The organism is Mesorhizobium sp. B283B1A (assembly GCF_020165735.1).
Lineage (GTDB): Bacteria > Pseudomonadota > Alphaproteobacteria > Rhizobiales > Rhizobiaceae > Mesorhizobium > Mesorhizobium opportunistum.
The window spans coordinates 171,972-228,116 of the sequence record NZ_JAIUIQ010000005.1 but is presented as its reverse complement, the minus strand read 5'-3'; the positions used below and the strand labels follow the sequence as shown (position 1 = coordinate 228,116).

Annotated in this window: 56 protein-coding genes (2 of these 56 running past the window's edge); 35 read left to right on the top strand and 21 right to left on the bottom strand. The window is 64.2% G+C overall.

Annotation, left to right across the window (positions count from 1 at the left end):
- The 5 genes in view from LB577_RS06200 to LB577_RS06180 are tightly spaced (each overlapping or abutting the next) and all read left to right on the top strand, a layout consistent with a single transcriptional unit that may run on beyond the window.
- Nucleotides 1-434, top strand: partial view of an ABC transporter ATP-binding protein gene (locus LB577_RS06200; protein WP_224685998.1) — the 3' portion only. Its footprint begins 361 nt before the window's first position; only the last 434 of its 795 coding nucleotides appear in the window; the start codon falls outside the window, past its left edge; the stop codon is at nt 432-434.
- A complete protein-coding gene (locus LB577_RS06195; RefSeq protein WP_224685997.1) occupies nt 431-1,177 on the top strand; it encodes an ABC transporter ATP-binding protein in 747 nt (248 codons plus the stop codon). Before LB577_RS06200 ends, LB577_RS06195 begins: the two co-directional genes overlap by 4 nt.
- Nucleotides 1,174-2,082 carry a branched-chain amino acid ABC transporter permease gene (locus tag LB577_RS06190; RefSeq protein WP_224685996.1) on the top strand — a complete coding sequence of 303 codons (909 nt, stop codon included), beginning with the start codon at nt 1,174-1,176 and terminating at the stop codon, nt 2,080-2,082. Before LB577_RS06195 ends, LB577_RS06190 begins: the two co-directional genes overlap by 4 nt.
- On the top strand, nt 2,079-3,062 hold the full coding sequence (locus tag LB577_RS06185) for a branched-chain amino acid ABC transporter permease (protein ID WP_224686024.1): 984 nt from the start codon (nt 2,079-2,081) through the stop codon (nt 3,060-3,062). Before LB577_RS06190 ends, LB577_RS06185 begins: the two co-directional genes overlap by 4 nt.
- Nucleotides 3,059-4,363, top strand: coding sequence for an NAD(P)/FAD-dependent oxidoreductase (locus LB577_RS06180; RefSeq protein ID WP_224685995.1), 1,305 nt, complete (start codon nt 3,059-3,061; stop codon nt 4,361-4,363). The genes LB577_RS06185 and LB577_RS06180 overlap by 4 nt, the downstream gene beginning before the upstream one ends.
- A gap of 27 nt (nt 4,364-4,390) precedes the next feature.
- Here LB577_RS06180 and LB577_RS06175 read toward each other — a convergent pair whose 3' ends face one another.
- The 4 genes from LB577_RS06175 to LB577_RS06160 are packed head-to-tail and all read right to left on the bottom strand — an operon-like array spanning nt 4,391 to nt 8,731.
- Nucleotides 4,391-5,047, bottom strand: coding sequence for a GntR family transcriptional regulator (locus LB577_RS06175; RefSeq protein ID WP_224685994.1), 657 nt, complete (start codon nt 5,045-5,047; stop codon nt 4,391-4,393).
- Nucleotides 5,048-5,057: 10 nt separating this feature from the next.
- On the bottom strand, nt 5,058-6,368 hold the full coding sequence (locus LB577_RS06170; RefSeq protein WP_224685993.1) for an aspartate aminotransferase family protein: 1,311 nt from the start codon (nt 6,366-6,368) through the stop codon (nt 5,058-5,060).
- Between the two features lie 6 nt (nt 6,369-6,374).
- Entirely contained in the window at nt 6,375-7,433 is a 1,059-nt protein-coding gene (locus tag LB577_RS06165; protein ID WP_224685992.1) for a phosphotransferase, read from the bottom strand.
- Nucleotides 7,430-8,731: an ArgE/DapE family deacylase gene (locus tag LB577_RS06160; protein ID WP_224685991.1), complete on the bottom strand. Its 1,302-nt coding sequence runs from the start codon at nt 8,729-8,731 to the stop codon at nt 7,430-7,432. Before LB577_RS06160 ends, LB577_RS06165 begins: the two co-directional genes overlap by 4 nt.
- 176 nt (nt 8,732-8,907) lie before the next feature.
- Between LB577_RS06160 and LB577_RS06155 the strand changes: the two genes are divergently transcribed.
- From LB577_RS06155 to LB577_RS06120, 8 genes are all read left to right on the top strand, one after another.
- Nucleotides 8,908-9,555 (top strand): GNAT family N-acetyltransferase, encoded by a 648-nt coding sequence (locus LB577_RS06155; RefSeq protein ID WP_224685990.1) that lies wholly within the window; start codon nt 8,908-8,910, stop codon nt 9,553-9,555.
- Nucleotides 9,552-12,266 carry a LuxR C-terminal-related transcriptional regulator gene (locus LB577_RS06150; protein ID WP_224685989.1) on the top strand — a complete coding sequence of 905 codons (2,715 nt, stop codon included), beginning with the start codon at nt 9,552-9,554 and terminating at the stop codon, nt 12,264-12,266. The genes LB577_RS06155 and LB577_RS06150 overlap by 4 nt, the downstream gene beginning before the upstream one ends.
- An 85-nt stretch (nt 12,267-12,351) precedes the next feature.
- On the top strand, nt 12,352-13,473 hold the full coding sequence (locus LB577_RS06145) for a class II histone deacetylase (RefSeq protein ID WP_249490929.1): 1,122 nt from the start codon (nt 12,352-12,354) through the stop codon (nt 13,471-13,473).
- Entirely contained in the window at nt 13,463-14,335 is an 873-nt protein-coding gene (gene urtB, locus LB577_RS06140) for an urea ABC transporter permease subunit UrtB (RefSeq protein WP_224685987.1), read from the top strand. Before LB577_RS06145 ends, urtB begins: the two co-directional genes overlap by 11 nt.
- Nucleotides 14,332-15,318 carry a branched-chain amino acid ABC transporter permease gene (locus LB577_RS06135; RefSeq protein WP_224685986.1) on the top strand — a complete coding sequence of 329 codons (987 nt, stop codon included), beginning with the start codon at nt 14,332-14,334 and terminating at the stop codon, nt 15,316-15,318. Before urtB ends, LB577_RS06135 begins: the two co-directional genes overlap by 4 nt.
- Nucleotides 15,315-16,019: an ATP-binding cassette domain-containing protein gene (locus LB577_RS06130; RefSeq protein ID WP_023777100.1), complete on the top strand. Its 705-nt coding sequence runs from the start codon at nt 15,315-15,317 to the stop codon at nt 16,017-16,019. The genes LB577_RS06135 and LB577_RS06130 overlap by 4 nt, the downstream gene beginning before the upstream one ends.
- A gap of 2 nt (nt 16,020-16,021) precedes the next feature.
- Nucleotides 16,022-16,723, top strand: a complete 702-nt coding sequence (locus LB577_RS06125) for an ABC transporter ATP-binding protein (protein ID WP_224685985.1) — start codon at nt 16,022-16,024, stop codon at nt 16,721-16,723.
- Between the two features lie 83 nt (nt 16,724-16,806).
- On the top strand, nt 16,807-17,976 hold the full coding sequence (locus tag LB577_RS06120; protein ID WP_224685984.1) for a substrate-binding protein: 1,170 nt from the start codon (nt 16,807-16,809) through the stop codon (nt 17,974-17,976).
- Between the two features lie 47 nt (nt 17,977-18,023).
- On the opposite strand, the gene LB577_RS06115 is transcribed toward LB577_RS06120, so the two are convergent.
- A complete protein-coding gene (locus tag LB577_RS06115) occupies nt 18,024-19,670 on the bottom strand; it encodes an acetolactate synthase large subunit (protein WP_224685983.1) in 1,647 nt (548 codons plus the stop codon).
- A 115-nt stretch (nt 19,671-19,785) separates the two neighbouring features.
- Nucleotides 19,786-20,688: a LysR family transcriptional regulator gene (locus LB577_RS06110; RefSeq protein ID WP_224685982.1), complete on the bottom strand. Its 903-nt coding sequence runs from the start codon at nt 20,686-20,688 to the stop codon at nt 19,786-19,788.
- 102 nt (nt 20,689-20,790) lie between these two features.
- Between LB577_RS06110 and LB577_RS06105 the strand changes: the two genes are divergently transcribed.
- The 3 genes from LB577_RS06105 (at nt 20,791) to LB577_RS06095 (ending at nt 23,317) form a co-directional block, all read left to right on the top strand.
- On the top strand, nt 20,791-21,780 hold the full coding sequence (locus LB577_RS06105) for a zinc-dependent alcohol dehydrogenase family protein (protein ID WP_224685981.1): 990 nt from the start codon (nt 20,791-20,793) through the stop codon (nt 21,778-21,780).
- A gap of 195 nt (nt 21,781-21,975) precedes the next feature.
- The gene (locus LB577_RS06100) at nt 21,976-22,263 is read left to right on the top strand and encodes a zf-TFIIB domain-containing protein (RefSeq protein WP_224685980.1); all 288 of its coding nucleotides are present in this window, start codon (nt 21,976-21,978) and stop codon (nt 22,261-22,263) included.
- Nucleotides 22,264-22,336: 73 nt separating this feature from the next.
- The gene (locus LB577_RS06095) at nt 22,337-23,317 is read left to right on the top strand and encodes a Tim44 domain-containing protein (RefSeq protein WP_224685979.1); all 981 of its coding nucleotides are present in this window, start codon (nt 22,337-22,339) and stop codon (nt 23,315-23,317) included.
- 47 nt (nt 23,318-23,364) lie between these two features.
- Here the strand turns inward: LB577_RS06095 and LB577_RS06090 are convergent, their stop codons facing one another.
- On the bottom strand, nt 23,365-24,462 hold the full coding sequence (locus LB577_RS06090) for a lactonase family protein (protein ID WP_224685978.1): 1,098 nt from the start codon (nt 24,460-24,462) through the stop codon (nt 23,365-23,367).
- Between the two features lie 200 nt (nt 24,463-24,662).
- Here LB577_RS06090 and LB577_RS06085 point away from each other — a divergent pair, with 200 nt between their 5' ends.
- The 8 genes from LB577_RS06085 (at nt 24,663) to LB577_RS06050 (ending at nt 32,245) form a co-directional block, all read left to right on the top strand.
- Nucleotides 24,663-25,214 (top strand): MaoC family dehydratase, encoded by a 552-nt coding sequence (locus LB577_RS06085; RefSeq protein WP_224685977.1) that lies wholly within the window; start codon nt 24,663-24,665, stop codon nt 25,212-25,214.
- A 2-nt stretch (nt 25,215-25,216) separates the two neighbouring features.
- A complete protein-coding gene (locus tag LB577_RS06080; RefSeq protein WP_224685976.1) occupies nt 25,217-26,377 on the top strand; it encodes a CaiB/BaiF CoA transferase family protein in 1,161 nt (386 codons plus the stop codon).
- A 32-nt stretch (nt 26,378-26,409) separates the two neighbouring features.
- Entirely contained in the window at nt 26,410-27,555 is a 1,146-nt protein-coding gene (locus LB577_RS06075; RefSeq protein ID WP_224686023.1) for an extracellular solute-binding protein, read from the top strand.
- Between the two features lie 24 nt (nt 27,556-27,579).
- Nucleotides 27,580-28,767: an ABC transporter substrate-binding protein gene (locus tag LB577_RS06070; RefSeq protein WP_224685975.1), complete on the top strand. Its 1,188-nt coding sequence runs from the start codon at nt 27,580-27,582 to the stop codon at nt 28,765-28,767.
- Between the two features lie 87 nt (nt 28,768-28,854).
- A complete protein-coding gene (locus LB577_RS06065; protein WP_224685974.1) occupies nt 28,855-29,592 on the top strand; it encodes an ATP-binding cassette domain-containing protein in 738 nt (245 codons plus the stop codon).
- Entirely contained in the window at nt 29,585-30,325 is a 741-nt protein-coding gene (locus tag LB577_RS06060; RefSeq protein ID WP_224685973.1) for an ATP-binding cassette domain-containing protein, read from the top strand. The genes LB577_RS06065 and LB577_RS06060 overlap by 8 nt, the downstream gene beginning before the upstream one ends.
- A complete protein-coding gene (locus tag LB577_RS06055; protein ID WP_224685972.1) occupies nt 30,322-31,272 on the top strand; it encodes an ABC transporter permease in 951 nt (316 codons plus the stop codon). Before LB577_RS06060 ends, LB577_RS06055 begins: the two co-directional genes overlap by 4 nt.
- 1 nt (nt 31,273) lies before the next feature.
- Nucleotides 31,274-32,245 carry an ABC transporter permease gene (locus LB577_RS06050; protein ID WP_023764710.1) on the top strand — a complete coding sequence of 324 codons (972 nt, stop codon included), beginning with the start codon at nt 31,274-31,276 and terminating at the stop codon, nt 32,243-32,245.
- Between the two features lie 10 nt (nt 32,246-32,255).
- On the opposite strand, the gene LB577_RS06045 is transcribed toward LB577_RS06050, so the two are convergent.
- Nucleotides 32,256-33,095 carry an amidohydrolase family protein gene (locus LB577_RS06045; RefSeq protein WP_224685971.1) on the bottom strand — a complete coding sequence of 280 codons (840 nt, stop codon included), beginning with the start codon at nt 33,093-33,095 and terminating at the stop codon, nt 32,256-32,258.
- Nucleotides 33,096-33,161: 66 nt separating this feature from the next.
- Nucleotides 33,162-33,947, bottom strand: a complete 786-nt coding sequence (locus tag LB577_RS06040; protein ID WP_013896938.1) for an IclR family transcriptional regulator — start codon at nt 33,945-33,947, stop codon at nt 33,162-33,164.
- 169 nt (nt 33,948-34,116) lie between these two features.
- Here LB577_RS06040 and LB577_RS06035 point away from each other — a divergent pair, with 169 nt between their 5' ends.
- The 8 genes from LB577_RS06035 to LB577_RS06000 all read left to right on the top strand — a co-directional run bounded on the left by LB577_RS06035 (nt 34,117) and on the right by LB577_RS06000 (nt 41,428).
- On the top strand, nt 34,117-35,436 hold the full coding sequence (locus LB577_RS06035) for an ABC transporter substrate-binding protein (RefSeq protein WP_013896939.1): 1,320 nt from the start codon (nt 34,117-34,119) through the stop codon (nt 35,434-35,436).
- A 148-nt stretch (nt 35,437-35,584) separates the two neighbouring features.
- Complete coding sequence (locus LB577_RS06030; protein WP_023764707.1) at nt 35,585-36,481, top strand: carbohydrate ABC transporter permease; 897 nt, start codon at nt 35,585-35,587, stop codon at nt 36,479-36,481.
- A gap of 2 nt (nt 36,482-36,483) precedes the next feature.
- Nucleotides 36,484-37,350 carry a carbohydrate ABC transporter permease gene (locus LB577_RS06025; RefSeq protein ID WP_224685970.1) on the top strand — a complete coding sequence of 289 codons (867 nt, stop codon included), beginning with the start codon at nt 36,484-36,486 and terminating at the stop codon, nt 37,348-37,350.
- Between the two features lie 4 nt (nt 37,351-37,354).
- Nucleotides 37,355-38,452, top strand: coding sequence for an ABC transporter ATP-binding protein (locus LB577_RS06020; protein WP_023764705.1), 1,098 nt, complete (start codon nt 37,355-37,357; stop codon nt 38,450-38,452).
- A 3-nt stretch (nt 38,453-38,455) separates the two neighbouring features.
- Nucleotides 38,456-39,568, top strand: a complete 1,113-nt coding sequence (locus tag LB577_RS06015) for a mandelate racemase/muconate lactonizing enzyme family protein (RefSeq protein WP_224685969.1) — start codon at nt 38,456-38,458, stop codon at nt 39,566-39,568.
- A 9-nt stretch (nt 39,569-39,577) separates the two neighbouring features.
- Nucleotides 39,578-39,907: an L-rhamnose mutarotase gene (locus tag LB577_RS06010; RefSeq protein ID WP_224685968.1), complete on the top strand. Its 330-nt coding sequence runs from the start codon at nt 39,578-39,580 to the stop codon at nt 39,905-39,907.
- Nucleotides 39,900-40,976, top strand: a complete 1,077-nt coding sequence (locus LB577_RS06005) for a Gfo/Idh/MocA family protein (protein ID WP_224685967.1) — start codon at nt 39,900-39,902, stop codon at nt 40,974-40,976. Before LB577_RS06010 ends, LB577_RS06005 begins: the two co-directional genes overlap by 8 nt.
- Entirely contained in the window at nt 40,976-41,428 is a 453-nt protein-coding gene (locus LB577_RS06000) for a MaoC/PaaZ C-terminal domain-containing protein (protein WP_224685966.1), read from the top strand. The genes LB577_RS06005 and LB577_RS06000 overlap by 1 nt, the downstream gene beginning before the upstream one ends.
- A gap of 22 nt (nt 41,429-41,450) precedes the next feature.
- On the opposite strand, the gene LB577_RS05995 is transcribed toward LB577_RS06000, so the two are convergent.
- The 12 genes from LB577_RS05995 to LB577_RS05940 form a co-directional block, all read right to left on the bottom strand.
- Nucleotides 41,451-42,131 (bottom strand): GntR family transcriptional regulator, encoded by a 681-nt coding sequence (locus LB577_RS05995; protein ID WP_224685965.1) that lies wholly within the window; start codon nt 42,129-42,131, stop codon nt 41,451-41,453.
- 127 nt (nt 42,132-42,258) lie between these two features.
- The gene (locus tag LB577_RS05990; RefSeq protein WP_224685964.1) at nt 42,259-43,377 is read right to left on the bottom strand and encodes an acyltransferase family protein; all 1,119 of its coding nucleotides are present in this window, start codon (nt 43,375-43,377) and stop codon (nt 42,259-42,261) included.
- Between the two features lie 288 nt (nt 43,378-43,665).
- Nucleotides 43,666-44,667 carry a N(2)-acetyl-L-2,4-diaminobutanoate deacetylase DoeB gene (gene doeB, locus LB577_RS05985; protein ID WP_224685963.1) on the bottom strand — a complete coding sequence of 334 codons (1,002 nt, stop codon included), beginning with the start codon at nt 44,665-44,667 and terminating at the stop codon, nt 43,666-43,668.
- Nucleotides 44,668-44,672: 5 nt separating this feature from the next.
- Nucleotides 44,673-45,851: an ectoine hydrolase DoeA gene (doeA, locus tag LB577_RS05980; protein ID WP_224685962.1), complete on the bottom strand. Its 1,179-nt coding sequence runs from the start codon at nt 45,849-45,851 to the stop codon at nt 44,673-44,675.
- Between the two features lie 138 nt (nt 45,852-45,989).
- Nucleotides 45,990-46,982: an ectoine utilization protein EutC gene (locus LB577_RS05975; protein ID WP_224685961.1), complete on the bottom strand. Its 993-nt coding sequence runs from the start codon at nt 46,980-46,982 to the stop codon at nt 45,990-45,992.
- Nucleotides 46,979-47,965: a hydroxyectoine utilization dehydratase EutB gene (gene eutB / locus LB577_RS05970; RefSeq protein ID WP_224685960.1), complete on the bottom strand. Its 987-nt coding sequence runs from the start codon at nt 47,963-47,965 to the stop codon at nt 46,979-46,981. Before eutB ends, LB577_RS05975 begins: the two co-directional genes overlap by 4 nt.
- A 5-nt stretch (nt 47,966-47,970) precedes the next feature.
- Entirely contained in the window at nt 47,971-48,750 is a 780-nt protein-coding gene (eutA, locus tag LB577_RS05965) for an ectoine utilization protein EutA (protein ID WP_224685959.1), read from the bottom strand.
- Nucleotides 48,751-48,754: 4 nt separating this feature from the next.
- Nucleotides 48,755-49,414, bottom strand: coding sequence for an ectoine/hydroxyectoine ABC transporter permease subunit EhuD (gene ehuD, locus LB577_RS05960; protein WP_013896966.1), 660 nt, complete (start codon nt 49,412-49,414; stop codon nt 48,755-48,757).
- A 16-nt stretch (nt 49,415-49,430) separates the two neighbouring features.
- Nucleotides 49,431-50,090 (bottom strand): ectoine/hydroxyectoine ABC transporter permease subunit EhuC, encoded by a 660-nt coding sequence (ehuC, locus tag LB577_RS05955; protein ID WP_140572843.1) that lies wholly within the window; start codon nt 50,088-50,090, stop codon nt 49,431-49,433.
- Between the two features lie 166 nt (nt 50,091-50,256).
- The gene (ehuB, locus tag LB577_RS05950; RefSeq protein WP_023777129.1) at nt 50,257-51,108 is read right to left on the bottom strand and encodes an ectoine/hydroxyectoine ABC transporter substrate-binding protein EhuB; all 852 of its coding nucleotides are present in this window, start codon (nt 51,106-51,108) and stop codon (nt 50,257-50,259) included.
- 101 nt (nt 51,109-51,209) lie between these two features.
- A complete protein-coding gene (gene ehuA / locus LB577_RS05945) occupies nt 51,210-52,001 on the bottom strand; it encodes an ectoine/hydroxyectoine ABC transporter ATP-binding protein EhuA (RefSeq protein ID WP_023764691.1) in 792 nt (263 codons plus the stop codon).
- Between the two features lie 179 nt (nt 52,002-52,180).
- Nucleotides 52,181-53,566: a PLP-dependent aminotransferase family protein gene (locus LB577_RS05940; protein ID WP_224685958.1), complete on the bottom strand. Its 1,386-nt coding sequence runs from the start codon at nt 53,564-53,566 to the stop codon at nt 52,181-52,183.
- A gap of 83 nt (nt 53,567-53,649) precedes the next feature.
- Here LB577_RS05940 and LB577_RS05935 point away from each other — a divergent pair, with 83 nt between their 5' ends.
- The 3 genes from LB577_RS05935 to LB577_RS05925 form a co-directional block, all read left to right on the top strand.
- Nucleotides 53,650-54,141 carry an Lrp/AsnC family transcriptional regulator gene (locus tag LB577_RS05935; protein ID WP_224685957.1) on the top strand — a complete coding sequence of 164 codons (492 nt, stop codon included), beginning with the start codon at nt 53,650-53,652 and terminating at the stop codon, nt 54,139-54,141.
- A 129-nt stretch (nt 54,142-54,270) separates the two neighbouring features.
- A complete protein-coding gene (locus LB577_RS05930; RefSeq protein ID WP_224685956.1) occupies nt 54,271-55,764 on the top strand; it encodes an NAD-dependent succinate-semialdehyde dehydrogenase in 1,494 nt (497 codons plus the stop codon).
- 32 nt (nt 55,765-55,796) lie between these two features.
- On the top strand, nt 55,797-56,145 hold the 5' portion of the coding sequence (locus tag LB577_RS05925; protein ID WP_224685955.1) for an aspartate aminotransferase family protein. 1,031 nt of this gene lie beyond the right edge of the window; only the first 349 of its 1,380 coding nucleotides appear in the window; the start codon lies at nt 55,797-55,799; its stop codon lies off the right edge, out of view.

Genomic DNA, 56,145 nt, shown 5'->3' with positions numbered 1-56,145 from the left:
AGCTGCTCGCCAATTTCGTCACTCCCTGGCGGGTAGCGGCGCAGGAACGAGCGGCCAGGACCAAGGCGCTCGAACTTCTGGAACTCGTCACCCTCACCCACCTCGCGCGGGAGCCGGCGCGCGTGCTTTCCGGCGGCCAGCGCAAGCTGCTCGAACTTGCCCGCGTCATGATGGCCGACCCGGCGATCATCCTGCTCGACGAGCCGGCGGCCGGCGTCAATGCTACGCTGCTCGAAGTCATCATCGACCGCATCCGCGACATCAACAAGCGCGGCATCACCTTCCTCTTGATCGAACACAACATCGACATGGTGACGCGGCTCTGCCACCGCGTCCTGGTCATGGCGAGCGGCCAGTTGCTCAGCGAAGGCACGGCGGAAGAGGTCGCTCGCGACCCGCGCGTCATCGAGGCCTATCTCGGGGGCACGGCATGAGCGAAGCGGTCCTCGATGTCCGTAATCTCGAAGCCGGTTATGAACCAGGCGTGCCGATCGTGCGCGGCGCCTCGATCACCGTCGGCAAGGGCGAGATCGTTGTCGTGCTCGGCCCCAACGGCGCCGGCAAATCGAGCTTCATCAAGGCGATCGCCGGCCTCGTGCCGATCACCGGCGGCTCGGTTTTCCTGGACGGCAAGGACATCACCGCGGCACCCGCCCACACAATGGTGCGGCTTGGCCTAGCCTTCGTGCCGCAGACGGAAAACATCTTTCCGCTAATGTCGGTCGAGGACAATCTCAAGGTCGCCTGCGGCATTCTCGAAAGGCGCGAAATCCCTGCCCGCATCGAGGAAATGTATGCAGCCTTTCCCGACCTCGTCCGCCAGCGCCGCACGGCAGCCGGCAATCTGTCGGGCGGGCAGCGGCAGATGCTTGCCGTGGCACGGGCGCTAATCGTCCACCCCAAGGTGCTGGTGCTCGACGAGCCGTCGGCCGGCCTGTCGCCGAAATTCGTCTCCATGGTGTTCGAGATGCTGGCCGGCATCCGCAAATCCGGTGTCACCATCCTCTTGGTCGAACAGAATGCCAAGGCAGCGCTGGCCATCGGCGACCGTGCCTATGTGCTGGTCGAAGGCAAGGACCGGCACGAGGGTGTCGCCTCCGATCTGTGGAACGATCCGGTGGTGGCCGAACTCTATCTCGGCCAGCGTCCGCTCAAATCCGGAGGAGGCGCGGCATGAGTCTGCAATTTGTCGTCGACGGATTGCTGACCGGTTCGATGATCGGCCTGGGCGCCATCGGCGTGACGCTGACCTATTCGATCCTGCGCTTCTCGAACTTCGCCCATGGCGACTTCATGGCCTGGGGCACCTATGCGACGCTGGCCGTGGTCAGCGCCATCGGCGCGATGTTCGGCAAGGTGGCGCCGATCGCGCCGCTGTCGTTCGGCTGGCCGCTGATCGTCGCGCTGATTGTCGGCATGGCATTCACCGCGCTGTTGGCGCTGCTGCTCGACAAGGTGCTGTTCGCGCGGCTGCGCTCGCAAGGCCAGGCGATCATCGTGGTGATGGCAAGCTTCGGCGCCTCGATGGCGCTTAGAAGCTTGCTCGAATTCACTTTCACCTCGCGGCCGACCTATTTCAGCCGGGCGATCCAGATCGCCATGCCGGTCGGCTTCGGCATTCGCATCACGCCCGACCAGATCGCGCTGCTGTTGCTGACGGCAGTGCTCGTGCTCGGCGTGCATCTGTTGATGACGCGCACGCAGACCGGCCGCGTCATGCAGGCGCTGAGCCAGAACGCAGCACTGGCCCGCATTGTCGGCATCGACGTTGCCAGCGTGGTGCGCGTCACCTGGATCATCGGCGGGGCACTGGCCTGCGTCGCCGGCGTGATGATCGGCATTCTCGTGCAGATCCGCCCCTTCATGGGCTTCGACATGCTGCTGCCGATGTTTGCAGCCGCAATTCTCGGCGGCATCGGCAGCATCCCGGGCGCGGTGCTCGGCGGGCTGATCATCGGGCTCGCCGAAGCCGGCGCGGTGCAGCTGGTCGGCGCGGAATGGCGCGCCGCGGTCTCCTTCGTCATCCTGATGGCGGTGCTGTTCGTACGACCGATCGGCCTTTTCGGTGTGAGGGAACGCTGATGGACCTCGTCGGCTACGGCGCTTTCTTCCTGACCACCGCGCTGATCTTTTCGCTGGTCACGCTGGGGCTCAACCTGCAGTGGGGGCTGACCGGCCTGTTCAATGTCGGTCTCGCCGGCTTCGTCGCCATCGGCGCCTACACATCGGCACTGCTGACCACGCCGGACGATGCCGCGCGGCTGGGTGGCTTCGGCCTGCCGATCCTGGTTGGCTGGGCGGGTGCCATGGTCGTCGGCGGCATTGCCGCGGCGCTGACCGGCATGGCCACACTGCGCCTTCGATCGGATTATCTCGCCATCACCACATTCGGCGTCGCCGTGGTCGTGCAACTGGTCGCGCTCAATGCACAGAAGCTGACCGGCGGTCCGTTCGGCATCGGCTTCATCCCGCGCCCTTTCGGCAGCCTTGCCGAAACACCGCTGCTGTTCAACCTGTCGAACCTTGCCGTGGTCGCGGCAGTGACGCTGATTGCCTATCTCGCCCTGGAGCACCTGTCGCGCAGTCCGTGGGGACGCGTGCTGAAGGCGCTGCGCGAGGACGAGCGAGCGGCGATTTCGCTCGGCAAGAGCGCGCGCTTCTATCGTGTCCAGGCCTTTGCCGTCGGCGGCGCCATCATGGCGCTGGCCGGCGCGCTTCAGGCGCATTTCACCGGGTTCATCGCACCGGACAATTACCTGCCGATCCTGACCTTCCAGGTCTGGGTGATGCTGATCGTCGGCGGCTCCGGCAGCAATCTCGGCGCGGTGATCGGCAGCATCCTGGTGTGGGGGATTTGGGCTGGATCCGGCACGCTCACCAGCGTGCTGTTCCCGCCAGAGCAGCAGGCGCGCGCGGCCTCGCTGCAGATCGCCGCCATCGGCGTCATGCTCTGCGTGATCTTGCTGAACCGGCCGAACGGATTGCTTGGCGACAGGCCACGGCGGCCGCGCTTCGGCAAGCGAGCGAAAGCGGCCGCGGCCAAGAGCAGTTCAGGGTCATGAACGCGATGGCCCGGCAGGAGGCGCAAGGCGTTTCGCTCTGGCAGGCCGTCAGCCGAAACCATCGCCAGCGGCCGGCGCTGCAAGGCGAGCTCGTTGTCGACCTCGCCATTGTCGGCGGCGGTTTCTCGGGTCTTTCAACCGCGCTGCACGCGACCGGGAAAGGGCTCTCGGTCGCCATTCTCGAAGCCGAATTCATCGCCTGGGGCGCGACCGGCAGGAATGCCGGCTTCGTCGTGCCGAACTTCGCCAAGATGGATCCGGAAACCATCCTTGCTCATCTTGGCCCCGAGCGAGGCAAGAGACTGATCAATTTTGCCGCCGGCAGCGCCGATCTGGTGTTTGGCCTGATCAGGCAACATGGCATCGATTGCGAGGCCGTGCAGAGCGGCTGGATCCAGCCGGCGCATTCGCCCGCGGCGCTGGAAAAGGTCAAGTCCCGCGCCGAACAATGGGCGCGGCGCGGCAGGCCCGCGGTTACCTTGGACCGGCAAGATGTCGAGGCGCTGACCGGTGTGCGCGGCTATCTCGGTGGCTGGATGGATCGTTCGGGTGGCGTGCTCAACCCTGTCGCCTATGCGCGCGGCCTGGCCGATGCGGCGGAGAAGTCCGGGGCGAGGATTTTCGAACGAACACCGGTCACCTCGATCGATCGCGTGGCCGATGGCTGGACGCTGAAAACGCCGTCGGGATCGGTGCGCGCCGGCAAGGTGCTGATCGCGACCAATGCCTATGGTGCGTCGCTCAATCCGCTGCTGCAGCGAACCTATTTTCCGCTGAAGGTTTTCCAGATCGCGACTGGACCCCTGCCGCGCGAAATCCGCACATTTCTGCTGCCGGGAGGACAGGGCGTCGGCGACACCAGGCGCAATCTCTTCACCTTTCGCTTCGACGCCGACAACCGGCTGATCAGCGGCGGCATGCACATCTTGAGCGCCGGCGCCGACACGCGCGTGCCGCAGACAATCTGGCGGCGGCTCGCCAGGCATCTCGACCTGCCGCACCTGCCGCCGCTTGCCTATAGCTGGTCGGGAATGGCCGCGGTCGAACCGGATTTCCTGCCGCATCTCCTGGACCTTGGACCGGGCCTGATCGCCGGCCGCGCCTGCAACGGGCGCGGCATTGCCATGACGACGGCTATGGGCAAGGTGCTGGCCGACTGGGCCGTCGGCGCCGATGCGCGTGACCTACCGCTGCCGTTCGCGCTGCCGGCACCGATCCCGTTCCATGCCGTGCTGCGGCACGCGCCCAACATGCTTCTCGGCTGGAGCATGCTGCGCGACCGGATGGACGAGAGGGGATAGGTCGTCGACCGTGCCTGGACGCGCGGATCAGTCGGCCGTGCGCAGACTTTCGGAGAGAACCGCGGCAGCCGCCGCGATGTCTTGCTCAAGGGAGGCCCGAGCGGCCGGGCCATTGCGCTGCTCCAACGCGCCAACAATCCTGCGATGCGCCTCGTTCGACTGCGGGATGTAACGGTCGGCCTGCATCAGCAGCTTCAGATAGGGCCCGACCCGACCCCAGAGGTCCCGGATCATGTTCAACAGGATCGGCGCGCCGGCATGCTGGTAGATGGCGAAATGAAAGGCCTCGTTCAACGAGAGATACGCCCTGGCATCTCCCGCATCGATGGCGCGCTGCATGCCGGCGAGCATGGCCTGTACGTCGATCAGGCCGCTTTCGCTCATCCGCGACGCGGCCATCTCACCCGCCAGCCCTTCGACGGCGATGCGGATGCGCGTCAGTTCCTCGAAAGCGGGTGCCGACAGTAAGGGCACGATGACCGAGCGGTTGTTCTGCATTTCGAGCAGGCGCTCGGCGACGAGCCTTTGCAGCGCCTCGCGGATCGGCGTCGTCGATATGCCGAAGGTCTCGGCAAGTTTGCGGATGACCAGTGTCTGGCCCGGGCTGAAACCGCCTGAAATCAACTCCTGCTTGAGAGCGCCATAGGCGCGATCGTTCAGGGTTTGATGTTCGAGCTTCAGCATGCGCGGCCGCTCACCATTGCGACAAGGCGCGATCGAGCGTCTCGGCAAGTTGCTCGGCATTGTCCCTGGCAAACGGCAAAGGCGGCCTGATCTTCAGCACATTGCCGCGCGGGCCGCAGGACGAGATCAGCACGCCGTCCTCGCGCATGGCTTCGACGACCGCCGCTGTCTTGGTGGCGGCCAGCGCCTCGTTCCCCTCCGCCGTCAGTTCGACGCCGAAATAGAGGCCGTTGTGCCTGACGTCGGCGACCATGCCGTGCCGACTCTGCAGCGCGCGCAGCAGCTCCCCGGTGTAGGCGCCGACATTGCGCGCGTTCTCGATCAGCCCCTCGCCTTCGATCACGTCGAGCACGGCGATACCGACGGCGGCCGCCACCGGATTGCCGCCGAACGTGTTGAAGTAACCGGTGTTCGAGCCGAAGGATGCGACAAGCTGCGGCCGCACGATCACCGCGCCCATCGGATGCCCGTCGCCGATCGGCTTGCCCATGGTGACGATATCGGGCTCGATGCCGTAATTGGCGAAGCCCCACATGCCCTGGCCGAGCCGGCCGAAGCCCGACTGGACTTCATCGGCAATGACGATGCCGCCGGCCTTCCTGACGTGATCCGCCGCCTCGCGCATGACAGCCGCATCGGGGAAGAAAATGCCGTCGCTGGAGAAGGCCGAGTCGAGAAGCAGTGCCGCCGGACGGATGTTTTGCGCACGCATATTCTCGATGGCGGCGGCGACATTTTTGGCGAAATCGCGCGCGGCGCGGCCATGGTCGCGAAACGTGTCCGGCGCTGCCACGGTCCGATGCTGCGCGGGCACGCCCTTTGCCCCGACCGCCGCCGGCGATAGCTGCGCGGTGGCGATCGTGGCGCCGTGATAGGCGAAGTCGGTGATGATGACGCCGGTGCCACCGCTGGAATGTTGGGCAATACGGATGGCGAGATCGTTGGCCTCGCTGCCGGTGCAGGTGAACAAGGCGTGCCCGAGATGGGCCGGAAGCATGCCGAGCAGTTTTTCAGCGTAGTCGAGGATGATCTCGCTGAGATAGCGCGTGTGGGTGTTGAGCGTGGCAGCCTGCCCCGACAGCGCCTCGACGACACGTGGATGGCAGTGTCCGATCGAAGCGACATTGTTGTAGGCATCGAGGAATTTGCGGCCCTGCGCATCATAGAGCCAGACGCCGCTGCCGCGCACGAGATGGATCGGGTTGCGGTAGAAGGCGCGGTAGGTCGGGCCAAGCAATCTGGCGCGACGTTCGAGCAACGCGCGCTCTTGCGCCGAAGCGCCGGCATCGGCGGAGGCATCGGCGGGCGAGGACTGGGACACGAGCGTCTACTCCGGATTGGAATGGTCGGTGAAATAGCGGCGGGCCTCAGTGGACGACAGCCCGTCCAGCCGTTCGAGCGACGCCCAGACCTCGGTGATGAGGCGCAGCACATAGTCGCGCTTGGCCGGGAATCGTTCCGCCTGCCAGCTGGCGATGTTGGCAATCAGCGCAAGGCGCGCACGGATCAGATCGAAAAGAATGCCGATCTCTTCAGTTTCCAGCCGCTGCACTGATTGATAACCGGCGACGAAGCGCGCCGCGGGTGCCAGCGGGTGACCTTCCGCCGGCCAGCGGTAGACGGCGCCGATGGCGAGATCGCAGATCAGCGGCGAATGGATCATGTCGCCGAAATCGAGAATGCCTCTGACGACCTCCGGCCGCGAAGCGTCCATCACCACATTGTAGGAATTCATGTCGTTGTGGACGATCTGCGCAGGCAGGCTTGGAATGACCGGCGCCGCATGCTCCTCGAAGGCGTCGATGACGCGCTCGACCATGGCCCGGTGGCGCGCATCGGGGATATGCGCCAGCATCGGCCGGGTCTTGGCGACCTTGCGGATATCCCAGAGCAAGTCGCTGCCGGCCGCCGGATGGAAGAAACCGCGCAGTGCGCGGCCAAGCCGCGCCAGAAAGATGCCGAGATTGCGATCCTGCGCCGCTGAGGTCGGTGAGCGCGAAAGCAGTTGACCGGGCAGATAGGTGACCAGCCGGACGATGCGCGGCGCGGATCCGCCGACGCTGATCGCAAATTGCGCTTCGCCCTCGAGGCTTTTGCGCACCGAGGGGACCGGCAAGGTCGGGTCGACCGCAAGAATGTGGTCGAGTGCCTTGTTCTGGAAATCGGTGAAGCCGGCCTCCTCCGCCGGATGGGAAAACTTGAGGACGAACTCGCCCTCGCCGTCGGTCTGGATGTGGAAATTGTGATCGCGTTCGCCGGGCAACGGACGCGCGCTGCCGGTGATGCCGTAGTGCCGGCGCAAGATGGCAAGCGCGTCTGCGGTGGAAACATCCGGCGCATCCTCGGCGAGCGTTTCGCCGAATGCATCGGGTGCGGCCGCGTTCATGATCTCACCTTCGGATCGATCGGCTCAAGACCGCACCAGTCGGCGATGAACAAGGCAATCGTCTGGGTAACTTTGCGCACCGAGTCCAGATCGACGGCCTCGTCATAGCCATGCGGCATGCGGCAGATCGGACCATAGACGATCGCCGGCGTGTCGGCATAGAGGCCGAAGAAGCGTGCATCCGTTGTCGCCGAGGTGACGTGCTCGGTCAGCGGCTCGCCCCACACGGCGCTATGGCTGCGGCGCAGCACGGCTTCCATCTCGTCGGCGCCTTCCAGCACATAGCCTTCGGCCATGAAGCCGTTGTAGGTCATCCTGGGCGGGCGGTTGGCGAGGAACGGATCGGCACGGGCCGCATCGGCGATGCAGGCTTCGAGCTCGGCCCTGGCTTCTTCAAGCTTCTGGCCGGGATAGGTGGCGACCCGCATCTCGAAGACGCAGCGCGCCGGGACGCTCGATGTCCACTCGCCGCCTTCGATCTTGCCGAGATTGAAGCGGATCGGATGTGGATGACCGCGGAAATGCGGATCATCGACCTTGCGCGCGTTCCAGACGATTTCGAGCTGCTTCAGCGCCTGAATGATAAGGAATGCCTTTTCGATGGCATTGGCGCCAGCGGAAAAGGCCCCCGACGCATGCTGCGGATCGCCGTCGACCTCGACCCTGAACCAGATCGGTCCGACCTGCGCCCGCATCAGCCTGGGCTCCAGCGGTTCGGGTATGAAAGCGGCGTCGGCGCGGTAGCCGCGCTGCAGGCAGGCGAGCGCGCCATTGCCGGTACATTCCTCCTCGACCACCGACTGCAGGAATAATTTCGCGGCCGGCTGGTAGCCGAGGCTGCGCAAGGCGGCCAGCGCGTAGAGACAGGCCGACAGGCCAGCCTTCATGTCGCCGGCGCCCCGACCATGCATCCAGCCATCCTCAATCGCCGGATCGTAGGGATCGCGCAGCCAGCGGTCGAGCGGTCCCGTCGGCACCACGTCGATATGTCCGTTGAGGATCAGAGAGCGACCGGTCGCGTTTCGTGGCGTGTGGGTGGCGACGACATTGAAGGCGTCGTCATACGAAACCGCAACCGGTGAAAAACCCGGCAGGTCGCGAATAGCATCGACATCGACACGCCACATGTCGACCTCGTAGCCATCGGCCTCATAGGCGGCCGCCATGAACGATTGGGCGGCATGTTCCTCGCCGCGCTGCGAAGGAAAGCGCACGAGATCCTGCAGAAACGCGGTCTGCCGGGCGAAGCCCTCGTCGACCGCGCCCAGAATGGCCTCGTCCGAAATTCGCTCAGGCATTATATTCCGCTTTCATCTGAATGGTGTATCATATCTCATATACCGTCTCTCGCAAATGCAAGAGACTGGTGGGGCAAACTTATGACCCACAGGCCGAAACACTTGGCAGGTGAGCGCGGAATTGGCATCAGCTTAGCGCATGCCGGCAAAGCCGCGCGGCGAAAGATCGAGGGCAGATGCTGGTTACCGAAGGCACATTGCCGGATGAAGTCACCGACCTCTCGGCCGGTTACCGGCGCGTGCCGGCCGGCAGGATCATCAATGCGGTGACGTGGATGGAGGCGCGCGCGCCGGTGCCGGGACTTGCCCAACCGCTGGCCATGACCCGGATCACCGAGCCCGACTGCGCCTCCTACCGCGCGATCTTCCTGGAGATCGGGGCTCCCTGGCTCTGGGATCGCGCCGCCGAAATGTCGGATCCCGAAATCGCCGCGCAATTCGCCGACCCACGCCACCATCTCTATTACGGCCATGATGAAGACGGCGGCCATGTCGGCATGGTCGAATTCCGCGTGGCCGACGATGACGAGATCGAGATCACCTATTTCGGCCTGTTCCCCTCCTTGACCGGCCGAGGCTTCGGCAAGCGACTGATGGCCGGCGCACTCGATCAGGCATGGCGCCTCGCCCCCGGCCGCGTCTGGCTGCACACCAGCAGTTTCGATCACCACAGCGTCATCGGTTTCTACCGCGCTTGCGGGTTCGAGCCCTATGCGGCCGGTTTCGAAATCACCGACGATCCCCGGATCAAGGGAACCCTGCCGCGCGAAGCGGCCCCGCAAATCCCGTTGATCGAAACGGAATGGGTGCCCGGCGCCAGATGAGACAGCCTCCGCAACCCGCCAGCCAGGCATCGCCGCATCATCGCCGGTGGGTGCGGCGCGAGAGCATCCTGTCAAGGCTGGAGCGGCATGTCGGCATGCGCATCGTGCTGTTCGCCGCGCCCGCCGGCTTCGGCAAGTCGACAACGATGGCGCAATGGGCCGCGGAACTCGCGCGCCACGGCCGGTTGACCGCATGGCTGTCCTGCGAGGCGACGGACAATGACGAAGGCGCCTTCCTGTCGCATCTGGTGGGGGCGCTGCGCCACCTCGTCCAGAACCCGGCCGAGCTCGACCTCGCCTTCCAGTCGAGCCCGATCCCGCAGCTCGAGGTGGTGCTCTCTGCACTTGTCGCGGGTTTTGCGGCGCGCGACGCGGAGATCACGCTGTTTTTCGACGACTACCACGTCATCGAAACGGAGGCGGTGAAGCGTTTCATGGAGCGCCTGACGCGGCAGGCGCCCGCCAACGTCGCCTTCGTCATCGGTTCGCGCAACCTGCCCGACCTGCAGCTCGGCAAACTCAGGGTGCTTGGCGACGTTTTCGAAATCGGCCCGGACGATTTGCGCTTCGCCTCGTCCGAAGCCGAAGCCTTCTTCAACGACAAGCTGGGCCTGAGCGTCAGCAGCGATACCGTCGAGGCCTTGTGCTCGCGGACCGAAGGTTGGGCCGCCGGCCTGCAACTCGCCTCGCTGTCGCTCAGTGCCGCGCATGCGCCCGAAACCGTCATCGGCAATTTCACCGGCGCCAACCGTAACGTCGCCGACTTCCTGATGGGCGAAGTCTTCCTCGGGCTGCCGCCGGCCCTGGCGAAGTTTCTGCTCCACAGTTCGATCTTCGAGCGCTTCAGCGCCGAAGGCTGCCGGGCAGTCTTGCGCGTGGCGGACGCGGAGGCCGATATCGCCGAGATCGAGACCCGCAATCTCTTTCTCGTGCCGCTCGACGAGGAGCAACGCTGGTTCCGCTACCATCACCTGTTCCGCGACTTTCTCAGTCGTGAAATGGAACGGCGCGCGCCCGAGATGATCGCACCGCTGCACCTGGCCGCCGCCGAATGGTTCGGCGAACGCAAGATGCTGACCGAGGCGATCGGGCATGCGCTTGCCGCCGGCGACCAGGCCCGCGCGGCGGTGTTCATCGAGAACAATGCGCTCGAGCTCATCGCCCAGTGCCAGCTGCTTTATGTGCGCCAGTTGCTGGCGCTGCTGCCGAGAAAACTGGTCGACCAGCGCATCCGGCTGCAACTCGTCGCGTTGTGGCTGGCGGTGCACTCAAGCCAGCCCGAGATTGCCCAGCAGACGCTCGCCAATGCGCGCAAGCTGATCGAGACCGGCCCGACGGACGGCAAGGATCCGGGCACGCTGACCGGCACCACGATCGAGGCCGAAATCGCAGTCCTGGATGCCGCCGTGCACAGCACGCTGGAACGGTTCGAGGACGCACGCGACACCGCCTTGGCCGCCCTGCGCGTCATCGCGCCCGATGCCTGGTTCATGGAAGGCGCGACGGCCAATGTCATCGGCTACAATCTCTACGCACTGGGCGACCTCGAGGGCGCGCGTGCGGCAGCGGACGCCGCGCGCAAGGCGCATGAGCGAAGCGGCAGCCTGCTCGGCGTCACCATCGCCAATTGCTACATGGCGGTGATCGAACGCTCGGCCGGCCGCCTGCCCGCCGCCGAACGGCTGCTGCGCAACACGATCATCGAGGCCAGGACTCGGATCGGCGCCAACTCCTATGCCGAGGCCCTTGCCGGAACGCTGCTTGCCGAACTCGCCTACGAGACCAACGCCTCCGGCGAGGCACTGACGCTGGTCGAGAATCTCGGACCGCTGATCGAGGGCGCCGCGGTCATCGTCTATCCCCTCGCCAGCGTGCCGACCTATGCCCGCGTGCTGCAGTTGACCGGTCGCGCAGACGCAGCGCTCGACATGCTGGAGCGCGTCTACCAGCGTGTGCGCGGCTCCGTCTATCGCCGCCTCGCGTCGGTATTGGTGCATGACCGTATCCGGCTGCTGCTCGACCAGAACCGCGTCGTCGAGGCCCGCGCGCTGCTGAGTGAGCATCGCCGCGAAAGCGCCGAAACCGCGCCGACTCTCGCCAACGAATTTGAGTTCTTCGCCGAGGGCCGGCTGCTTACCGCGGAGAAATCCCACGCAGCGGCGGCGGCGATTTTCGACGCGTTGCTGGAGCGAACGAAAAACAGCGGACGCATGCGCCGCCACATCCTGGCGCTGATCCTGCGCGCCAAGACCGCCGTCCATGACCAGCGCGAGACCGACCGTCACCTCCTCGAAGCGCTGCGCCTTGCACAGCCCTCCGGCTTCATCCGCTCCTTCGTCGACGAGGGCAGGCCCGTTGTGGAAGGGTTGATGCGGCTGCGCGCCGCGCAGGCAAAGACCGACCCTGCCCTGTCGGCCTATGCAACGCGCATCATCGACGCGGCACAGACGATGCCCGTGGCGACACGCAAGCCGGCAGCACCGACGGCCGAAAAAGAACAGCTCACCCAGCGCGAGGCCGAACTGCTGCGCTGCCTGTCTGAAGGCATGTCCAACCGCGATATCGCGGGTGCGCTATCGGTGAGCGAGACGACGGTGAAATGGCATTTGAAGAACATTTTCGGCAAGCTGTCGGTGTCGAACCGCGTGCAGGCGGTGCGCGCGGCGCAGGCGGCCGCGGACCTCCGTCCCCCTCCGAAAGGAGGGGCATGAACATCTGGTGCAGCCCCCTCTTTGGGGTCGGGCCATGGGATCGTTAGCCTGCTAGCGTCGTCCTGCTCCTAGAGGACGATTGCCTATGGCGACAGGTTATGTTTTTCACGAACAGCTGATGTGGCATGACACCGGCTCCAGCGCCGACATGATGCCACCCGGCCGTTTCGTGGAGCCCGGCCGGCACCTTGAATCGCCTGGATCGAAGCGCCGGCTGAACAACCTGATCCAGGTCAGCGGCTTGGCACGCCATCTGGTGCCGATCCTCGCCGAGCCGGTGACAATCGAGGATCTGCTGCGCGTGCACACGCAGCGCCATGTCGACGACATCAGGATGCTCAGCGAGCGCGGTTCCGGTTTCGCCGGCCCGCAGGCGCCGATCGGCCTCAACAGTTTCGACATCGCGCTCCTGTCCGCCGGCACCACCTATGCGGCGATGCGCGCGGTGCTGACCGGCCGCGTCGACAACGCCTATGCGCTGGCGCGGCCGCCAGGGCACCATGCCGAGCCCGACCAAGCGATGGGCAACTGCCTGTTTTCCAACATCGGCGTGTCGGTGCGCCGGCTGCAGCATGAGGGCTTGCTTGGTCGCGCGGCGATAGTCGACTGGGACGTTCATCACGGCAACGGCACCGAGACGGTGTTCTATTCCGATCCGTCGGTGCTCACCATTTCCCTGCACCAGGACAATCTCTACCCGACCGGGCGCGGCGCGCTGGCCGACAATGGCAAGGGCGCCGGCGAAGGCTATAACATCAACATCCCCCTGCCCGCCGGCAGCGGCACGGGCGCCTATGAGGCGAGCTTCGATCGCGTCGTGGCGCCGGCGCTACGCGCCTTCAAGCCTGACCTCGTGATCGTCGCCTCCGGCTTCGATGCGTCGGGATTCGATCCGCTCGGCCGCATGATGCTCAACAGCGAATGCTTCCGGCGCCTTGCCGCGCGCATGGTGGCCCTGGCCGCCGAGACGTCGGACGGACGCCTGATGATGACCCATGAAGGCGGTTACTCCGAGGGCTATGTGCCGTTCTGCGGTCACGCCGTCATCGAGACGTTGGCCAATCACCGGACCGAAGTGGTCGATCCGCTGTCGGACCATATCGACGAATGGGCCGGGCAGGAATTGCAGCCGCACCAGGCTGCGGTGATCGACGCCGCCGAGAGCCTGCTTTCCGGCCTGCGTCAACGCCTCGCAAGTGCTGCCTGACGCGATGGATTTCCTGATCACCACCCTCCTCAACGCGCTGACGCTGATCAGTATCCTGATGCTGGTCGGGCTCGGGCTGGCGATCAGCTTCGGCCTGATGAACGTGACCAATCTGGCGCATGGCGAGTTCGTCACCGTCGGAGCCTTCGCGGTCTATTTCGTTCAGAGCATCGGCGGTTCCTTCTGGCTGGGGCTCGCCGCCGCGCCCGTTGCCGGCGCGGTGGTCGGCTGCATCCTGGAATTCGCCATCATTCGCCATCTCTACTCGCGACCGGTGTCGACCGTGCTTGCCACGTGGGGCGTCAGCCTGATCCTGCAACAAGGCATGGAACTGACCTTCGGTCTCGGCGCCAAGCCGGTGACGCCCCCGATCGAGGGCACGTTCGACCTTTTCTTCACCGTCTATCCGGCCTACCGGCTGGTCCTCATTGCCATCGCCATGCTGACCCTGCTCGGCGTCGTGCTGCTGATTGGCCGAACATCGTTCGGGCTCGACATCCGCACCGTCATCCAGAACCGGGAGATGGCTGAGGGCGTCGGCATCAACACGCGGCGCACCTACGCCATCGCCTTTACCTTCGGCGCGGCCATCGCCGGGCTCGCCGGCGGATTGGTCGCACCGCTGGCGATCGTGCTGCCGCAGATGGGGGTGAACTATCTCGCCAACGCGTTCTTTGTGGTCATCGTCGGCGGCGTCGGCTCGATCGGCGGCCTCGTCGCCGGCAGCGTCTTCGTCGGCGGGCTGACCAGCATCCTCAACTACCAGATCTCGCCATCCCTGGCGCAGGCGATCGTGCTGCTGGCGGCCATCGTCGCCGTGCGGCTGCGGCCCAACGGCCTGTTCAACGGAGCTTCGCGATGATCGCCCGCGATCGCAACTGGCTGCTGATCTTCGCCGTCTGTGTGGTGCTCGCGGTTCTCTATCCGCTCTTCGCCGACGGCTATCAGCTGACGGTGATCCGCGACGCGCTGATCTTCGGTCTGTTCGCGGCGAGCCTCGACTTCTTCTGGGGCCGCACCGGCATCTTGTGCTTTGGCCACGCCGCCTTCTTCGGCATCGGCGGCTACATCATGGCGCTGATCACGCTCAACGACGCCATCGCCTTCGGCAGCCTGCTCGGCATCATGGGCGCGGTGGCAGGGGCAGCCTTCGTCGCGGCCATCATCGGTTACTTCCTGTTCTTCGGCGGCATACGCGGCAGCTACTTCACCATCGTCACGCTGGCGATGGGTGTCATCTGCCAGCAAGCCGCCGTCTCCTGGAGTTCCGTCACCGGCGGCGACAGCGGCTTGATCGGCATCCCGCCGATTGAATTCGATGTTGGCGGGATGCATCTCGATCTCAGCCAGGACCTGCCCTCCTATGTCTTCGTCTCGGCCATCGTCGCTGTGGTGGTGCTGGCGCTGTGGTCGATCGGACGTGGCCGCTGGGGCACGGTGCTGACCGCCATCCAGGACAATGAAGTCCGGGCAGCAGCGCTCGGCCACAACGCACCGCTGCGGCTGCTCGTCACCTTCGTCCTGTCCGCCGCAATCGCCGGGCTTGCCGGTGCGCTCTATGTCCGCATGGCCGGGCTGGTGGCGCCCGATCTTTCCGGACTGCTGCTGTCGACCGAAGTCATCGTCTGGGTGGCGGTCGGCGGGCGCGGCACGTTGCTCGGTCCCGTGCTGGGCGCGATCTTCATCCAGCGTGCGCAGCAGACGATCTCCAGCTTCAACCCGAGCCTATGGCCGCTGCTGCTCGGCTGCGTCTTCGTCATCATCGTCTTCGTCCTGCCGGACGGTATCCTGTCTGTTTACTCGCGGTTGAAGAGCCTGTTCGAGGGCCGGAGGCGCGTGCAATGAGCGATGTCCTGCTCCAGGCCGAAAATGTCGGCATCCGCTTCGGCGGCTTGCAGGCACTGGAAGGATTGAACCTGACGGTGCGCGACAAGGAGCTCCGCTGCATCATCGGGCCGAACGGCGCCGGGAAGAGCACCTTCCTCAATGTGCTGACCGGCACGCTTCGCCCGACCAGCGGCAGCGTGCGATTCCTCGGTCACGACATTGCCGGTCTGCCGCTGCACCGCATCGCCAGGCTCGGCATCGCCCGCAAGTTTCAGATCCCGTCGGTCTTTCCGAGCCTCTCGGTCGAAGACAATCTGAAGGTGGCACGGTGGGGGGTACCCTCGCCGGTTCGCCCGGTCAGTGAGTTGCTGGAACTGGTGGCGCTCGGCGATAGCGCCGCGAGGCTGGCGGGCGAACTGGCGCATGGCCAGAAGCAATGGCTGGAGATCGGCATGGCCCTGGCGATCGAGCCAAGATTGCTGCTGCTCGACGAGCCGACCGCGGGCATGACACCGCAGGAAACCTTGGCAACCGCCGAGATGCTGCTGCGGCTGAAGGGCGAATTCTCGATCGTCGCCGTCGAACACGACATTCGCTTCGTGCGGGCGCTGAACTGCGAGACGCTGGTGCTGCATCAAGGGCGTCGGCTGCGCAGCGGTCCTTTCCACGACATCGAGACCGACGAAATGGTCCGCGACGTCTATCTGGGGAGGCGCTGACCATGCTGCGGACACTTGCCGTCTCGGCCGGCTATGGCCTGCTTCCGGTGCTGAACGGCATCGATATCAGCGTCTCGCCTGGCGAAGTTGTCGGCCTGCTCGGCCGTAACGGCGCCGGCAAGACGACGCTGCTGCGCGTCATCGCCGGCGGCCTGAAGGCGAGCGGCGGCGCCGTGGTGCTCGGCGACCAGGATCTCACCAACGCGCCGGCCTTTCGCAGGGCACGGGCAGGCATCGCCCACGTGCCGCAGGGGCGTGGCATTTTCAACCAGCTGACCGTACGGCAAAACCTGGAAGTCGGCACGCGTGCCGCCAGGGATCGTGGCAACGGCAGCATTCCGGCCGATATCTTCGGCTATTTTCCGATCCTACGCGAACGCGAGGCGCAAATCGCCGGCACGCTGTCGGGCGGTCAGCAGCAGATGCTGGCGATCGGCCGGGCGCTATGCGGCCTGCCCTCGGTGCTGCTGCTCGACGAACCTTCGGAAGGCATCCAGCCGAACATCGTACAAGCCATCGCCGAGCTGGTGCCGCGCATCGCGCGCGAACGCGGCATCGCGATCGTGCTGGTCGAGCAGAATCTCGATCTCGTTCTGAAGGCGGCGGACCGCTGCCTGGTGATGGAAAAGGGCAGGATCGTGCATGAGGGCACGCCGCAAGCGTTCGCCGACGAGACCCTGCTGAAGGATTTGTTGGCTCTGTAAAGGCGCGCCTGATGCGCGCCCAAGATTTTGTTGGCTTTGTAAAGCGTGCATGGGGCGCGCCTGGACTGGAAGGGAACATAACAATGATAAGCAGAAGAACGATCCTGAAATCCGGCGGGGCTGCCGCCGCGCTGGCCATGGTCGGCGCGCCGTCGATCCTGCGCGCCGCCGACACCGTCAAGGTCGGCCTGTCGATCCCGATCACCGGCCTGCAGGCGATCCTCGGCGAGACGCTGCTCAATTGCTACAAGCTCGCCGCGGCCGAGCTCAACGCCGCCAACGGCATTGGCGGCCGCCAGGTCGAGCTGTTCATCGAGGACAACCAGACCACGACCAAGGGGGCCATCGACAAGGCGCGCAAGCTCCTCAACGAAGACAAGGTCGATGTGATCATGGGCACGATCATTTCGCCGGAGCGAAGTGCTACGCTTTCGGTGACCTCGAAGGCCAAGAAGCTGTTCTTCTATCCGACCAATTTCGAAGGTGGCGAATGCAACCGCTACTTCGTCGCCACCGGCCCGATCCCGATGCAGCAGGTCGACCCGATGATGCCGTGGGTGGCCGAGAATCTCGGCAAGACCATCTACGTCATGGCCTCCGACTATGCCTGGCCGCAGAAGATGACCGAGGCGATCACGGCGGCCTATGAGAAGGCCGGCGGCAAGATCATCGGCGCCGACTATTATCCGTTCGGCACAACGGATTTCGGCCCGGCATTCCAGAAGATCAAGTCGCTGAAGCCCGATCTCGTGTGGTCGATGGTGGTCGGCAACGACGCCGTCACCCAGCTCAAGCAGTATCGCTCTTTCGACATCAAGCAGCCGCTGATCGCGCCACTCGACGAGGTCTTCAACAAGGACGCGCTGCCGCCCGGCGTCGCCGCCGGCACCTATGCACCACAGCCTTACTGGATGGCGCTCGACAATCCGGTCAACACGAAGTTCATCGCGAGCTTCCGCGAAAAGTTCGGCCAGGAGAAGATGGTCAACGGCATCGGCGAAGCCGGCTACAACGGCCTGCATCTCTATGCACTGGCCGCCGAGAAGGCCGGGTCGCTGAAGGACGACGATGTGCTCAAGGCGCTGCCGGCGATCGAGTTCGACGCGCCGCAAGGCAAGATCCGCGTCGATGCCAGCAACAACCACACGCTCTGCCATTCCTATGTCGGCAAGGCCGCCGCAGACGGCATCAGCTACGAAATCGTCAAGGATTTCGGGACGATCGCGCCGGTCACGCCTTACTGCAAGCTGTAGGAGCTTCGGCAACGGCTCCAAGCATTCTGACGGCGGCGTTGCCGCCGTCAGCTCGCTTGCGGCGCCGGCAGCCGCTCGCGCAATTCGTCGACGAGCACCCTGGTGTTTTCGGAATAGTCGATGGGCACGACGACGAGATGCACGCCGCCGCCGGTGAAGGCCCGTTCCAGCGCCGGCTGCAAGTCGGCGATCTCGCCAACCCTGGTCCCCCTGGCGCCATAGGCCTCGGCGTATTTGACGAAGTCGGGATTGCCGAAGGTCATGCCGAAATCCGGAAATTCGTCGACCGCCTGCTTCCAGCGGATCATGCCATAGGCGTGGTCTTCAAGCAGCAGAACGACGAGGTTCAGCTTGAGCCTGACGGCGGTCTCCAGTTCCTGGCTGTTCATCATGAAGCCGCCGTCGCCGCAGATCGCCATGACACGGCGCCTGGGATAGAGCAGTGCCGCCATCATCGCCGACGGCAGGCCTGCACCCATGGTGGCCAGCGCATTGTCGAGCAGCAGCGTGTTTGCCATGCGGGTGCGGTAGTTGCGCGCGAACCAGATCTTGTACATGCCGTTGTCGAGGGCGAGTATCCCGTCCGCCGGCATGACGGCGCGGACGTCGTGCACGATGCGTTGCGGCGTGAAGCGATCTTCGGTGGCGCGCGCGGCGATCCGGCTCAAAATGCCTTCGCGCAACGGCAACAGGGCCTGCGCATTGGGGATCTTGCCCTCGATGCGATCGGCAAGCAGTGCCAGCGAAGGGCCGAGGTCGCCGACGATCTCGGCTTGCGGGAAATAGACCTGTTCGACGTCGGCGGTTTGATAGCCGACATGAATGACCTTCGGCCCTCTGGCGCCCATGATAAAGGGCGGCTTCTCGACCGTGTCGTGGCCGATGGTGATGATCAGATCGGCCTGCTCTATGGCCTCATGCACATAGTCTCGTTCCGAAAGGGCTGCCGTTCCGATGTAGAGTTCGGTGCCGCCGGGCACGGTGCCTTTGCCCATCTGGGTGGTGAAATAGGGAATTTGGGTGCGCAGCACGAACTGGGCGACGTCAGGCGTCACGCGCGGCCGCGACGCCGCCGCGCCGAACATCAGCAGCGGACGCTTGGCCTCCATGATCATGCGGGCGGCTCGATCGAGCGCGGTGGCGCTGGCCAGAGGCAACTCGACCGGGTGCGTCGGCACGAGTGCTACCGGCTCGCATTGCGCAGCGGCAATGTCTTCCGGCAGTTCCAGATGCACGGGGCCGGGACGCTCCTCCTGTGCGACACGGAAGGCTTCGCGCACCAGCGAAGGGATCATCTTCGGCGAGACGATCTGGCGCGACAGCTTGGTCAGCGGCTTCATCGCCGCGACGATATCGACGATCTGGAAGCGCGCCTGCCGCGATGACAGGATGCCCTTCTGGCCGGTGATCATGATCATCGGCATCGCGCCGAGCAGCGCATAGGCCGAGCCGGTCGTCAGGTTGAGCGCGCCGGGACCAAGCGTGGTGATGCACACGCCTGCCTTGCCGGTAAGTCTGCCATAGGTGGCGGCCATGAAGGCGGCCGCCTGCTCGTGGCGGGTCAGGATCAGCTGGATCGACGAGCGGCGGATCGATTCGACGATGTCGAGATTTTCCTCGCCCGGAATGCCGAATATCCGGTCGACCCCTTCATTCTCGAGGGCCGCCACGAACAGATCCGAACCTTTGGTCAACTGTCTCTCCCACGATGCGTAGATTCCGCCAGCCATCTTCATATGGCAGGGAAAGCGGCGCCGCAAAGGCCGGAAGTGCGTATTGGCTCCAGGAAAAGCCAACCGCGACGGGCGATCACGCCATCAATTTCGGCAAGGCGGCCGCCAGCGCGTCGACGGCCAGCCGCACCTTGAGCGGCAGATGCGGCGTCTGCAGCCAAAGGGCATGGCAGTCATAGAGATAGCGCGGCTGGTCCGGCAACAGCACCGACAGCGCGCCGGCCCGGATGCGCTCGCGAACCAGCCACCAAGGCAGCCAGGCAATCCCCATGCCGTCGACCGCGGCGTCGGCGATGGCATCTAGGTCGTCGAGCCGCAATCGGCCGGTTGGCATGATCTCCTGAACGGGCTGCCCTTCACGCGCAAACAGCCACGGCTGAACGACCTGGCCGAGCCGGCGATAGACAATCGATTGATGTTCAGCGAGATCCTCGATCCCTCGTGGTTCGTCATGAATTCCGAGATAGGAGGGCGCTGCGCAGACAACCATGCCTTGGCGTGCGACGCGGCGCGCGATCACGCCGGCCTTGTCGTCCAATTCGCCGGTCCTGATGGCCAGGTCGTAGCCATCCTCGGCAAGGTCGGCGAAGCGGTCGCTTAAGGACAGATCGAGTTCCAGCATCGGATATTGCCGCGCCAGTTGCAGCAGCACGGGCGTCACGCAGTGACGACCGAAATGCGCCGGCATGGTGACGCGCAGTTTTCCGCGTGGCTCCGAAAGCTGGTCGGCTGCGAGCGCATCGGCGGCTTCGGCCTCCGCCAGCACTACCCGGCAGCGCTCATAGTAGGCGCGGCCGAAATCGGTCAGGCTCTGGCGGCGCGTGGTGCGGTTGATGAGGCGCACGCCGAGGCGCTCCTCGAGAAAGCGGACGTGCTTGCCGACCATCGGTCCGGACAGATCGAGCGCGACGGCAGCAGCAGCGAACGAGCCGAGGTCGATGGCCCTAACGAAGACAGCCATGCTTTCGAGCCGATCCATATTCGGAACTCCTGGTTTCTACTGCTTTATCTGCACCGCCATTTATCCGCGAGAGCGTTCCCTGCATAGCTCATTCGGTTCAAATGATTTGGAGTATCCCGAATGGCACGTGTTGTCCGCTTCCACCAGCATGGCGGTCCCGAGGTACTGCGCATCGAGGATGTCGACCTTCCCGCTCCGGGTCCGGGCGAGGTGCAGATCCGCGTCAAGGCGCTGGGCCTTAACCGCGCCGAGGCATTGCTGCGTGCGGGAACCTATATCGAGACACCGGCCCTGCCCTCCGAACTTGGCCTGGAAGCGGCCGGCGTCGTCGAGGCGGTGGGCGAAGGCGTCGCGGATTTCGCAACGGGCGATGCCGTCAGCATCATCCCGCCGCAATCGATGGTTCGCTGGCCGGCCTATGGCGAACTGGTCACATATCCCGCCGCGCTCGTCGTCAAACACCCGCCATCGCTCGACTGGCGAACGGCAGCATCCGTCTGGATGCAGTATCTTACCGCCTACGGCGCGTTGATCGACATTGCCAGGCTACGCGGTGGAGATGTCGTCGTCATCACGGCGGCGTCGAGCAGTGTCGGACTTGCCGCGATCCAGATCGCCAACAGTGTCGGCGCGACGGCGATCGCGCTGACGCGCACATCGGCGAAGAAGCAAGCCTTGCTCGAAGCCGGGGCGGCTGCCGTCGTGGTCCTGGCCGAGGCAGACCTGGAGGCCCGGCTAAAGGAAATCGCCGGACCGCCAGGCGTGCGCGTTGTGTTGGATGCGGTCGGCGGCCCGATCTTCGAGCCGCTGACGGCCGCGATGTCGAAGGGCGGCATTCTCATCGAATATGGCGGCCTCAGCCGCGAGCCGACACCGTTCCCGTTGGCTGCGGTCCTGGGCAAGACGTTGACGCTGCGTGGCTATCTGGTCCACGAGATCACCGGCAACCCGGCCAAGCTGGAAGCAGCCAAGGCGTTCATCCTTGGAGGCCTGGAGACCGGCACGCTGAGGCCGATTATCGATAGGACCTTTGCCTTCGACCAGATTGTCGAGGCCCATCGCTATCTCGAGTCGAACGAGCAGTTCGGCAAGATCGTGGTGACGCTCTGAAGAACCGCAACGGCGAACAAATCATTCTCGCTGCAATACCGCCCTTGAAGGCGCGGTCCCGCATTCCTAACTGTTCGGTGCGGGCCGGGCCCCTCTGACGATCGCTTCTGGTGATTGTGATGTCGGACCGCTTTAACGGGCCCGTTTCCATCCTTTTCGGTCAAGCGGGCTCATCCTTCTGGTTTGGAGCCCCATATGACATCTTCCCTTCTTGGTTTGGTCTGCCCCTCCTGCCGCGTCGCGCTCACAATGAGCGAACGCCGGGGTATCGAGATCGATTACTGTCCGCAGTGCCGCGGCGTCTGGCTTGATCGAGGCGAACTCGACAAGATCATCGAGCGTTCGGGCAGGGAGGCGTCGCCCGCGCCGCAGCCGGCGCCATTCTCCCAGCCACAACATGGCCGTGACGACGATTACTCCCGCTCGCAGGGCCACCGCTATCCGAAGCGGAAGAAATCGTTCTTCGAAGAATTGTTCGATTGAGGCATGGCGCCGCCCGGTACCGGGCCGTCATTTGCTGAAAATCTCAAAAACCACATCGATAAGGTCCATCCCGATGATTTCGCGCACAAGCCGATTTGCCGCCCTCTTTGCAGGACTGTTCCTGGCGTTCTCCATGGTCGCGATCGATCATGCCGAGGCCCGTCGCGGCGGCAGTTTCGGCAGCCGTGGCACGCGCACGTTCCAATCGGCGCCCGCGACCAGGACCGCACCGGCGCCGACCGCTCCGGTCGAGCGTTCGATGACACCCAACACCGGTGTGAATAACCCCGCTCGGCAGCCGCAGGCCGGCCTGCAGAGGCCCGGCTTCATGAGCGGCTTCGGTGGAACGATGATGCGCGGCCTGCTGATCGGCGGCCTGATCGGGCTGCTCCTGGGCCAAGGCTTCGGCGGCCTTGCCGGCATGTTCGGTTTCCTGCTGCAGGCCGTGCTCATCGGCGGCGCGATCATGCTGGCTATCAGGTTCTTCCGGTCGCAATCCGCGCGTGGTCCTGCGCTCGCCGGTGCCGGCAATGCCCAGGCTTCGCGGTTTGAGAACCGCGCTACGTCACCGCGGCAATCGGCAGGCTCTTTCACAATCCCCGACTTTGGCGGCGGTTCGGTTGGAGGTTCTCCGGCCGGCGGCTCCGATGAGATCACGCTGGCGCAGAGCGACCTCGACGCATTCCAGCAGCTGTTGACCGATGTCCAGGAAGCATTCGGACGCGAAGACCATGCCGCCCTGCGCCGGGCGACGACTCCCGAGATGGTGTCCTATCTCTCCGAAGAGCTGGCCGACAATGCCCAGAAAGGTCTCAGGAACGAGGTATCGGAGATCACCTTGCTGCAGGCCGACATCGCGGAAAGCTGGCGTGAGGACGACCGCGACTACGCCACGGCCGCATTGCGCTACGAGTCTCGTGACGTGATGCGCGAACGAGCCAGCGGCAAGGTCGTCGAGGGCGACGATGACCACCCGACGGAGACGACCGAATTGTGGACATTCATGCGCGAGAACGACTCGAACTGGAAGCTCTCGGCCATCCAACAGGCCTGAGCCCCGGTCAGTCTTGTCCCAGGCTTCGGGGCGTCGTTACGAGCGGTTCAGCGCACGATCTTGACGCACATCGGCGTGCCGAGCCCGATGGCACGTCCGGTGTCGGCCAGCATGCCGCTGTCGGCGTCGCGAGCAAAGATCGAGATGCGGTCGCCATTCTGGTTGGCCGAGAACAGATGACCGCCTGACGGCGTCAGCGCCAGGTTGCGCGGCGTGGCACCGCCGCAGGGGACATAGCCGACGAGGCTCAGTGCCCCGGTCTGCTGGTCGACCGCCATGATGACGACGCTGTCGTGACCGCGGTTGGAGCCGTAGAGAAAGCGGCCGTCCGGCGAGATCTGGATATCGGCGCAGTGGTTGCTGTCGCGTGCCTCGGCCGGCACCGCCGGTCTGGCGTCGATGGTGGAGAGTTTCCCGTCAGCTCCGTCCAGCGCCATCGACACGACGGTCGAATCCAGCTCGTTCATGACGAAGACGAAACGACCGTTCGGATGGAGCGCGAGATGGCGTGGACCAGCGCCCGGCGGCAACGCGGATTCGGCAAGCTTGCTCAGGCTTCCATCCCGTTCGATCCGGTAGGAAACCAGCCGGTCGATGCCGAGGTCGGCGACGATGGCCGTTCCGCCAGCAATGGTCTCGGTGACGCTGTGGGCGTGCGAGCGTTCCTGCCGTGCCGCATTCGGGCCGGTTCCGTTATGCGAGACACTGGCCAGCGGCGGCGTCAACGCGCCGTCCTTGTCAAAACCATACACGGCAACAGCGCGATCCGGGCCGCCCTCGCCCATGCCGTAATTGGCGACCAGCAGTTTCGTGCCGTCGCGGGTGATGGTGTTGTGGGCGGTGATGCTGCCCAGCGATGGCTGCTTGTTCAGGTAGGTGAGCGTGCCCGAGCCACGATCGAAGCCGTAGGCGGAGACGGTTCCCTCGCGCCAGGTGAAGACTTCCGAATTGGCGTAGATCCGTGTGCCGTCCGGCGTCACCGACAGGAAAGTCGGATTGTCGACGTCATCGGTCTCGGCCAGTTTTCTGGTTTCCAGCGTTTCCTCATCGAAGCTGTAGATGCTGAGGCCGACGCCGCGCGCGCCCTGAAAATAGGGGGCTTCTCGGTTCAGGCTGCCGACAAAGACCAGATGGGTGTTGCTCATGATTTCCTCCCCTGACCGCCAGCGCTCGAGCGCCGCGGGACCGGCCAAAATTTCGCCTGTTCACGCTTGCAACGCAACCCCATATGTGAAAATACTATTTACAAAAGAAGATTGACGGGAGGAGACGTCGTGCATCTCTGCGCCTCGATGCGTGTTCGAACGGTTGCGCGAGGGCTCCTGCGAGATCGCCGGAGCCAGCCATGAACGACTTCGCGCCTACCGTTGGCGTCGCCTCGACGCACCCCAAGAACATGCCAGCCGATCACGCCGCGCTGCCGGTGTGGAACGCCGAGAACTGGTTCTACGAGGATTGGCCGGTCGGCCAGAAGATCCGCTCGTTGCGGCGCACGATGGCGGAAGGCGACAGTCACCTTTTCAACACGCTGGTGCTCGACATCCACCCCTATGTACAGGACCAGATGTTTGCCGAGGACGAAGGCATTTTCGGCAAGCGGCTGATCGCCGGCGCCTTCGTCTTTTCGGCTGGCCTCGGGCTGGTCGCCACCAACTGCGTCAACGCCTTTTCCTATGGCTACGACAAGCTCCGCTTCATAAAGCCTGTCTTCATTGGCGACACGATCTATTCGATCCGCTCCAATCTCGACAAGAAACCCCGCTACAATGAAATGGGGCTGATCCGCGCCAGCTATGAAGTGTTCAAGGGCGAAGGCGAGCTCGTTTTGTATTGCGAGCACCTGCAGACGGTGAAGTACCGCAACCCTGCCGATTTCGCCGGCAAGACGGAGAAATAACAATGCCGGCTTTGGCCGAATTGCCGCTCGCCGGTCTCGTCGTCGTCGACATGAGCCAGTTCCTGTCCGGACCCTATTGCTCGCTCAGGCTGCTCGATCTCGGCGCCCGCGTCATCAAGATCGAGCGCCCGGATGGCGGCGACCTGTCGCGCCGGCTTTATCTCAGCGATACCGAGATCGGCGGCGATTCCACTATCTTCCATGCCATCAACCGGGCCAAGGAAAGCCTCGCCATCGACCTCAAGAACGAGGCCGACCTGAAGGCACTGCGCGGCCTGCTGGCCCAGGCCGACGTGCTGATCCAGAATTTTCGGCCGGGCGTCATCGAGCGGCTCGGCTTCGACTACGAAGCCGTCCGCAAGATCAATCCCCGGCTCGTCTACGCCTCGATCAGCGGCTATGGCGAAGAAGGACCATGGGTCAAGCGGCCCGGCCAGGACTTGCTGGCGCAGTCGCGCTCCGGGGTGATGTGGCTGAACGGCGACGAAGACCAGGGACCCGTGCCGTTCGGCCTTGCCATCGGCGACATGCTGGCGGGCGCGGCCTGCGCGCAAGGCATCCTGGCAGCACTGGTGCGGCGCGGCATTACTGGCCAAGGCAGCCATATCGAAACCAGCCTTTTGGAAGCGCTGGTCGATTTCCAGTTCGAGGTGCTGACCACGCATCTCAATGACGGCCGCCGCCTGCCGCGCCGCTCCAGCTTCCGCAGCGCGCATGCCTATCTGTCGGCGCCTTATGGCGTCTATCCAGCCAAGGACGGCTACCTCGCCATCGCCATGACGCCGATCCCGAAACTCGCTGATCTCTTGTCGCTCGATGAGCTGGCACCCTATCGCGACAAACCGGCATCGTGGTTCACCGCGCGTGACGACATCAAGGCGATCATCGCGCAGCGGATCGCCACCAAGAGCATCGACGAATGGCTTGATATCCTCGAGCCCGCCGACATCTGGTGCGCCAAGGTGCTGACCTGGCCGGAAATGCTGGCCAGCGAAGGGTTCCAGTCGCTCGACATGCTGCAGACGGTGACGCGCGAAGACGATGTCTCGATCCTCACCACCAGTTCGCCGCTCAGGGTCGACGGCATCAGGGCCAAGGTCGATCGGGCGGCACCGCGCATCGGCGAGCACAGTGCCGCAATCCGCCGGGAGTTCGGCCTGTGACCACGCTCACTCTAGTGCCCACCCTCAGGGGCATGACCTGGAGCCATCCGCGCGGCTACGACCCGATGGTCGCCTGCTCTGCTCTCTGGCAGCAGAAGACCGGCGTCGTCATCGAATGGGACAAGCGCTCGCTCCAGGATTTCGAGTCCTTCCCGGTCGAGGAACTGGCGCGCGCCTATGATTTGATCGTCATCGACCACCCGCATGTCGGCCAGATCACGGCGGAGCGTTGTCTCGCGCCGCTGGATGTCGCCGGCCGTGAGGCCGAGCGCGCCGCGCTTGCCTCGGGCAGCGTCGGCCAATCCTATCCAAGCTACAACTGGCAAGGACGGCAATGGGCATTCCCGATCGATGCCGCCAGCCAGGTGCAGGCATGGCGGCCGGACGCACTTGATGCGGCACCGGCGCGCTGGAGCGATGTGCTCGATCTCGCCCGGCAAGGCCGCGTGCTGCTGCCGCTGCGCCCACCCCATGTGCTGATGGCGTTCTACACGCTGGCCGGCAATCTTGGACATTCCTGCGCGACCGATCCATCCCGCGATCTCATCGGCATCGAGACCGGCAGCGAAGTCTTCGAAGCGATGCACGAGATCGCGGCACTGGTCGAGCCGGCTTGCTTCGACATGGACCCGATTGCCGTTTCGGAACGGATGGCTGAAGCCGGTTCCCGCATCGTCTGCGCACCGCTGATCTACGGCTACGTCTCTTATGCGGTCGCGGGCTTTCGCGCGCACCGGCTGGCTTTCGCCGACATTCCGGCTATCGGCTCCAGCGGTCCGATCGGTTCGGCGCTCGGCGGCACGGGCATAGCGGTCTCGGCCTTTTCCAAAGCCAGGGATGCCGCGATCGACTTCGCCTATTGGGTCGCCCTCGGCGATGTCCAGCGCGGTCCCTACGCCGCCGCCGGCGGACAGCCCGGCCACGCCACCGCCTGGGAGGACCGGACGGTCAACGCGGCGGCCGGCAATTTCTATCGCGATACGCGCGCGACGCTGGAAGGCTCATGGGTGCGGCCGCGCCATGACGGCTACATGGCGTTCCAGCAGGCGGCGTCCGAACGCATCCTTTCCGGCATGAGTTCAGGGCACAAAGCCGCCCAGGTCGTTGCCGATCTCAATCGCCTGTTCCGGGAGAGTTCCCTGGCGCAGGTGTCCGGCGCTGCCGGTGGAGGAGCCTGAAACGAAACCGAACGGAGGAGAACAATGAAAAACATGATCCGCGGCTTGCTGGCCGCTACCGCCCTCGCCTCGCTTGCAACCACTGCCTACGCGCAGGATGTGCAAGGCGTCATCGGCGGGCTGCCGACCGAACTCAAGGCGCAGTATGACGGCGCGCCGCAAAAGGTGCTGCCTTCGGCCTGGGACAATTTCACCCCGCCGTCGAAGCCGTGGAAGTGGTGCCACTCGGAATCCTACCAGGGCAATCCCTGGCGGGTCACTGTCACCAAGGAGTTGAAGCGGCTCGTCGACGGGCTGATCGCCGACGGCACGGTGTCGAGCTTCGAGGTTTCCGATTCCAACAACGACGCCAGCCAGCAGATCAACCAGATCCGCGCCTTCATCGACAAGAAATGCTCGATCATCACCTCGATCCCGGGCTCGGCGACGGCGCTCGACGATGCCATCGACGCAGCCGCCAAGGCCGGCATTCCGTTCATCACCGCCGCCGGTTCGGTGACCAGTCCGAACGCGATCAATGTCGATTCCAACTATGCGCGCTGGGGCTACGACATGATGACGGCGATCGGCAAGGCGCAGCCGGACGGCGCCAGCATCCTGCTCGTCGAAGGCATTGCCGGTCACCCGATCGTGGTCCAGGAACGCCAAGGCGCGGACAAGGCGCTGGCGGAAAATCCGAAGCTGAAGATTTCGCGCACCGTCAACGGCAACTGGACGGCCAACGTGACCAAGACCGTGGTGCTGCAGGCGATCGCCACCAATCCGGCGCCGATCGATGCGGTGTGGACGACCGGCAGCGAAAGCCGCGTCGTTGCCGAGGCCTTCGCCGAAGCCGGCCGCCCGGCGCCATTGATCACCGGCTCGATCACAGGTGACGCGCTGGGCTACTGGAAGGCCAACCCTGACAAATACCGCTTCGAAGGCCATGCGGTGCTGCCGCATTGGACCGCCGAGACGTTGTTTCGCGTCGGCGAGCGCATGCTCGACGGCCAGAAGCCGAAGCTGAACACGCTGCTGATCCCGATCCCGCCGGTCCATAACGCCGACCTCGGCCAATGGTACAAGGACTGCATGACGACCGATGCCGTCTCGATCTTCCCGATACCGCCGAAGGACCCGATGCCGGAGGAATGGCTCGACGCCTATTTCTCGAACCCGGCGCCGACCAAGGGCTGGGATTATTCGAAGGTGCCAGATGCCTGCGCGAAGTGATGCCTGCGCGAAGTGACGCCTGCGACAGACAACTCTCAGCGAGCCGGCTCCTTTCGGGGATCCGGCTTGCCAGCTTCGAAACACCGCATGCTTGAGATCACCAACATATCCAAACGCTATGGCGAGACGATCGCGCTCGCCGAAGCTTCGATCGCGTTTCGGGCGGGCACCATCCATACCATCCTGGGCGAGAATGGTTCGGGCAAGAGCACGATGGTCAAGCTCCTGTCCGGCATCGTCCAGCCGGACAGTGGTGCCATCGTGCTGCAGGGCAAACCGTTCTATGGTGCCAATCCCTCGGCCTTCCAGGCGCAAGGCCTCGCCACGGTGTTCCAGGAGGTGCTGATCGCGCCCGATCGCAGCGTGGCCGACAACATCCTGCTCGGCCTCGACGGCCTGCTGCGGCGCGCCGTGCCTCGCAACGAACGCCGCGCCAGGGCGGCCGCCGCGCTCAAGCGCTTCGCCATCACCGACGTGCCCCTCGACAGGCCCGCCGGGCTGTTGCCGCTCGCCGCCCAGCAACTGGTCGTTCTCGCCCGCGCGATCGTGCGCAATCCAAAAATCCTGATCCTCGACGAAGTCACCGCGGCGCTCGACTTCGCCGATCGCGAATCCGTCTTTTCGCTGATGCGCGCGCTTGCGGGCGAAGGCTGCCTCATCCTGTTCATAACGCACCGCATGGACGAAGTGATGTCGCTTTCGGATCGCATCTCGATCCTGCGCGGCGGCAGCGTGGTGCGCACCGAGGAACGTGGTGCCTCGACCCCGGCGGAATTGCTCAAGGCGATGGCGCCACGCACGGCGGCGGAGCTGGCGCATGGTTGATCGCGCCGCTCCAGGCCTGGCCGTCCGCGACCTCGTTATCGCGCCGGGCGCCAGCGCCATAACGCAAACCATCGCTCCCGGCGAGATCGTCGGCCTTGCCGGCCTCGACGGGCACGGTCAGGAGCTGTTCCTCAAGATGCTCGCCGGCCTGGCGCCGCCACTTGGCGGCTCGATCGAGATGGGCGCATCCCGCAAGATCACCGGCTTTCGCAAGGCGGTCGCCAGCGGCATTGCCTATCTGCCGCGCGACCGGCGTGCGAACGGTATTTTCCCGACGCAGTCGGTGCTCGACAATTTCGCCGTCTCGACACTGTCGCGCGACACGCGCCTCGGCCTGATCAGTCCCGCGGCGCGCAAGGCACGCTACGATGTCTACCGCGAGAAGCTGTCGATCGTCGCGCCCCGGCCCGACGCGCCGATCACCACATTGTCGGGCGGCAACCAGCAGAAGGTGCTTTTGGCACGGGCGCTGGCGCTGGAACCTGCGATCCTGCTTCTCAACGATCCGACGCGCGGCGTCGACGTGGCGACAAGGCATGTACTCTACGATGTCTTTCGCGGGCTGGCCGCGGACGGCATGGGGCTCGTCATCCTGTCCAGCGAGATCGAGGAGATTCTTCTCCTGTGCCAGCGCGTGCTGGTGTTTCGCGAAAATGAAGTCGCGGCGGAAATTGCCGGCGATGCGCTGACCACGGACAGCGTGATATCAGCCATGTTCGGACGCGCGGCATGAACTTTTTGACGCGCCTCCTGTCGCTTGGGCGAAATGTCGGCTTCGCGGTCGTGCTGCTGGTCGTCCTGCTCGCGGTCAATCTTATCCTCGGCCCGGGGCGGTTCCAGCCGGGGTCGTGGGGCGCGCTGGTCGGACTGGCCGCGCCCTTGATCGGAGCGGCGATTGCGTCGGCCCCGGTGATCCTCGCCGGCCGTGGCGGCATCGACATTTCGGTCGGGCCGCTGATGGGCTTCGTCAACGCCATGGCGATCCAGGTGCTTTTCCTGAAAGCCGGCATCTCCTCGCCCCTGGTGCTCGTACCAGCGGCTTTGCTCATCGGCGCGCTGATCGGCGCGGCGAACGGCTTTCTGGCGACAATCGTGCGCATCCAGCCGATCGTCGCCACGCTCGGCACCTACCTCATCCTCACCGGCATCACGCTGACGATCCTGCCGGCGCCGATCGGTCCCGCGCCGGCCTGGCTCAAGGCGCTGTCCGGTCCGCTGTCGATGCTGCCGCTGGCGGCGATGTTCATCGCCTGGTGGCTGGTGCGGCGCACCCCTTACTACGACCAGTTGATGGCGGTCGGCAGCGATGACCGTGCCGCCTATACCGCCGGTGTGGATGTCACCCGCGTCCGCTTCATCGCCTATGTGATGACCGGCATCTTCGGCGGATGCGCGGGGCTGATGCTGACAGCGCTGATCGGTTCGGCCGACCCCAACATAGGACCGACCTACACGCTGATCGCCATCGCCGCCGTCGCGCTCGGCGGCGTCAGCCTGGCCGGTGGCCGTGGCGGCGTGGCAGGAGCCGCGATCGGCGCGATCGACATCTTCCTGCTGCAGAGCGTGCTGACGACTTTCAACGTCTCGACCTTCGTGCTGCAGATCGCCTATGGCGCCATATTGGTGCTGGCGGTGATGCTGACCGCGCTGCAGGAACGTCTTGCCATGAGGGGGCGCTGACATGGCTGCCAAGCGAAACCTGTTCGCGACGACCAATGCCCGCGTCGTCGGCGCCTTCTGCATCGCCGCCCTTCTGCACCTTGCCGGCGCAGTCCTCATTCCCGGTTACTCTTCGCCGTTTGCCGTGCGCGCCATGCTGGTGCTCGCTTCGCTGCTTGCCGTCGCCTCGATCGGCCAGACGCTGGTCGTCATTATGGGCGGCATCGACCTGTCCATTCCCTTTGTCATCGGCTTTGCCAATGTCGTGGCCGCACAGCTCTACGGCGATGGCTGGAACTTCTTTCTCGTCTGCGGCCTTGTCGGCGTGCTGGCACTTCTCATCGGCGGGCTGAACGGGCTGATCTCGCGCAGCCTCGACATCCAGCCGCTCATCGTCACGCTCGGCATCGGCATGGTCGTGCAGGGGCTGGTGCTGTTGTGGACAGCCGGCTTCCCCTCCGGCTCGGCACCGCAAGCGGTTTCCAGCTTCGTGTCGATCGGCGGATCGGCCGGGCCGCTGCCGGTGCCATGGCTGGTGCCCAGTCTCATCGTTCTGGCAGCGCTCGTCGTGCTGGTGCTGGAACGGACGCCCTATGGGCGCCGGCTCTATGCGCTTGGCAGCAATCCGGGCGCCGCACCGCTGGCGCTGATCGATCCGGTCCGCATGTGGGTCATCACCTATGCGGCAAGCGCCTTCTTCGCCGCCGTGGCCGGCGTGCTGCTGCTCGGCTTCACCGGCTCGGCCTATGGCGATGTCGGCCAGCCCTATCTGTTCCAGACCATCGCCGCGGTCGTCGTCGGCGGCGCGGCCCTGGTCGGCGGGCGTGGCAGTTATCTCGGCACGATCGCCGGCGTGCTGGTGCTGACCGAGATCAACACGCTGCTGATCGGCCTCGGCTTCCAGCCGTCGGCGGTGCAGGCGGCCCTGGGCCTCATCATCGTGCTGCTGGTCTCGCTTTACGGCCGCGAGCGACATGTCTCGACGACCATCTGACGGGTTGCTGCTAGGCGAGCCGCCACAGCTTGCGGGCATTCGCGGACAACAGCCGCTCGCGCTCCGAAATGCTGCAGCCTGCAAGCAGCGCATGTGTCGCCCCCACCCAGGTCGAGAGGCCGCCGCCAAGCGTGCAGACCGGCCAGTCGCTGCCCCAGACGACACGGTCCCAGCCGAAGGCAGCGATTGTGTGCTCGACATAGGGCCGCAGCGTCTCGACAGTCCAGCTGCCGGGATCGGCATAGGCGACAACTCCGGAAATTTTGGCGATGACGTTCGGACGCCGCGCGATCTCTCTCATATGTTCGCGCCATGGATGCTCGGCTCCGCCCTTGATGTCGGGCACGCCGCAATGGTCGAGGACGAACTGGACATCCGGCGCCAGGTCGGCCAGCGCGATCGCCTTGGGAATCTGGTGCGGCAACACCACGAGGTCGAAGGTCAGGCCGGTGCCGCCAAGCCGCTTGATGTTGTCTCGGAACAGCGGGCCTTCCGACAGCTCATCCGGCACGACATGGAGGACGCGGCGAAAGCCCTTGACGAAAGGATTCGCCCGCTGGCGTTCGAGATAGGGCGCAAAGCCGGTCTCTTCCGGCCGGCAGGAGGCGATCGCTCCAGCGAGCATGCTGCCTGGTTGCCGCGACAGAACTTCGACGCGGGCGGTCTCGGCCTCGATGTCGGCCGGATCGACATCGACCTCCATATGCAGCACGCGCTCGACGCCGACACGCTGCGCTTCCCCGGCATACTCCCCGTAGGAGAAATCGCGGTCGAGCGCCGGTACGCCGGCAAGCCAGGGATAGCGCAGCACCGAGCGATCGATGAGGTGCAGATGGGTGTCGACGATCATGGCCAAGTTCCTCCCTTCAAGCTTTTTCAGATCATCTCACGGAGGAATTCTTCATTCAAATAAGAATTACGCCGCTGCGCCAACAGCCGATCCGGCTAGGCGTGACAACCTTTCGGCCATGGCCAACAACAGTTCGATGGTCCTGGTAATGTCGGGCGCGGAGGGCGCGTTGACGACGGTGATGTAAGGAATCGACAGCGCCGCGATCGCCCTGCCGTCGGAACTGCGCACAGGCGCCGAAAGGTTGAAGACGCCGGCGGTCTGCATCGAGGCCATCATCTCGTAGCCGCGGTCGCGAATCTGGTCGAGACGGGTGAAGAACTCGGCCGGCTGCGCCATCTTGTCTGTGCTGCGGACATGTTCGGAGATCATCATCTGGCGTTCTTCCTCCGAGCGGAAAGCCAGCAGCACATGCCCCGAGCCGGTGTCGAAGAGGCTGATGTGGGACCCCACCCGGATCGAAATGCCCCAGTAGTTCGGGGCCTCCTGCTGAGCGATCACAACGGCGGAACCGCGATCAAAAACAACGAGTTGGTTGGCCTGTTGCGACGTTTCGGCGAGTTCGCGCATCAGCGGCGTGGCGTAGGAAACCAGCCGTCGCACCGGAGCATGCAACTGCGCCAGGCCAAACAGCTTCAGTGTCAGCGAATAGCGGTCGCCGTCCAGTCGCGTGACATAGCCGCGCCGCACCAGCCGGTCCAGCATGCGGTAGAATTCGTTGGGGCTGCGCTCGAGTTTCTTGGCGATTTCGGCTTGCGTCAGGCCGCCGTCGACGCCGGCCAGCAGTTCGAGGATGTCGAGCCCCTTGTCGAGCGCCGGCGCGCGATAGCGCTCGTCCTCGCTGTCATCCATGGCTCATCCCTCCAGTAAAATCGATTCTTCATATACGCAGGAATGCGGCCGAACGGAAACAAATTTCGCCTTGACGTGTCCGTGAATGTTTTGTTTGTATATGAATGTAGCGCTTGTTGTCATCAGACGAGTTGCGGTCGCCGCTGAGGCGCACCCAGGGAGGATACCAATGAACAGACTGCTTTCCGGCGTGTGCGCCGGCGCATTGATGCTTGCTTTCGGCGCAGGCACCGCCCTTGCCGGCGACCTGCCCGGCAAATTCGAGGGCGTGACCGTCGACGTGAAGCTGATCGGCGGTCAGCAATATGAAAAGCTCTATGAGCGGATCCCGGAATGGGAGAAGGCGACCGGCGCCAAGGTCAACATCCTGACCAAGAAGAACGGCTTCGACATCGACAAGGAGCTCAAGTCCGACATCGCCTCGGGCAGCACCAACTGGTGCGTTGGCTGGAACCATTCCTCCTTCGCGCCGCAATACACAGGCCTCTACACCGACCTCAGCAAATTGCTGCCGAAGGAAGAAATCGACGCCTTCGTGCCGTCGACGATCAAGGCGGCAACCATCGACGGCAAGCTGGAAATGCTGCCGCGTGCTCAGTTCGACGTTTCGGCGCTCTACTACCAGAAGAGCCTCTACGAGAACGCCGACAACAAGGCCAAGTTCAAGGCGAAATACGGCTATGACCTGGTGCCGCCGGATACCTGGAAGGAAGTCACCGACCAGGCCGAGTTCTTCGCCAACCCGCCCAATTTCTACGGTACGCAGTTCGCCGGCAAGGAAGAGGCGATCAACGGCCGCTTCTACGAGATGGTGGTCGCCGAGGGCGGCGAATATCTCGACAAGGACGGCAAGCCCGTCTTCAACTCCGAGGCTGGCATCCGCGCGCTCGACTGGTTCGTCAACCTCTACAAGGCCAAGGCCGTGCCGGCCGGAACGACCAACTACCTGTGGGACGATCTCGGCCAGGGCTTTGCCTCGGGCACCGTCGCCATCAACCTCGACTGGCCGGGCTGGGCCGGCTTCTTCAACGATCCGAAATCGTCGAAAGTCGCTGGCAATGTCGGCGTGAAGGTCGCGCCCAAAGGGTCTTCCGGCAAGCGCACCGGCTGGTCCGGTTTCCACGGCTTCTCGGTGACCGAGAACTGCCCGAACAAGGAAGCCGCCGCTTCGCTCGTCTGGTGGCTGACCAACGAGGATAGCCAGAAGCTCGAGGCCGCCGCCGGCCCGCTGCCGACCCGCACCGCGGTCTGGGACTGGGACCTGAAGCAGGCCGAGAACGATCCCTACAAGAAGGAGGTTCTCTCCGCCTTCCAGGAAGAGGCCAAGCACGCCTTTGCCGTGCCGCAGACGCCTGAGTGGATCGAGATTTCGAACGCCGTCTATCCGGAGCTGCAGGCGGCGATCCTCGGCGACAAGACCTCCAAGCAGGCGCTGGACGAAGCCGCCGCCAAGGCGACGCAAATCCTCCAGGACGCCGGCAAGCTCTAGAACCATCTCCCAACGCTGCCTCTCCCATCAGGAATGGGGGAGGCGATCGCGCTTCGCCGGCGAGAGCTCTGAACCATCAACGACAGACTTTCCGTTCCCGGCCCGCGCCTGAACAACGGGCGTCCAAAGCAAACACCACAGGATTCTGATGAAGGGCTTCAAGCCATCCGCGCCATTCCTGCTGCTGCTTCCGGCAATGATCGTGCTGGCGGCGGTCGTCGTGGTGCCGTTGCTGCTCTCGCTCTACTCCAGCTTCACGCCCTTCCGCCTGACGCGGCCCGAGACGTTCTTCGTCTTCGTCGGCTTCAGGAACTATCTTTCGATCCTGTCCAACACCGATTTCTGGTGGGCGTTCGGGCGCACGGTCCTCTTGCTGACCATCGCGCTCAATCTCGAAATGCTGCTCGGGCTCGGCCTCGCCATGCTGGTCGAGAAGGCGACACGTGGCCAACGCATCCTGCGCACGCTGATGATGTTTCCGATGATGTTTTCGCCGATCCTCGTCGGCTTCCAGTTCAAGTTCATGTTCAACGACAATATCGGCCTGGTGAACAACGCCTTGCAATCGCTCGGCATCACCAGGGATGCCATACCGTGGCTGATCGAGGGCCATCTCGCTTTCATCGCCATTTCGGTCGCCGAGATCTGGTCGTCGACGGCGATCTTCGCCATCCTGATCCTGGCCGGTCTGCTCGCCATGCCCAAGGAGCCGATCGAAGCGGCGCGTGTCGACGGCTGCACGCCGTGGCAGACATTCCGCTATGTGACGTGGCCTTTCGTGATGCCCTTCGCCTATATCGCCATGACCATCCGCTCGCTCGACGTCGCGCGCGCCTATGACATCGTCAAGATCATGACCGATGGCGGACCGGCGGGCCGAACGGAGCTGCTCTGGACGCTGGTGGCGCGCACCGCCTACAGCGACGGGCGTATGGGCATGGCCAACGCCATGGCCTATTTCTCGATCCTGCTGTCGATCGCCTTCACCGTCTATTTCTTCAACAAGCTCGCCGCGGCGCGCACGCAGATCGGTGCGGAGTGGTGAGAATGGACGAGAATTCTTCCGCCCGCCTGAAGCGCCGGCTCATGGGCATCGTCTACCGCATCGGCCTTTTCCTGGCGATGCTGACCATCTGCCTGCCGGGCCTGTGGATCGTGCTGTCGTCGCTGCGGCCGACCGTCGAGATCATGGCCAAGCCGCCAGTGTGGATCCCGCAGGAGATTTCGTTCGACGCCTATGTCTCGATGTTCTCGGGCATCGGCAAGGGCGGCATCCCGGTCATCGAGTATTTCCGCAACTCGCTGATCATCTCGGTGACCTCGACGGTGATCGCGGTGGCCATCGGCATGGCCGGCGGCTATGCGTTCGCGCGCTATCGTTTCCGCGGCAAATCGAGCGTCTTCCTCGGCCTGATGCTGACGCGCACCGTGCCGGGCATCGCGCTGTCGCTGCCGCTGTTCTTCCTCTATGTGCGGCTCGGCATCATCGACACGCATTTCGGGCTGATCCTTGCCTATGTCGCGCTCAACGTGCCGTTCACGATCTGGCTGATCGATGGCTTCTTCCGCCAGGTGCCCAAGGACCTCGCGGAAGCCGCGCAGATCGACGGCTGCACGCGCTGGCAGGCGTTCTGGCAGGTCGAGTTCCCGCTCGCCGGGCCGGGCATCGCTTCGGCCGCGATCTTCGCCTTCCTGACCTGCTGGAACGAATTCGCGCTGGCCTCGCAACTGACCCGCTCGGTCAGCGCCAAGACGCTTCCGGTGGGCCTGCTCGACTACACGGCCGAGTTCACCATCGACTGGCGCGGCATGTGCGCGCTCGCCGTGGTGATGATCATCCCGGCGCTCACCCTCACCTATATCGTCCAGAAACACCTTGTCGGCGGCCTGACCTCCGGCGCGGTAAAAGGCTGATCCCATGGCAACGGTTTCCCTCAGCAAGTTGACCAAGCGCTACGGCAATGTCGGGATCGTGCATGGCATCGATCTCGATATCGCCGACCGTGAATTCATCGCCCTGGTCGGCCCCTCCGGCTGCGGCAAGTCGACGACATTGCGCATGATCGCCGGGCTCGAAGAGATCAGCGCCGGGTCGATCGAGATCGGCGGGCGCGTCGTCAACGATTTGCCGCCGCGCTCGCGCAATATCTCGATGGTGTTCCAGTCCTACGCGCTCTACCCGCACATGACCGTGCGCGAGAACCTCGGCTTCTCGCTTAAAATCGCGGGTGCGGCCAAGGAAGACATGGACCGCCGCGTCGCAGAGGCTTCCAGCATCCTCGGCCTCGACACGCTGCTCGACCGCCGTCCGTCGCAGCTCTCCGGCGGTCAGCGCCAGCGCGTCGCCATGGGCCGTGCCATCGTGCGCGATCCCGACGTGTTCCTGTTCGACGAACCGCTTTCCAATCTCGACGCCAAGCTCCGGACGCAGATGCGCACCGAGATCAAGAAGCTGCATGCCAAGGTTCAGTCGACGGTGATCTACGTTACCCACGACCAGGTCGAGGCGATGACGCTGGCCGACCGCATCGTCATCATGCGCGACGGCCATATAGAACAGGTCGGCACGCCGGATGAAGTTTTCCGGCGGCCGGCGACGCGGTTCGTTGCCGGCTTCATAGGGTCGCCGCCGATGAACCTGCACGAGGCGACGATCGACGACGGACAGTTGGTTTTTTCCAGCGGCGAAAAGCTGCCTTTGCCCGGCCAGTTCAAGGCCAATGTGGCGACCGGCGACAAGGTCGTGTTCGGGCTGCGGCCTGACGACGTCTATCCGACGGGACATGGTATCAGCTCCGGCAGTGCGGCCGACGTCCACCAGATCGAATTGCCGATCACGGTCACCGAGCCGCTCGGCAATGAGACGCTGGTGTTCGTAGAATTCAACGGCAGCGACTGGGTGTCGCGCATGCTGAATCCGCGACCACTCAAGCCGGGCGAGCGAGTGGCCATGAGCCTCGACATGTCGCAGGCGCATCTGTTTGCCACCGAGACCGGAAAGACATTGCGGAGCTGACCGATGGCTAGAATCGAAAAGATAGAACTGCGGATGGTGGACCTTGTGCCCAAGGTCAAACGCACGGACGCGATCCAGAGTTTCGTCAGCCAGGAAACGCCGATCGTCACCATCACCGATTCCGACGGCGCGGTCGGCACTGGTTACAGCTACACGATCGGCACCGGCGGCTCCTCAGTGATGCGGCTTCTCTCGGACCATCTGGCGCCACGGCTGATCGGCCGCGACCCCGACATGATCGAGGCGATCTGGCACGATCTCGAATTCGCCACGCACGCCACCACCATTGGCGCGATCACCGCCATCGCCATTGCGGCGATCGACACGGCGCTGTGGGACCTCAGGGCGAAGAAGCAGAACCTGCCGCTGTGGAAGCTGGCTGGCGGAGCCAAGGACCGCTGCCCGCTCTACACGACCGAGGGCGGCTGGCTGCACATCGAGACGCAGGCGCTGGTCGACGACGCACTCGCCGCCAAGGCCAGGGGATTTCGAGGCTCGAAGGTGAAGATCGGCAGGCCGCACGGGTCGGAGGATCTTGCCCGCCTGTCGGCGGTGCGCAAGGCCGTCGGCGACGGCTACGAGATCATGACCGACGCCAATCAGGGGTTCTCGGTCGACGAGGCGATCCGGCGCGCGTCCAAGCTGCGCGACCTCGACCTTGCCTGGATCGAGGAACCGCTGCCGGCCGACGATATCGACGGCCATGTGCGCCTGTCCAACTCGACGCCGATTCCGATCGCCATCGGCGAGTCGCTCTACTCCATCCGGCATTTCCGCGAATACATGCAGAAGGGCGCCTGCTCGATCGTGCAGGTCGATGTCGGCCGCATCGGCGGCATCACGCCCTGGCTCAAGATTGCCCATGCGGCGGAAGCCTTCGACATTCCGGTGTGCCCGCATTTCCTGATGGAATTGCATGTCAGCCTGACCTGCGCTGTTCAGAACGGCCGATATGTCGAGTACATTCCGCAGCTCGATGAGTTGACCGGCAAGCGTATGCGCATCGAGGATGGGCATGCGCTGGCACCCGACGAGCCCGGCATCGGCATCGATTGGGACTGGGACGCGGTCAAGGCCATGAGCATCGCCGAATTCACCACGGCGATCACCAAATAGGGGACTGATATGCAGCGGATGGGGATGGTTCTGGGACTGAAGCCGGAAAAGGTCGAGGAGTATGTCCGCCTCCATGCCGCTGTCTGGCCCGACGTGCTGACCATGATCTCGGCCTGCAACATCAAGAATTACTCGATCTACCTGAAGCGGCCGGAGAACCTGCTGTTTTCCTATTTCGAATACCACGGCAGCGACTATGCCGCCGACATGGCCAGGATGGCGGCCGATCCGAAGACGCAGGAATGGTGGGCCGTCTGCATGCCATGCCAGGAGCCGCTGGCGACCCGCAAGGAAGGCGAATGGTGGGCTTCCATGGACGAGGTCTTCCATCATGGCTGAAGGCGGTTTCGACCCTGCCTCGCTCGTCCAGTCCTGGCCAAAGCCGTCGAAGCCTTGGCCGATCGTCACCTTCGGCGCAGGATCGATCGTTGGCGACGCACATTTCCCGGCCTACAGGAAGGCCGGCTTTCCAGTCGCCGGCCTCTACGATCCGGACCAGGACAAAGCGCGGGCGCTGGCCGAGAAATGGAATGTGACTGTGTTCCGTTCAGTGGAAGAGGCCGCAGCCGTCAAGGACGCGGTTTTCGATCTGGCGACACCGCCGGGGCGGCACGCCGAGATCCTGAAAGCCCTGCCCGATGGGGCGGTCGCATTGATCCAGAAGCCCATGGGCAACTATCTCGGCGAGGCAACCGAAATTCTCGAAATCTGCCGCGCCAAGAAGCTCAAGGCGGCGGTGAATTTCCAGCTCCGCTTCGCGCCGATGATGCTGGCGCTGAAGGATGCCATCGCCAAGGGCTGGCTCGGCGAGATCGTCGATTTCGATGCCTGGCTGGCGCTGGCGACGCCGTGGGAGCTTTGGGAATTCCTGCTCAAGGCGCCGCGCGTCGAGATCGCCATGCATTCGATCCACTATCTCGACCTGATCCGGCAAGTGCTCGGCGACCCCAGAGGTGTCCACGCCAAGACGCTCGGCCACCCCAACCATAAGGTGGCGCAGACGCGCACCAGCGCCATTCTCGACTATGGCGATACCGTGCGCTGTGCGCTGTCGATCAACCACGATCACAAATTCGGCCGCCGGCACCAGGCCTGCGAATTCCGCATCTGCGGCACCGAGGGTGCGGCCTATCTCAAGCTCGGCCTCAACCTCGATTATCCCCGGGGCGAGCCGGACGTTCTGGAGATTTACCCCAGGGGCGGAACGGACTGGGTCGCGGTGCCGCTCGCCGGCGAGTGGTTTCCCGACGCCTTCGTCGGGCGCATGGCCAATGTCCAGCGTTTTGCCGCGGGCGAAGACGACGAATTGGTCAGCTCGGTCGAGGACGCCTGGAACACCATGGCGCTGGTCGAAGCGGCCTATCGTTCGAGCGCAGCGCCGGCAACGCCGATTGCGGAAAGACCCTGATGGAACAGATCCAGTATTTCGAGGACTATGAGATCGGCGCCTCGCGTATCACCAGCGGCCGCACCATCACCGAGACCGACTTCATCGTCCATGCCGGGCATACAGGCGATTTCTTTCCGCACCACATGGATGCCGAGTTCATGAAGACGACGCCGTTCGGCCAGCGCATCGCGCATGGCACGCTGGTGTTCTCGGTCGGCATCGGGCTGACGGCAACCGTCATCAATCCGTTCGCCTTTTCCTATGGCTATGACCGCCTGCGCTTCATCAAGCCAGTGTTCATCGGCGACACGATCCGCACGCGCACCACCATCGCTGCCAAAGAGAACGACCCAAAGAGGCCGGGCTCAGGACGGGTGGTCGAGCGCTGCGAGGTCATCAACCAGCGCGATGAAGTGGTGCTGGCCGCCGACCATATCTACATCGTCGAACGCAAGCCGGCACGGGGCTGAAAACCAAGCCGCTTCCTATGCGCTAGGACTTTCGCGACATACCGCCGCCCTCTATCGCGTTGACGAGCGTTTCGCTGCCTTCGCGAAGATGCTGGCTCAGAATGCCCGCGGCCTTGTTGCCGTCGCGCTGCCTGCAGGCGGCCAGCAGGTCGCGGTGTTCTGCCTGGGAGCGGGTGCGATAGTCGAGGTTCGACAACAGGATGCGGACATAGCGATCGGCCGCATTGTGGTGCGCTTCGATCAGGCCGAGCAAACGCCGGTTGCCGCAGGCGTCATAGAGAGCCAGGTGAAAGGTCCGGTTGAGCGCCCCCCATCTGCCGACATTGCGCTCGGCATCGATCTGGTCGAGTGCTTGTCCGGCCTCATCGAGCTTGTCGCCCGACAGGACGGGAACAGAGAGCCGGAGCGCCTCGCATTCGAGCAATTCGCGCACCGCGTAGATCTCTGTGATTTCGGCACTGTCCATTCGGGCGACATGCGCGCCCTTGGTCGGGTGAATGGACACGATGCCCTCGGCCTCCAACTGGCGAAGGGCATCACGGATCGGCATGCGACTGAACCCGAACCGTTCGGCCAGATCGTCCTGGCGCAGCGCGGTGCCTGCCTTCAGGGATCCGCTGGCTATGGCTTCGCGCAGGACATTGGCGACCTGCTCCGCCACCGTTTGCGGTCTCTCGATCAGGCCTTCCACAAATCCGCGCAAACGATGCTCCCGGTTCATCCGATATCCAGCCTAATGGAAAACCGCTTTTGCGGATATAAGTATCCTCGTGTACAGGATAGCTACCCTGGCCTCACCGTGGCTTCGGAAGCGGCATCGTGGCGCGCGCCTATGCCGCGGCGGGTCGCCCACTGGCCGGGGTCGGTACAGCGCCTGCTGGCTCCGCATACCGCATACGCATGCGCAGGAACGGCGCTTCGATGCAGGTGTAGCTGAGATAGCCGATCGGAATCGTCGCCATGAAGCACAGGCCGGACCAGAGGCAAGCAACATAGAAATTGCTTATGTTCATGACGTTCGTGTTTATGAACGCCGCCAGTTGCATGACGAAAAACAGATGCAGGAGATAGATCGAATAGCTGTAGGCCCCGGCCTTCTCAAGGATCTTGAACGCCAGGCTTGTGCGCTTCCTCGAAAAGCTGGTGTCGTAATAGGCGATGCCGAAAGCATAGGCCGCGGCCTCCAGGGTCGGCAGGATGATCCATATCGGATGCGGCGACGGATAATGCTCCAACTGATAAAATCCGCCGGCGGCATCGAACCACCAGAAGAAGACCGAGAATGCGACGAGAACGGCCAGCGCCAGCCAGTGCCGATCCTTCGCATAGTCACGGAGGTGAAAAGCAAGAATGCCGGCCAGAAACTGGTCCGCGTGGCCTATGATGGTCCAGGCTGCCGCCGACTGCACCTCGCCGATGTGCACATAGAGCGCCCACCTCAGCAAAATCGCTGCCGCGATGAACAGCAAGGGCGCGAACGGGAACCGCCTCGACGCCATCAGCAGGAACGGCAGCAAAATGTAGAAGTGGGCTTCCACGGTTATCGACCAGCCGCCATTCGGAAGGGTGGGAAAAATCCACCCTTTTCCGACATCGGTGAAGTATTCGCCCAGAGGCTGACCCGCGAGATCCCTGCGGCAAGCCTCGATGGCTATTACGGCCAGCAGAAGCGGAAGCAGCCTCAGCGCCCGGTTGGCAAAGAAGGGCAGGTAGCTGACCTGTTTTCCATCAAGAAGCTTGGCGAACAGGTAGCCGGAGAGCGCCATGAACAGTGAAACGCCGGTGATCCCTTCATCCAGAAGGCTGAAGATTGGCAGAGCCGGCACAAAGCCATAGGGGACCGGCCCATCGGGAGACTGGTGAAGAAAATGCCAGGTGAAGACCAGAAAAGCCGCCAGACCGCGAATATGGTCCAGCGCCGGATAATGTTCTCCAGTCGAAGACTTCATGATTCAGACCAACCGCCCTGCGCCCTGGACGATCGTCGCCGCATTGCCTCGCCTGTACCTGAGCCAGCAACGGCACTGCAGCAAGCATACCTCGCCCACGACTCCTATTTTGCCAGCCTCTCGTTAATTTAGACTTCTTACTTTTTTGGGGAAATTTACCCCGACACGGATCGGCGACCGAACAGCCGCCGACCGAAATTGGTCGATGTACGACGGCTCTTCAGCCGGGGCTTCCCGCAATGTGCGGACCGTCGCGGTCTACATGTTGTCCGAGCACAATCGCTTTGCTCAATCGACGCGGACGGCCACAACGGCGGCGCAGTCGCCGGCCTTGACAAGCCCGGGAAAATGCCGCGCCGCCAGCATGCCGGACATCTTCGCCCTGATCTCCTGGGGGGCGATACCGGTGCGGCCGACGGGATGGATGCGGGCCAGCACGGCCCCCTTCTCCACCGGTTCGCCGAGATCGACCATGGTTTCGACCATGCCGTCGTCCTCGGCGAAGGAGAAGCAATCGCCCGAGGGCATGTCCAACCACTGTGTTTGGCTCTTCTCGACCGCACCATCGACAATGCCGGCGTGACGCAGCACATTGAGGACGCCGCGTCGCGCGATGCGCACGGTTTGTGCGCGCGAGGTGCCGCCGCCGCCAAGCTCGGTGCTGACGAAGACCTTGCCCATCTCCTCGGCCGCTGTGTCGTACATGCCGACGGCATCGATCTCGATCATGCGCATCGAGAAGGGGGCGGAAAATGCCGCCACCGCGTCGAAGGCTTTCTGCTCCAGCGCCTTGTCGGGCAGAGTGTGCGCGGCGCAAAATGGCACGAAGTCGAGCGTCTTGCCGCCGGAATGAAAGTCGAAGACGATGTCCGCGCGAGGAAGCAGCTCCCGTTGAAAATAATCGGCGATCTTCTCGGTCACCGTGCCGTCCGGGCGGCCGGGAAAACTGCGGTTCATGTTGCCCTTGTCGATCGGCGACGTGCGCGTGCCGGCGCGGAAGGCCGGATAATTCATCGCCGGCACGATGATCACCGTGCCGCTGACGGTTTTCGGGTCGAGCGTCCTGGCGAGATCGTAGAGCGCCAGCGGGCCCTCATATTCGTCGCCATGGTTGCCGCCGGTCAGCAGGGCCGTCGGTCCCTTGCCGTGGCGGATGACGCAGATCGGGATCATCACCGAACCCCAGGCCGAATCGTCGCGGCTGTAGGGCAGGCGCAGGAAGCCATGCTGGACGCCGTCGCGATCGAAATCGACGGTCGGCGCGATCGGCGAAGGGCGAAGACTGGACATCGGTTTCAATCCTTCACCACCAGCTTGCGCGGCACATTGGCCAGGCACTCTACACCGGTTTCGGTGATCAGTATGGATTCGGTGATCTCCAGTCCCATCGTTTCAAGCCAGAGACCGGTCATGAAATGGAAGGTCATGCCGGGCTTGAGCTCGGTGCGGTCGCCGGGGCGCAGGCTCATGGTGCGTTCGCCCCAGTCCGGCGGATAGGAAAGACCGATCGAATAGCCGGTGCGATTGTCTTTGACGATGCCGTATTTCTTCAGGACGGCGAAGAAGGCATTGGCGATGTCCTCGCAGGCATTGCCGGGCCTGGCGGCCGCGAGGCCGGCTTCCATACCTTCCAGCGTCGCCTTCTCGGCATCGAGGAATTCCTGCGTCGGCTTGCCGAGGAAGACGGTGCGCGACAACGGGCAGTGATAGCGGTTGTAGCAGCCGGCGATCTCGAAGAAGGTGCCCTCGCCCCGCTTCATCGGCTGGTCGTCCCAGGTCAGATGCGGCGCCGAGGCGTCGGCGCCCGACGGCAGCAAAGGTACGATAGCCGGATAGTCGCCGCCAATACCGTCGACACCGCGCGTGCCGGCATCATAGATCTCGGCGACGAGATCGCATTTGCGCATGCCGACTTCTATCTTGTCGACGATGCGGTGGTGCATGGCTTCGACGATGCGTGCGGCCTTGCGCATATAGTCGATCTCGGTCGAACTCTTCACCGCCCGCTGCCAGTTGACCAGGGCGGTGGCGTCGACGAAGCGGGCATTGGGCAGATGCTTCTGCAGCGCGGCAAAGGCGGCGGCGGAGAACCAGTAATTGTCCATCTCGACGCCGACGGTGAGCTTGCCCCAGCCGCGATCGGCCAACACGCTGGACAGGAAATCCATCGGGTGCCGCTCGGTCGACTGAACGTAGTGGTCGGCATAGCCGACGATGTTGTCATGGGCGAGATAGGCGGTGCGCTTGGCGCCATTGGCATCCTGGCCGCGGCCATACCAGACAGGCTCGCCAGATGGCGGCACGATGACAGCCTGATGCACATAGAACGACCAGCCGTCGTAGCCGGTCAGCCAGGCCATGTTGGACGGGTCGCTGACGATCAAGAGATCGACGCCCTTTGCCTCCATGGCTTTCCGGGTCTTGGCGAGGCGTTCCGCAAATTCGCCGCGCGAGAATTTCAGGTTTGGTTGCATTGTTCTTGATCCTCGTTTGTTGGGCCTGGAGCCTGTTTCAACGTCGTTGAATCCGGCTCCAGGTAACTTTTTGTTCGAGCACGATCTTCTCGGAGAACCGGCTTCCGCTTTTCCGGATCCATGCTCCTGCGGCCAGCATCAGCTTTCGAAAATGGTGCCGGATTTGGCCGTCCGCGCCCGGTCGCGGGCGAGCGTGGCGATCGCCGTGTCCTGCACGCCGGTGCCGGTCAGGTCGGCAATGGTGATGTCGCTGGCTGAGCGACGGCCATGCATTGCGCCGGCGATGATCTGGCCAAGCTCGGTCACCTCGGCATCGGCGGCCATCACGCCCGCCGCGATGGCATGGTGGAGTTCGCCAAGCCGCCGTGTCTGGCGCGCGCTGTCGGCGACATAGAGATCGGCCATGCGCAGGATCGCCGGTGCGATCTCGTTCTTGTGCTCGGCGTCCGAACCCATGGCGGTGATGTGCTGGCCGGCGGAAACGAAGCCGGCCTTGATCAGCGGCTCGGTCGAGGGCGTGGTGGTGACGATGATGTCGGCGCCGGCCGCGGCCTCGGCCGGGTCGGGTTCGGCACGCACGACAATGCCGAGTTTCTCACTCAAGGCATCTGCGGTCGCCACTGCCTTGGCGGAATCGCGCGCCCAGATGCGCGCCTCGGTGATCGGCCGCACGAGCTTGAGCGCTTCAAGTTGTAGTCCGGCTTGCACGCCGGCGCCGAAGATCACGGCGACAGATGCATCGGGACGCGACAGATGCTTGGCCGCGACCGCGCCGGCGGCTGCCGTGCGGACATCGGTGAGATAGCCATTGTCGAGCAGGAGCGCTTCGACCAGACCGGTCCTGGCCGACAGCAGCACCATCATGCCGTTGACGGAGGGCAGGCCGAGCTTCGGATTGTCGAAGAAACCGGGGCTGATCTTGATGGCGAAGCCGTCAATGCCGGGCACATAGGCGGTCTTCACGTCGACCTCGCCGCGATGCTCGGGGATGTCGAGGCGCAGGATCGGCGGCATCGCCACCGGCAATGTGGCGAGCGCGCGAAAAGCATTCTCGACGCAGGCGACGGCGTCGAGATCCAGCGTCACGATCTGGCGCAGCTCTTTCTCGGTGAGGATCGTCATGCGACTCATGTGGCGCGCTCCACCATTGTGTCACCGCAGATGATCTTGCGGTGCGTGTCCATGTCGATGTTGCGGCCGGAAAGCAGAACAAGCACCGGCCCGTTTGGCTTGACCTTGCCGGCGAGCAGAGCGGAGATACCAACCGCGCCGGCGCCTTCGACGATCTCACGCTCCTGCGCATAGGCATGGCGGATGCCCTCGGCGATTTCGTCTTCGCCAAGCAAAACCACATCGTCGAGCAGGTCGCGGCACATGGCGAAGGTCAGCCGGTTGTCGAGGCCGATGCCGCCGCCGAGCGAATCCGCCAGAGTCGGCAATTCCTCCACCGGCACCGGCCGGCCGGCATCGAGGCTCGCCTTCATCGCCGCGCCGCGTGCCATCGAAACACCGATCACTTTCGTACCGGGGCTGACCCCCTTGATGGCCGCGGCGATGCCCGAAGCCAGGCCGCCACCGGAGAGCTGTACGAGGACGAGCGCGGCATCCGGAACCTGGTCGATCATCTCCAGCCCGAGCGTGCCTTGCCCGGCGATGATCGCGGGATGGTCGAAGGGCGGCAGCATGACCAGGCCCTCTTGCGCCACCAGCCGCTCGACCTCCTGCTGGGCGTCGTCCTGGCTGTTGCCGACAATGCGGATCTCCGCGCCAAGCCGGCGGATCTCGTCGAGCTTGTTGCCGGGCACCAGCCGCGACATGCAGATCACCGCGCGCATACCTTCGAGCTTCGCTGCATGCGCCAGCGCGCGGCCATGATTGCCGGTGGAGGCCGCGACGACGCCACGCGCTTTCTCCTCGGCACTTAGCGAAGCGACAGCATTCGAGGCGCCGCGCAGCTTGAAGCTGCCGGTGGTCTGGCGGTGCTCGAGCTTGAGGTGAACCGGCACACCCAGTTGCTGGGAGAGACCCGGCGAACGCACGGTCGCGGTGCGCTCGACCTTGCCGGCAATGCGCTCACGCGCGGCACGGATATCTGCAAGAGTGACTGTCGCCATGGTCGTCAATCGCGGGGCAAGGGCAGCGTCATCAGACGGCCGAATTCGGGATGGGCTGTCTCATCACCGCAAAGGCGGAGGCAGTTCCAGGCACTCGCCTGGTTGCTGGTCACCACTGGGCGGCCGATCGCCTGTTCCATGCCGGTGACCGCGAGCGCACCGCGTAGCGCCGTGCAGGAGACGAACAGTGCGTCCGCCCGCGCGTGCGTCGCTTCGCGCGCGAGTTCGACAAGCTCTGCTGGGGGAATACGGGCCATCTCGCGGTCGTCCTCGAAGCCGAGACAGGTGAAGCTGGCGATCTCGAAGCCACGGGCGGCGAAATAAGCCGCCATCGGCCTGGAGGTTTCGACCGTGTAGGGCGTGAGGATACTGATCCGGCGCGCGCCGAACGCGTGCAGCCCGCGCACGCCAGCCATCGGCGGCGTGACGATGGGAACGCCGGGCTTGGCGACCTGGATCGCCACCTCGATCTCGGCATCGCCGATCACCACCGAGGCCGAGGTGCAGGAATAGCATATGGCGTCGAGCGGCTCGTCGGGCAGGATCAATGCCGCGCCCGCCGTCAGCGCCGGCTGCATCTTGCGCAGGTTCTCCGGCGTTGTCGGATTGGCGTAAGGAATGCGCGCGACATAGACGCCGATGCGCTCGCTCGCCACCATGCGACGAAAATCCGGCTCACTGGTGTGATCCGTGGCCAGGATGATGAGACCGACGCGGCGCGCCATCGGACGGTCTTCGAGCGCCGGCCGGTTGGGCGCGACCTTGATCTCGGGCAAGGGCTTCATCAAATTATCTCTCGATCTTGCCGTAGCGGCGTTCCAGCCAGCGCAGCAGGATAACCGAGCAAAGACTGATGGCGAGGAAGAAAGCACCAACCAGCGTGATCGGCTCGATATAGCGATAGTAGGTGTTGGCGACGCTTTTCGCCTGGTTCATCAGTTCCAGCACGGTGATCGCCGACAGGAGCGGCGTTTCCTTGAACATGGCGATGAAATAGTTGGCCAGTGCCGGGATCATCGGCGGGATGGCCTGCGGAATGATGATATGGCTCCAGGTCTGCCTGCCGCTGAGATTGCACGCCTTGGCGGCCTCCCACTGGCCACGCGGGACATTGTCGATGCCGGCGCGGTAGACCTCGGCCGTGTAGGTGCCGTAGTGCAGCCCGAGCCCGATGACACCGGCGACGAGCGGCGGCAGCAGGATGCCGATGTCAGGCAGCACGTAGAAGATGAAGTAGAGTTGCACGAGAAGCGGCGTGCCGCGGATGAATTCGGCCGCCCAACCGACGGTGCGGGACAATGCCTTGTTGGGCGAGCGGCGCGCCAGCGCGATGCCGAGCCCGACGATCGCCGCCAGCACGGAGCCGAGCAGCGTCGCAAGGATGGTGATCTTCACCCCCTGGATCAGCGTCGGCAGGATCTGCCGGACAAAATCCCAATCCCATTCCATCAGAAAGCCCCGGCCATCAGACGCGCACTCCGTCGAGGCCGCGCGCCATGCGGCGCTCCAGCGAGCGCACGCCCCACGAAATGAGCAGCGCCAGGATGAAATAGATGATCAGAATGGTGGTGAAGGGCACCATCGTGTTGCCGGTCTGGGCACGCACCACCTGCGCCTGGAAGGTCAGGTCGGCAAGCGAGATCAGCGAGACGACCGATGTTGCCTTGAGCAGTTCGATGGCGTTGTTGCCAAAGGTCGGCAGCATCACCAGAAACGCCTGAGGCAGGATGACGTGGCGCAAGCCTTGCCAGCGGCCGAGGTTGAGCGCGATGCAGGCCTCATGCTGTTCGCGGCCGATCGATTGTACGGCGCCGCGCACCACTTCGGCGGCATAGGCGCCGACATTCAGGCCGAGCGCCAGCACGCCCGCCTGCAGCGGGGTCAGTTCGAAGCCCACCAGCGGCAGCACGAAATAAGCGAAAAACAACTGCACGAAGATCGATGTGCCGCGGAAGAATTCGATATAGGCGGTGGCCAGCGCGCGCAGCGCAAAGAAGCGTGACAGCCGCCCAAGGCCGGCAAGAAAGGCCATGACCAGGGCAAGCACCGATCCCATCAGCGTCAGCTCGATGGTGACAAGCGCTCCCTGCAATATCAGGCCGAAATAGCCGGACCACTGGGTCATTAGGGTTCCAACGTTAGCGGTTAGCATCCTTCTCCCCGTTTCACGGGGAGAAGATGCCGGCAGGCAGATGAGGGGCAGCGCGAACTTACGAAGGCACGGCGCCGCCCCTCATCCGTCACTTCGTGACACCTTCTCCCCGTGAACGGGGAGAAGGAAAAAGTGCGCCCTACTTCGCCGCGCAGAGCTTGTCGCGTGTCGTCGACATCGCGGCCGCAGCCGAGAAGCCATAGGGCTCGATGATCTTGGCGAATTCGCCCGACTTCTTCATCTTGGCGAGCTCGACGTCGAAGGCATCGCGCAGCGCCTCGTCACCCTTCTTGAAGGCCGCGCCGTCGCAATAGACCGGCGCGCCCTGCACCGGCGCGATGACTTCGAGGCTAGGATCGTTGGCTTTCTTCATCAGGTCGTTGATCGACAGAACCGGCAGCGAATAAGCGTCGATGCGGCCGTCCTGCACCATCTTCAGGCCGCTCTGGCCATCCGGGACGACAATGACGCGTTCGCGCGGCACACCAGCGTTGAGCGCCAGCTTCTCTTCGGTGCCGCCACCGGGAGCGCCGATCGTTGCGGACGTGTCCTTGGCGACGTCTTCGTAGCTCTTGAAGCCTTTCGGATTGCCTTTCTTCACCAGCATCGCTTCGGCGTCGCACAGCACCGGCTCGGAATAGGCGACCGCGGCGCAGCGCTCCGGCTTCATGAACAGACCGGCGGTGACGACATCGAAGCGGCCGGCCTGCAGGCCGGGGATCATGGCGCCATATTCCGAGATCGAGGCGACGATGTCGCCAACGCCGAGACGCTTGAAGATCTCGCGCGCCACGTCGGGCGCGGCACCCGAAACCTTGCCATCGGCGGCGACGGCCGTATAGGGCGGCTCATTGGCGATGGCGACACGGGCGAAGCCCTGCGACTTGAGCTGCTCGAGCTTGCTGTCGTCGGCCGAACCCGCGGTCGAGGCCGCCAGCACCGCGGTCAGCGCAAGGCCGGCGACGCCGGCCAGAATGCCAAGTTTCTTCATTGTTCCCAACTCCTTGTTTCGTTTTCTTGGTTTGGCTGCGGCAGCAGCGCCGCCGGTTTCTGGTTGATTTCGGGACGGCTTCACAGTCCCGGGCATAACGGTCAGACGCGATGTCCGGCCGCGATGATCTTCTTCAGGAAGCCTTGCGTGCGCTCCTGTTTGGGATGGCGGAAAATCTCATCGGGCTTGCCCTCCTCGACTATTCTGCCGCGATCGAAGAACAGCACCCGGTCGGCGAAATCGTGGGCGAAACCCATTTCGTGCGTAACCAGAAGCATCGTCATGTCGGTCTCGGCGCAGAGCCGCCACAGGACGTTGAGCACCTCCTCGACCAGTTCCGGATCCAGCGCCGACGTCACTTCGTCGAACAGCATGATCTTCGGCTGCAAAGCGAGTGCGCGGGCGATCGCCACACGCTGCTTCTGGCCCCCGGACAGTTGCGCCGGCATGGCCTTGGCCTTGTCGGCCATGCCGACCATATCGAGCAGTTCCATCGCCCGCTTCTCGGCGGCGGCGCGCGGCGTGCCCTTGGTCAGCATCGGCGCCAGCGTCACATTGTCGATGACGCTCTTGTGCGGAAACAGGTTGAAGAGCTGGAAGACCATGCCGATCTTCTGGCGCATCCGGGTCAGATGCCGTTCGTCGGCGGGCAGCAGCTGACCGTTGCGTTCCATGTGGTAGAGTTGTTCGCCCTCGATCTGGATGTGGCCGCCGTCGATGCGTTCCAGGGTCATCAGGATGCGCAGGATCGTCGTCTTGCCCGAGCCGGAAGGCCCGATCAGCGCCAGCTTCTCGCGCGGCATGACCTGCATCGACAGGCCGTCCAGCACCTTGAAGGTGCCGAAGCTCTTCGAAATGGCATCGACCTTGATGATGGGTATGGATGCGGACAAATGAATTTCCCCGTGTTGGAGAAGCCTGTGCCCCTAACGATGCGGAACGCGCCAAATCATGTCAATCAGGAAAATAAAATCATGACAATTATTCCGATTGCGCATGTTTTCCGGTCAGTCGCGGCTGATTTTTGTGCACGTCATCGTCCCAAAACGGCTCGCCTCTTTAGGCGAAGTGCTCAGATTGCAAGCAGCAGATGCTCCGGATCGCCAAGCAGCAGCTTTGTGACAACGCCGAGGCCGGCGCGCAGTTCCCCTTCCGTGGTCGAACCCAGTGAGATGCGCACCGCCGGATGCCACGGCGCATCCGAAATGCGGAAGGATGTACCCGGCGCAATCGCCACGCCTCGCAGCCGCGCCTGGGCGACAAAGCTTTCCTCGGCCCGATCGGCCGGCAGTTCCAGCCAGATGTGCAGCCCGTCATGCCGGGCACGATATTTGACCCCGGCTAGCACCTCCGCCGCGATATCCAGCCGCCGCCGCAACGCCGCACGCTGCCAGCGGACGAGTTCAATCGCCGTGCCGTCGGTCACCCATTTGGTGGCGATCTCGGCCACCAGCGGCGTCGCCATCCAGTTCGACACCAGATGCCGGTTGGCAACGGCGGCGACATAGCGGTCGGGCGCGGCGAGATAGCCGATGCGCAGGCCGGGCACGGTGATCTTGGTGAAGGAGGTGACGTAAAGCGTGCGTTCCGGGGCGAAAGCGGCGACCGGCGGCGGCCGATCCTCGACCAGCGGACCCAGCACATCGTTCTCGATTATGGCGATGTCGTGCTTGCGGGCGACCGCAGCGATCTCTTCGCGCCGCCGCGCGTCCATCAGGGTCGCCGTCGGGTTGATCACCGAGGGCTGCACGAACACCGCGCGGATGTCGGAGAGCCGACAGGCTTCGTCCAGCGCTTCGGGAATCAGGCCATTGCCGTCGATGGGCAGGCCTTCGAGGTTGAAGCCGAGATACCGCGCCAGCGGCACCAGCGTGTGGTGGCCGATCGCCTCGGTGGCAACCGTCGAGCCCGGCGGCGCAACGCTCATCAGCGCCACGGTCATGCCGGCGGTGGCGCCATTGGTCAGGCTGATGTTCTGCGGCGAGACATCAAGGCCGCATAGCTTCAGCCATTCGACCGCCACCGCACGGTGGCGTGGAAACACCATGTTGGGCCGGAACGACAGCGCCGAACTCGACGGCAGGTTCTCGGCCAGCCAGCCCAGCGCCTGCTTCAGCCGCTCCAGATGCATCGGCTCGCAGACCGGCTTCAGGATCGAGAGGTCGATGACCTCGCCGAGGCGTTCGGGCAGATAGGGCGGCTCCGGTTCGCGGCGCTGCGTCTGGACGAAACTGCCGCGGCCGATCTCGCCCGAGATCAGGCCGCGCCGGATCAATTCCTCATAGGCGCGGCTGACCGTTTGCACCGAGAGCTTGAGATCGTCGGCCAGCCGGCGATGCGTCGGCAGCCGGGAGCCATTGGCCAGGCGCCCGTCATGAATGGCGCGCGCGAACTGGTCGGCCAGCGACTGATAGGCCGGCCGCCGGATGAGCGCGGGATCGGGTTGCCACAATGTCATGACTTATTAGAGATCGAAATCAGTGCAATTGACAATCGAAATAATGCGCCGTCATGGTACTGGCGACGAAAAAGTGGGCCGTGATGACTGCTGCGAAACTCGACGCGATCGATCTCAAAATCCTCGACGCCATCCAGCGCGACGGCCGCATCACCAAGCTGGCGCTGGCCGAGCAGGTCGGCCTGTCGCCGACGCCATGCTGGATGCGGCTGCGCAAGCTGGAGAAGGCGGGCATCGTCTCGGGCTACCATGCCCGGATCGCCATGCGCACAGTGGCGCCCGTCGCGACCGTGCTGATGGAGGTGACGCTGGCCAGCCATCGCCAAGCCGATTTCGATCGCTTCGAACGCGTCATCCGCGACATCCCCGAGATCGTCGCCTGCTGGTCGGTGGGCGGCGGCGTCGACTATGTTGTGAAGGTGATGGCGCGTGACATCGACGCCTATCAGCGGCTGGTCGACGGCCTGCTGGAGCGCGAGATCGGCATCGACCGCTACTTCACCTACATCGTCACCAAGACGGTGAAGGACGAGATCGCACTTCCGATAGCCGACCTTTTGCCGGCATCGCCGTAGCGCGGAGAGATCGTCTGCCCGACCGTCGCAATAGAGAGACTCTCTCTATCAGCGTGCGCCCAAACAGCCTCTCTGTCTGCCCGCGATCGATAATCTCCTCGCATCAGACCGAACCGGGAGGCTTCGACCATGTCCGCGCATTTTGCCCGCTCGCATCGCCATGAAGCGCTCGACCGCCTTGCTGATCGCCGGCTGCTGCGCGAGCTCGCCTATGTCGACGGCCACTGGACGGCAAGCGAGGCCGCTGAAAGCTTCGAAGTCACCGATCCGGCCACCGGCATCACCGTCGCTTTCGTGGCCGCGCTTGACGCGCGCCAGACGACAAAAGCGATCGATGCCGCGGCGCGCGCTTTTCCGGCCTGGCGGGCGCTGCTGCCGCAAGAGCGCTCGAAAATCCTGCGGAAATGGTTCGAGCTGATCATCGCCGCGAAAGACGATCTTGCCCTGCTGATGACGCTGGAACAGGGCAAGCCGCTGCGGGAGTCGATTGGTGAAATCGACTATGCCGCCTCCTTCGTCGAGTGGTACGCCGAGGAAGCCAAACGCCTCAACGCGGAAAGCGTCACCAGCCATCTGCCGAACGCGGAAATGATGGTGCGGCGCGAACCGCTTGGCGTCGTCGGTGTCGTCACGCCGTGGAATTTTCCATCGGCCATGCTGACCCGCAAGGCGGCGGCGGCACTGGCCGCCGGCTGCACAATCGTTGTGCATCCGTCCTCGGAGACGCCGCTGTCGGCGCTGGCGCTGGCCGAACTCGGCGAGCGCGCAGGCCTGCCTGCCGGCGTCTTCAACATCATCACCGGCAAGGCCGCGACGATTGTCGGCCGCATGTGCGAGGATCCACGCGTTCGCGCCATGAGCTTCACCGGTTCGACCGAAATCGGCAGGCTGATCGCCGCACAGAGTGCGCCGACGATGAAGCGGCTGGTGATGGAGCTTGGCGGCCACGCACCGCTGATCGTCTTTGCCGATGCCGATCTGGACAAGGCGGTGAGCATCGCCATCGACGCCAAATTCGCCACCTCGGGCCAGGATTGCCTGGCCGCGAACCGCATCTATGTCCAGCGCCCGATCCATGATCGCTTCTGCGCCGCCTTCGCCAGGCGCATCGAAACATTGCGGACTGGCAACGGCCTTATTCAGGAAACCGACATCGGGCCGCTGATGCATGAGCGCGCCGTCACCAAGGTCGAGGAGCAGGTCGCCGATGCCATCGCCCACGGCGCGCGCTGCCTTGTCGGCGGCAAGCGGCATCAGGCCGGGCCGCTGTTCTACCAGCCGACATTGCTGGCGGATGTGCCCGACGAGGCGCTGATCATGCGCGAGGAAACCTTCGGCCCGGTTGCCGCTGTCACACCTTTCGACAGCGAGGACGAGGTGATCGCCCGCGCCAATGCCACCGAATACGGCCTCGTCGCCTATGTGGTGACCGAGAACGGCGCGCGCCAGCAGCGCATGGGCCGCGCGCTCGACTACGGCATGATTGCCGTCAACCGCGTCAAGATTACCGGCGCGCCGATCCCGTTCGGCGGCGTCAAGCAATCCGGCATCGGCCGCGAAGGCTCGCGCCACGGGCTCGAAGCTTTCACCGATCTGAAATATCTCTGCCTGGACGTCGCCTAAGTGCGTCCAGCCATCCCTTAAGGAGTCAAAAAATGCTCGATCAGTCCAACGAACTCGCCGCCTGGGATCGCGATCACTTCTTCCATCCCTCGACGCATATGGGCACGCACGCGCGGGGCGAATCGCCGACGCGCATCATGGCCGGCGGCGAAGGGGTCACCGTCTGGGACAACAATGGCAGGAAGAGCATCGATGCCTTCGCCGGCCTCTATTGCGTCAATGTCGGCTATGGCCGGCAGAAGATCGCCGATGCCATCGCCACCCAGGCCAAGAATCTTGCCTATTACCACGCCTATGTCGGGCACGGCACCGAGGCCTCGATCACGCTGTCCAAGATGATCATCGACCGCGCGCCCAAGGGCATGTCGAGGGTCTATTTCG

Coding starts and splice junctions, on each gene's coding strand:
- LB577_RS06195 (WP_224685997.1), top strand. CDS start 431: ATGAGCGAAGCGGTCCTCGATGTCCGTAATCTCGAAGCCGGTTATGAA.
- LB577_RS06190 (WP_224685996.1), top strand. CDS start 1,174: ATGAGTCTGCAATTTGTCGTCGACGGATTGCTGACCGGTTCGATGATC.
- LB577_RS06180 (WP_224685995.1), top strand. CDS start 3,059: ATGAACGCGATGGCCCGGCAGGAGGCGCAAGGCGTTTCGCTCTGGCAG.
- LB577_RS06175 (WP_224685994.1), bottom strand. CDS start 5,047: ATGCTGAAGCTCGAACATCAAACCCTGAACGATCGCGCCTATGGCGCT.
- LB577_RS06165 (WP_224685992.1), bottom strand. CDS start 7,433: ATGAACGCGGCCGCACCCGATGCATTCGGCGAAACGCTCGCCGAGGAT.
- LB577_RS06160 (WP_224685991.1), bottom strand. CDS start 8,731: ATGCCTGAGCGAATTTCGGACGAGGCCATTCTGGGCGCGGTCGACGAG.
- LB577_RS06155 (WP_224685990.1), top strand. CDS start 8,908: ATGCTGGTTACCGAAGGCACATTGCCGGATGAAGTCACCGACCTCTCG.
- LB577_RS06150 (WP_224685989.1), top strand. CDS start 9,552: ATGAGACAGCCTCCGCAACCCGCCAGCCAGGCATCGCCGCATCATCGC.
- LB577_RS06145 (WP_249490929.1), top strand. CDS start 12,352: ATGGCGACAGGTTATGTTTTTCACGAACAGCTGATGTGGCATGACACC.
- LB577_RS06135 (WP_224685986.1), top strand. CDS start 14,332: ATGATCGCCCGCGATCGCAACTGGCTGCTGATCTTCGCCGTCTGTGTG.
- LB577_RS06130 (WP_023777100.1), top strand. CDS start 15,315: ATGAGCGATGTCCTGCTCCAGGCCGAAAATGTCGGCATCCGCTTCGGC.
- LB577_RS06125 (WP_224685985.1), top strand. CDS start 16,022: ATGCTGCGGACACTTGCCGTCTCGGCCGGCTATGGCCTGCTTCCGGTG.
- LB577_RS06120 (WP_224685984.1), top strand. CDS start 16,807: ATGATAAGCAGAAGAACGATCCTGAAATCCGGCGGGGCTGCCGCCGCG.
- LB577_RS06110 (WP_224685982.1), bottom strand. CDS start 20,688: ATGGATCGGCTCGAAAGCATGGCTGTCTTCGTTAGGGCCATCGACCTC.
- LB577_RS06105 (WP_224685981.1), top strand. CDS start 20,791: ATGGCACGTGTTGTCCGCTTCCACCAGCATGGCGGTCCCGAGGTACTG.
- LB577_RS06100 (WP_224685980.1), top strand. CDS start 21,976: ATGACATCTTCCCTTCTTGGTTTGGTCTGCCCCTCCTGCCGCGTCGCG.
- LB577_RS06095 (WP_224685979.1), top strand. CDS start 22,337: ATGATTTCGCGCACAAGCCGATTTGCCGCCCTCTTTGCAGGACTGTTC.
- LB577_RS06090 (WP_224685978.1), bottom strand. CDS start 24,462: ATGAGCAACACCCATCTGGTCTTTGTCGGCAGCCTGAACCGAGAAGCC.
- LB577_RS06085 (WP_224685977.1), top strand. CDS start 24,663: ATGAACGACTTCGCGCCTACCGTTGGCGTCGCCTCGACGCACCCCAAG.
- LB577_RS06080 (WP_224685976.1), top strand. CDS start 25,217: ATGCCGGCTTTGGCCGAATTGCCGCTCGCCGGTCTCGTCGTCGTCGAC.
- LB577_RS06075 (WP_224686023.1), top strand. CDS start 26,410: ATGACCTGGAGCCATCCGCGCGGCTACGACCCGATGGTCGCCTGCTCT.
- LB577_RS06070 (WP_224685975.1), top strand. CDS start 27,580: ATGAAAAACATGATCCGCGGCTTGCTGGCCGCTACCGCCCTCGCCTCG.
- LB577_RS06065 (WP_224685974.1), top strand. CDS start 28,855: ATGCTTGAGATCACCAACATATCCAAACGCTATGGCGAGACGATCGCG.
- LB577_RS06060 (WP_224685973.1), top strand. CDS start 29,585: ATGGTTGATCGCGCCGCTCCAGGCCTGGCCGTCCGCGACCTCGTTATC.
- LB577_RS06055 (WP_224685972.1), top strand. CDS start 30,322: ATGAACTTTTTGACGCGCCTCCTGTCGCTTGGGCGAAATGTCGGCTTC.
- LB577_RS06050 (WP_023764710.1), top strand. CDS start 31,274: ATGGCTGCCAAGCGAAACCTGTTCGCGACGACCAATGCCCGCGTCGTC.
- LB577_RS06045 (WP_224685971.1), bottom strand. CDS start 33,095: ATGATCGTCGACACCCATCTGCACCTCATCGATCGCTCGGTGCTGCGC.
- LB577_RS06040 (WP_013896938.1), bottom strand. CDS start 33,947: ATGGATGACAGCGAGGACGAGCGCTATCGCGCGCCGGCGCTCGACAAG.
- LB577_RS06035 (WP_013896939.1), top strand. CDS start 34,117: ATGAACAGACTGCTTTCCGGCGTGTGCGCCGGCGCATTGATGCTTGCT.
- LB577_RS06030 (WP_023764707.1), top strand. CDS start 35,585: ATGAAGGGCTTCAAGCCATCCGCGCCATTCCTGCTGCTGCTTCCGGCA.
- LB577_RS06025 (WP_224685970.1), top strand. CDS start 36,484: ATGGACGAGAATTCTTCCGCCCGCCTGAAGCGCCGGCTCATGGGCATC.
- LB577_RS06020 (WP_023764705.1), top strand. CDS start 37,355: ATGGCAACGGTTTCCCTCAGCAAGTTGACCAAGCGCTACGGCAATGTC.
- LB577_RS06015 (WP_224685969.1), top strand. CDS start 38,456: ATGGCTAGAATCGAAAAGATAGAACTGCGGATGGTGGACCTTGTGCCC.
- LB577_RS06010 (WP_224685968.1), top strand. CDS start 39,578: ATGCAGCGGATGGGGATGGTTCTGGGACTGAAGCCGGAAAAGGTCGAG.
- LB577_RS06005 (WP_224685967.1), top strand. CDS start 39,900: ATGGCTGAAGGCGGTTTCGACCCTGCCTCGCTCGTCCAGTCCTGGCCA.
- LB577_RS06000 (WP_224685966.1), top strand. CDS start 40,976: ATGGAACAGATCCAGTATTTCGAGGACTATGAGATCGGCGCCTCGCGT.
- LB577_RS05990 (WP_224685964.1), bottom strand. CDS start 43,377: ATGAAGTCTTCGACTGGAGAACATTATCCGGCGCTGGACCATATTCGC.
- doeB (WP_224685963.1), bottom strand. CDS start 44,667: ATGTCCAGTCTTCGCCCTTCGCCGATCGCGCCGACCGTCGATTTCGAT.
- doeA (WP_224685962.1), bottom strand. CDS start 45,851: ATGCAACCAAACCTGAAATTCTCGCGCGGCGAATTTGCGGAACGCCTC.
- LB577_RS05975 (WP_224685961.1), bottom strand. CDS start 46,982: ATGAGTCGCATGACGATCCTCACCGAGAAAGAGCTGCGCCAGATCGTG.
- eutB (WP_224685960.1), bottom strand. CDS start 47,965: ATGGCGACAGTCACTCTTGCAGATATCCGTGCCGCGCGTGAGCGCATT.
- eutA (WP_224685959.1), bottom strand. CDS start 48,750: ATGAAGCCCTTGCCCGAGATCAAGGTCGCGCCCAACCGGCCGGCGCTC.
- ehuD (WP_013896966.1), bottom strand. CDS start 49,414: ATGGAATGGGATTGGGATTTTGTCCGGCAGATCCTGCCGACGCTGATC.
- ehuC (WP_140572843.1), bottom strand. CDS start 50,090: ATGACCCAGTGGTCCGGCTATTTCGGCCTGATATTGCAGGGAGCGCTT.
- ehuB (WP_023777129.1), bottom strand. CDS start 51,108: ATGAAGAAACTTGGCATTCTGGCCGGCGTCGCCGGCCTTGCGCTGACC.
- LB577_RS05940 (WP_224685958.1), bottom strand. CDS start 53,566: ATGACATTGTGGCAACCCGATCCCGCGCTCATCCGGCGGCCGGCCTAT.
- LB577_RS05935 (WP_224685957.1), top strand. CDS start 53,650: ATGACTGCTGCGAAACTCGACGCGATCGATCTCAAAATCCTCGACGCC.
- LB577_RS05930 (WP_224685956.1), top strand. CDS start 54,271: ATGTCCGCGCATTTTGCCCGCTCGCATCGCCATGAAGCGCTCGACCGC.